We start from the raw sequence: 57,671 nt of genomic DNA on the forward strand, positions 1-57,671 counted from the left end.
CTGAGGCGTTGCTCGAAGTCGTTCAGGCCATGGGCCTTGAGCACGGCGTCGAGGATGTGCGGCACCGTTTGCTGCTGGAAAATCCGCCAGTTGGAACACAGCCCGGTGCGGGCCAATGCGGGTTCGATCACGGCACTGTAGCGGGTGCGGCGAAAGCCGGTGTCGCCTTGCGTTAGGGAACTGATCAGGCCATGCACGTAGCGCACCGGGGTGTCGCCACGCCAGATCGTTAGCAGTGCGGGTTTGTCGAGCAGCGTGCCGAAGTCCAGCTCGGCGTCGAAACTGGCCAGTTGCAGCATGAGTGTGAAGGGCTTGGACAGGCCTTCATCAAGGGTGAATTCGATGACCTCGAAGTCGGCGCCACCGCTGGGTTCGAAGGTGTAGCGCAAGTCGCTTTGGCGGGGCATGGCGCCCTCCTTGAGGCACGCTACCGCCCAACCCGTGGATGCCATGAGCTGGAGAGCAGCGAATATGGAAAACCCTGCCTGTCAGTCGAGCAGGCATTGTGGTGTGAGTTAAATCGGCTTGCGCCAGTCGTCCGAGCCCTCGGTGCCCGCGGTCAAACGGCCTGGATGGTCTTTCGTTAGGCCAGGCTGTAACGGGGGGCGGTCTTGGTGGGCACGAGAGCGGGAGCTACAGCAGCGCCTGACGGAACGTCACCTGATTGCTAGCGCCCTAAGCGCGGCACCCGCAGTGATCGGCGGCTTCGGCGGCAGTTCTGCCTTCGTGTGCCGGACGTCGGTAGCGGGGGGGGGGAGGATGATGCTTTCTTTGATGGGGAAATGAGCCAAGTCTGTTCGACATGGGGGCATCCTTTTTTCTTTTCAGAAGGTGGGATATTTAACCCCTCAAGGCCTCGACCTGTAATGTAGTCCCGGTAGCTTATTGCTGTAAGAATTGTCGCCAGAGATCTGAAGTTGGTTTCATCTTTTGATTGCTGACGCGGCAGTCCCGTGACGAGTGCTACTGCCGGGTGTTGTTGTGAAGGCGGGCATCGGTATTGGAGTTGCGTGCGTCTGCAGACATCCATTCCCAGGTGTCAGGCTCACGTCGATATAAGGCGATTGCCGTGTCCGACCGCAGCGTTGGAAGTGCGGCTGAATTCATCCAGCCTTGGTGTTCAGATATCTGCTCCAATGCGCCATCGTGACCTTGCGTTTATCGAACAGGTCGCCCCGAGCATAGGCTGCTTCGGTCTTGCGAGCTGCAATGGTTTCGCTTGTTCTCGTTGCGGTCAGGATCATAAGTTCGAACGCTTTGGCCGCTATCCCGTCTAACGAGCGCAGCCTATGGATAAAGCTACTGGCGTCTTGATAGGGCAGGGCGGGCTGCTATGTACTTCTTGGCGCATTCATCAAAAGACAACTGATGGGCCTGCTCGATCCTCCTGGCAGCAATCATCTGTTGCTTTTCGTCCAAAGGATCGATGTCGTCGAGCAGCTTTCTTCTACAGTTGAGCGCCTTGCGGTTTAAGCAAGGAATACGAGCGCCAACCCTCAGGCTCGACGCGTCAGGCAAGTTAACGCTTGCGCATCAAACCAATAAAGAACAACCCGCCAATGGCTGCCGTTGCGACGCCAATGGGCAAGTCTTCAGGGGCGATCAGGGTGCGGGCGGCCACGTCGACCCACACCAGAAACACGCTCCCGAGCAGGGCGCTTACGGGCAGCAAGCGCCGGTGTTCAGCCCCCACCAGACGGCGGGCGATGTGCGGGATCATCAGGCCGACAAAGCCGATTGAACCGCTGATGGCCACCAGCACGCCGGTCATCAGCGAGGCGATCAAAAACACCTTGAGCCGCACATTGCGTGCGTTCAAGCCCAGCGTGACGGCGGTTTGTTCACCGGCCATCAACGCGTTGAGCGGTCGGGCCATGCCGAGCAATAAAACCAGCCCCAACAGAACGCTGGCGCTGGGGATGGCCAGCAGTTCCCAGCGCGCCAACCCCAACCCGCCAAGCATCCAGAACAACACGGCGGAGCTGGCGCGATGGTCGCCCAGAAACAGCAGGGTGTTGGCCACGGCCATCATCACAAACGACACCGCCACGCCGCACAGCAGCAGGCGGTCGCTGTCCAGGCGACCTTGTCGGCTGGCAATGGCCAGTACCAGCAGCATGCTCAGCAGGGCCCCGATAAAGGCGGCAATGGGCAAGGTCAGCAGGCCGACGATTTCGCCCACGTGCAGCACCACAATTACTGCGCCCAAGGTCGCGCCGCTGGTCACACCGAGCAAATGCGGGTCGGCCAGTGGGTTGCGGGTCACAGCTTGCAACACCGCACCAATCAGCGCCAGCCCTGCACCGACCAAGGCGCCAAGCAACATGCGCGGTACGCGGATCAGCCACACGATGTGTTCTTGGCCTGCGCTCCAGCTCATTTCGCCGATGCCAAACACCTTGTTCAACAAGATGTGCCACACCACGTCCACCGGCACCCGCGCCGGGCCAAAGCCCAGCGACACCACGCACGACACCAGCAACAGTACGCCAAGGGCAATCAAGAGCAGGGCGTAGCGGCGAGCCATCATTGTGGGTGGAACCCTTTGGCGAGTGTTTCAATGGCCAGCACGTTGTCGATGCCCGGCGTGGCTTGCACATAGGGGATGACGATAAAGCGTTTGTTACGAATCGCGTCGACCGATTGCAGGGCGGGGTTTGTTTCGAGGAAGCGCTGTTTTTGCTCGGCAGTGACTTCGCTGTAGTCGACGATGACGATGACGTGCGGGTTGCGCTCGACCACGGTTTCCCAGTTGACGCGGGTCCAGCTGGCCTCGATGTCGCTGAGGATGTCGTCGCCGCCTGCGGCTTCGATCAGTGCGTGGGGGATGCCCAGTTTGCCCGAAGTCATGGCGCGGTCTTCGCCGCTGTCATACAGAAACACCCGTGGCCTGGAGGCGGGCAGGGTCTTTTGCACCTCGGCGATTTTTTGCTGCATGTGTGCGATCAGCGCATTGGCGCGGTCCTGCACGTCGAAAATTTTGCCCAGGTTACGCAGGTCGTTGTAGGTGTCTTCCATGCTGGCCGGTGGGCGCTTCATCACAAAGGCACACGACTCGGTCAGCTCGTAGACGTTGATGCCCAGAGGGGTCAGGGTCTGCGGCGTGAGGTCGCCCCCCACGCGCATGCCGTAATCCCATCCGGCGAAGAAGAAATCAACATTGGCATTGAGCAGGGTTTCAACCGACGGGTACTTGCTGGCCAGTTCCGGCAGGCCGTCGAGAATGGCCTTCATTTCAGGTGTTACTGATTTCCAGCCGCTGATGCCGCTGTAACCGGCCATGCGCGGCTTGAGGCCCAGGGCGAGCATCATCTGGGTCATGTTGATGTCATGGCTGACCGCGTGCTTGGGCGCTTGAGTGAAGGTCACGTCGCGGTTGCAGCTTTTAATCGTCAGCGGGTATTTCGTGGCGTCGGCCTGGGCCAGTTGTGCTGCGAAAAAAGCACCCAGGCACAGGACGAGACGGATCAGCTTCATGGTTGGGTTATCCAGGTAATGCGCGGGTAGCCGGACAGAGGATGGTCGTCGACCAGCGCGTCCACGCCGAATACGTTGCGTAAGAGTTCGACGGTCAGCACCTCGCGCGGCGTACCGCTGGCGATGATTTTGCCGTGATTGATCACGTACAAGCGGTCGCAAAACGCGGCGGCCAGATTGAGGTCATGGATGCTGGCCAGGGTGCCGATGTTCAGGCGCTTGACCAATTGCAGCAACTCCAGCTGATAGCGCGGGTCGAGGTGGTTGGTCGGCTCGTCCAGGATCAGCAGTTCGGGTTGCTGGGTCAGGGCGCGGGCCAGAATCACGCGTTGTTTTTCGCCGCCCGACAAAGTGGCGAAGGCGTGGTCTTCAAAGCCGTGCAGGCCGACGGATGCGAGCGCGTTTTTAGCGAGTTCGCGGTCGGTTTCGGTGTCTCCGTCGAACAGACCTTTGTGCGGGGTGCGGCCCATGGCGACCACTTCATCCACGGTCAGGCCAAAGGCGTCGGGGAATTCTTGCAACACCACGGCGATGCGTTGCGCGCACCAGCGTGGGGATTGTTGCCAAAGGTTGTGCGGGCCAAGGTAAACCTGGCCCGACTCGGGCTTGCTGAAGCGATAAGCGCAGCGCAACAGACTGGTTTTACCACTGCCGTTAGGCCCGATCAGCCCCACAAACTCGCCTGCGGCCACGTGCAGATTGGCATCACGCAGTTGGAATTGGTGATGGCAATGGCCGTGGCCTAAAGGCGTCCAGGCGAGTTGGGTGAGGGTGAGGTGAGTCATAAAATCCTGTGCTTAAAAGGTGTAATCCGCCGTTACGAAGAACGAGCGCGGCTCACCCATGATCCACTGCTGGCCGTCATTGTATTGGCTTAAGGCGTATTGGCGGTTGAACAAATTGTTCAGACGCAGACCCAGGGTGGTTTTGGGCAGGGCTTTCCAGCTCACGGTCGCGTCCATCACGGTGTAGCTGGGCAGCACGCTGGTGTTGGCTATGTCGGCGTAACGGGCGTCGACATAACGCACACCGGCGCCCGCATTCACCTCATCAGTCAGCGCTTTGCTCAACCACAGGTTGGCGGTGCGGCGCGGTACTTCGGTCGGGCGGTTGCCTTTGAGCGATACGCCGTCTTGATCAAACTTATCGTACTGGGCGCGCACCACGGCTGCGTTGGCTTGCAACTGCCAGCGGTGTGGCAGTTGCAGGTCAAGGCTGGCTTCCAGGCCTTTGGACGACTGTTCGCCCACTTGCAGCGTGCGGGTGAAGTCGGCCGGGTCAGTGCTCAGCAAATCCTTTTTGACGATGTGATACGCCGCCAGTGTCCACTCGCCACGCTGGTCCCAAAACAGTTGCTTGAAGCCGACTTCGGTCTGCCGCGCATGGGCCAGGCCAAAGTTTTGCTGGTTCTGGCTCAGGCTGATCAACCCGCCTACGCCATCGACGCTGGTGGCTTGCTGGGCATAGACCGAGGTGTCCGGCGTCAGCTCGTAGACCAGGCCGACTTTCCAGCTGTTGGCCGACAGGCTGCGATCACTGCGAGTGGCGTCGCCGGTGACGGAGAAGTCATCGCGGTCCAGGTGCACGATGTCGCGACGCACCCCAATCACCCACGACAGTCGGTCGGTCAGTTCAGTGCGGTTTTCAGCGAACAACGAGACTTGCTGCGTGGTGGTGGTGTACTGGTTGCGGTAAGGCGAAGCACTTTGCCATTGGCCTCGATCCGGGTGGTACAGGTCGATTGGCTGACCGTCTGCGTCCACGTCCGTGTACGGCGAGTTGCTGTGCACGTTGAAGTGGATTCGGTTGTAGTCCATGCCCACCAGGGTTTTGCTCTTGAGACCGAACAAGTCATGGCTGAGGGCGAAGGTCTGGCGGTCGCCGACCTGTTCCTGCTCATGTTTGATGCTGAAAAAACCGCTGCGCAGCAGGCTTTGGCGGGCGTCGTCCCAGGTATGGTTTTCGGCGTTCTGCCAGCGGCGCTGGGCCTTGAGGTAATACAGTTCGTTGCTGGCGGTGAGGTTGTCGCTGATCTGCCACTCGGTGTTCAGACGTGTCCACTGATCGTTGTAGTGCAGCTTGGCGTCACTGACGTTGTAGTTTTTGTCGCGCAGGCCCTTGTGATAACGGCCATTGATCAGCGGCACGCCGAAGTCGTTCTGCGGTTCTTGGTCGCCGTAGTCGTGGCTCAGGGTGAACGCCAGATCATCGGTGGCTTGCCAGCGCAGGGCAGCGCTGATGAACGTGTTTTGAGAGTCGCCGTGGTCGATCCAGCCATTGCTCTGGGTGTGGTTGATGTTCAACCGGTAGCTCAGGGTGTCGGTCAGCGAACCCCCGCTGTCCAGCGCCTGCTGTTGAGTGTCGTAGGAGCCGTAGCCGACGCGGATATGGTTTTCGATTTGGCCGCTGAACGGTTTTTTCGGGATCACGTTGATCACCGCCCCGGTCGCGCCTTCGCCATACAACACTGAGGCCGGGCCGCGCAGCACGTCGATGCGCTCAACTGACCAGTCATCCACCGGGAACGTTACGGTGCCCGCGCCGCTGTAAAGGCGAATGCCATCGTAAAGCTGCATCACCGAGCCTTCGCCCACAAAGCCACGTGCCGAGTAGGCCGAGCCGCCATTGCCCGGTGAGCCGGTGAACGAAATGCCGGTGGTGCGGGTCACGGCGTCTTGCACGCTGCGGTCGCCGCGCGCGCGGATCTGCGCGCCGGTCAGGCTTTCGACGCTGGCCGGGGTTTCGAGGCTGCTGAGGTTCAGGCGCGAACCGGCGGTGGTGGCGGTTTTGAGGCCGACGCTTTCGGCGTCTACTTCAGGTGCGCTGATCGTGGCGGCGGGCAATATCAGGGACGGCGCGGTGTCATCCGCGTGTGCGCTGTTAATCGCCAACAGGCAAAGGCTGGACAGCAAATAAGTGTTCATCGGGGCAGTGAGTCGCTTTTTTCTAGAGGTGTACCCGCTGCCTCCTGGCGGCGGGGAGATCGAGCTTAAATTGTTTTGTTATAGAGTAACAACAATTTAGTGCGTGATACTGGCGTGCCAGTATCCATAGCTGCCTGGAGCGTGCATCTCGGATCATTCATGCGGGCTATGAAGGCTGCTCATGTGGCTGTTTTGAACGAACCCGCATCAGCAGTCGGTCCAGCAGCCATACGCCAATCAGCGAGGCGCCCACCAGTGGAAACACGATCGCGAGGGCGAGGATGATCACCACGCCGGTTTTCCAGGTCGGTAGGTCGTGGCGCAGTGGTGGCACGCCTAACCCGCCTTGTGGACGGCGTTTCCACCAGATCACCAGACCGCTGATCGAACTCAGCAAAATCATCAGGCACACCAGCAGAATCGCGATCTGGTTAAGCGAGCCGAACAGTTTGCCCTCGTGCAGCATCACGCCCATTTCGGTGGCACGCGCGACGTTGCTGTAATGCTGCCAGCGCACATCGGCCAGTACCTCGCCGGTGTATTGGTCCACATGCAGGGTGGCGTCGTTGCGCGGGTCGTCAGCGAACACGGCCACGGTGAATACGCCTTCAGCGGTGGTCGGCAGGGTGATGCTGTAGCCGGGCTCGACCTTGCGTGTGGTGGCCGTTTCGACCACCTGTTGCAGGGTGATGCCGGGCGCTGCCGGGCCGGACGAATGGGCGGCGTGCGCCATGTGTTCGGCATGCGCGCCAGAAACCGGCATCGGCGTGTTTTCCATCGCCCAAGGCACGGTTTGGCGGGCGGCGGTGTTGAGCGTGCGGGCTTGAACATCCGACTTGGGCACGTTGTTCCACATCGCCGCCGGGAACTGGTTCCACAGGTCTGCGTATTGCTTGCCCCAAAAGCCGGTCCAGGTCATGCCGCTGATCAGCATGAACAGCAGTAATGCGGCGCCCCAGAACCCCGTGACGGCGTGTAAATCGCGCCACAGTACTCGCCCGCGGCGAGTAAAGCGTGGCCATAAAATCCCCGCCGCAGATTGCCCGCGTGGCCACCACAGGTACAACCCCGACACCACCAAGACCACGCCCCATCCGGCGGCGAGCTCCATCAGGCGGTCGCCGAGGGTGCCGATCATCAACTCGCCATGCAGGGCTCGCGCTACGGCTTGCAGGTTGAGCTTGGCATCTTGCTCGCCCAGTACTTCGCCGCTGTACGGGTTGATGAACACATTGAGTTCGCGCCCTTCATCCGTGACGACAAATTGCGCGCTGCGTTCCAGGTTGATCGGCGGCAGGTACTGGCTGATGCGGCCTTGTGGATAAGTGGCCTGCACACGTTTGAGTTGCTCGTCGGCGCTGAGGGTGTGATGGCCGGGTGTGACGTTGATCAGGTGGTCGTAGAGCAGCGGATCGAGCTGGGGTTTGAACAGGTAAATAATCCCGGTCAGCGCCAGCACAATCATGAACGGGGCGACAAACAGCCCGGCATAAAAATGCCAGCGCCAGGCCAGGTTGTAGAAAGAGGGGGTTGGTTTGCTCATCAGGAGCGGCTCCGCAAAGATAACGAGTCACAGGTAAAACTGGCGCAGGCTGCGATCTTTTAAAGATCAAAAGACCGCGGCCTGCGCCAGTTCCCACACGAGGTAAGGGGGGCGGTTAGAAGCTCACATCAACCTTGGTCCACAGCGTGCGACCCGGTTCGTTGATCGCGGTCGGGTCGTTCGACGGGTAGCCGTAACCCGCGTTGCCCGCCATGTTCAGGTGCTCGCTGTAGGTTTTGTCCAGCAGGTTGTCGACCCCGGCACTGACCTTGAGGTTTTTAGTGATGCGGTACGCGCCGTTCAACGAGAACACACCAAAACCGGCGCTCTTGCCGTAGTCCTTGCCGACCACGTTGCCCGCGTTACGGTCGATGCGGTCCTGGCGCGCAACCACCCGCCACAAGGCGCCAGCGCTCCAGTCGTCTTCGCTGTACGTGAGGCCGAGGCGAGTGTCCAGCGGCGGCATTTGCGGCAGGGCTTTGCCGTCCGTGGTGTTTTTGCCCCAGGCGTAGGCCAGGGTCGCGTCGGCTTTCCAGTGCGAGGTCAGTTGATACGCCGCGCCCAATTCGCCGCCCATGATGCGGGCATTGATGTTTTGCGCCTGGGAAGAGGTTTGGGTGTAGTCGAACAGGATGTAGTCGTGCACCACGCCCGCGTAGGCCGACACCCAGGCTTCCAGGTCCTGGGTTTTGTATTGCAGGCCGACATCAAGCTGGGTGGTCTTTTCGGGCTTGATCGCGTCAAACGCGTTCACCGAGCCGGCCGGGCCGGAGTCGGGCGAAAACAGTTCCCAGTAATCCGGGAAACGCTCGACATGGCCTAAACCGGCGTAGAAGGTGGCCGGGCTCTCGGCCAAGTCATGCTCATACCGCACAAAGCCGCTGGGCAACGTGTCGGCGCGGGTTTTGTCCTGGGTCGGGTTGGCTTTGCTCATCATTCCCGAGCTCAGTGTGGCGCGAAAATCCTTGGCTGAAGCGCGATCCAGACGGGCACCGGTGATCATCCGATCACGCTCGGCGGCGTACCAGGTCAGTTCGCCAAAGGCGCCGTAGTTGTGGAAGTCGGCGTCCTTGCTCCAGTTCTGATCCTTGTAGGTGTCGATGCCCATGCCGGAGCGGGTGCGGTGTTCGTTGGTCTGTGCATCGATACCGCTGATCAATTGGACATCAGCCCAGCGCCAGGTCGCCTTGATACGGGCGCCAAGGGTGCGGCGGTCGACGTTGGCTGCCATGGGGCCGGCCATCATGCCGGTGCCGGACGGGGTGCGCAGGGTGTAGTTGTCCATCACGTGGTCGGCGTAGTTGTAGTAGACCTGCGCTTCGAGCTTGTCGAGCACCTCGCCGATGTTGGATTTTTCAAAGCGCAGACCCAGGCTTTCGCGCTTGTATTGGCTGCCGTCCATGCCGCGTCCGGCCGAGCGGGCTTCGCCATCGCCCTTGCCCGCGGTGAGTTCGAGCAAGGTGTCGGCGTCTGGGGTCCAGCCGAGGGCCACGTCGCCGTTCCATTTGTCGTAGCGCGAGGGCACGGTGTCGCCATTACCGTCTTTGTAATCATCGGAATGGGCCGTGTTGCCAATCACCCTTACGTAACCCAGCGGGCCACCGGCGGCGGCATCGAGGGTCTTGTCGAAGCGCCCGTTGGAGCCTGCCAGCACGCTGGCATTGACCCGAGTGCCCAACTCGCCAAAGTGCTCGGGCTCGCGTTCAAACAACACCGTACCTGCCGAAGCGCCCGGGCCCCAAAGCACGGTTTGCGGGCCTTTGATCACGGTGAGTGTGTCGTAGGTTTCAGGGGCTATGTAGGACGTCGGTGTGTCCATGCGGCCAGGGCAGGCGCCAAGCATCTGGCCGCCGTTGGTGAGGATGTTGAGCCGCGAGCCAAACATGCCGCGCAAGATCGGCTCGCCGTTGGTGCCGCCATTGCGGATCAGGGCGAAGCCGGGAATGGTTTTCAAGTAATCGCCGCCATCGCTGGCGGGTACAGGCTGGCGAGGGTCTTTAGGGTCAGTGACGAGGGTCAGCGGTGAGCTGGGGGCGACGGCAGTGATCACCAGCGGGCTGATGTCATTGGCGTGCGCGGCGTGCTCGTCAACGGTCTCGGCGGCCAGGGCTGCGGGTGCCAGTAGGGCGCAGCACAATGTGCTCAGGGCAAAAGGGAATACCGCTTGGGCGTGAGGCAAACGGGAGGCAGCAGTAAAGCGGGACATAGGCATTCCAGTATTCAAGCGAAAACAACACGGCCAACGTCCTGCGGCTGTCTAAAGCAGCGCCTACAGGTCGGCCGGGGTTTGGGTTGTTTGTGGGGGGCTTAAACGAATGCAGGTGGGGCGCGGGAGCGGGCCCCGGGAAAGATCGGTTGTTGGGCATGGCCCAGCCGCGTTTGCTGCGACAAATAACCTGTGGGCCGGGGCGCATCCAACAGGGTGTTATCAGCGCTCTGGGGCAGCGCCGGGCAACTGAACAGCAAAGTGCAGTAGCCGCATTTTTCCCAGAGGGCGTGGTGTTCGGCAGTCGGCTTTTGAGGGGCTGCATGTTCGCCGTGCGCGGGCATGTCCATGCTCATGTCCATCGACATGGACATTGGCATGGAGCCGTGATGATCCATCGGCACCGCTTGAGAAATCAGCGGGCCGATGAAAATCATCAGCATGGCAAACAGGCTCAACCAACTGCCGCGAGTCTGCGACATGGAGTGCCTGGCGCGAGGGGCGCGCACCGGGTTCAAAGACCGTGCTCGTTAGTGGCTGTGCGCAGGCTCCATGCTGTCAGCCGGGGGCTGCTTTTGCACCGACACCTCAACCGGCACCGCGCCGGTCTTTTCAAAGTGCAGGGTCATCGGGAAGTGCTTGCCGTCCAGCAACAGGCTGCGGTCTTTGATACCGACCAGCATCACGTGATAAGCCATCGGCGCGAAAGTCACCGAGCCACCGGCCGGGACCACAACGTCGACGACGGGCTGCATCTTCATCATGTCGCCCTGCATGACGTGCTGATGCAGTTCGGCTTTTTCGGCAATCGGGGTGTCGACACTCACCAGACGATCTGGCGTGCTGCCCGTGTTGTGAATCACAAAATAGGCGGCCACGGTTGGCGCGTTGGGTGGTAGCTCTTGCGACCACGGATGAGCAATTTGGAGCTCGCCGCTTTTGAATTGATGGGCGTTGGCAAAACAGGCAGGCAACAACACAGCCGCCGCAATAACGACGTGCTTGAACACAGACAGGTTCAACATGGTAATTCTCCGAAACGATTCAGGTGCAAAAGGGTTGCGAGGACGAATCAGGCCAGAGGTGAAGCGCGGGGATTGAGACTGGGCCATTGCTGGCGCGGTGTTGGATGTTTGAGGTGCTCGGGGATCAGGCTGTGGCCGCGTTCGATGGCCGCAAAATACAGCGAAGGAATATGTGCAGGTAATGCGACCAGTGGGGCGGCGCCCGAACAGCACCAGCAGTGCTGCAGGGTGGAATGAGGGTCGGGTTGCGTGTCGCCCGCTTCAAACTTGCCCAGCGACACCGCCACCATCTTGGTGCCTGTCGAGGTGCAAAAGCTGCTCATCATGAACTGCTCGACCGGGCCTTTGCTCGATTGCGCCATCGCCCCGGAAAACGACATGGCGAGCATGTTGAACAGCACTGCGAAGCAGGCGATCCAGGCAAATGCCAACCGTTGTCGGGACATGACGAATTCCGTAATTGGAGCGATCAAGGCGGCTATTTAGCCTGAATGAGCGGTGTAAGTAAAAAGGCCGTGTATGTGGCGAAATGTCACATGTTCGAGCTCTGTAGCCTGCACCCACGGTTACAAGATGTGGGCCTGATGTAAAGCCTCCAGCAATTGATTCACAGCCCCAAACTCCCGATCGACCTTTGGCAACACCGGACGCTGCAAAATAAGCACCGGCACGCCGCGCTCGCGGGCGACTTCGAGCTTAGGCTCGGTGGCGCTGCTGCCGCTGTTTTTGCTGATGAGTACGTCGATATTGCGTTGGTCAAAAAGTGTCCGTTCGTCATCGATCAGGAAAGGACCCCGCGCGCCAATCACTTCGCAACGGCTATTGCCGGGATAAACGTCCAGCGCGCGCAAGGTCCAGAACTGGCTCTCGGGAATTTCATTCAGGTGCTCCAGCGGTTCTCGGCCCAAGGTGAACAGTGGGCGGCGAAACGCTCGCAAGGCGTGGACCAGTTCGCTCCAGTTGGCCACTTCGCGCCAGTCATCGCCCGCTTGTGCGACCCACGCCGGACGGCGCAAGGCCCAGCACGGGACGCCGCTGAGGGCGGCTGCACGGGCTGCGTTCTGGCTGATTTGCGCGGCATAGGGATGGGTAGCGTCGAGCAGCAGGTCGATACGCTGTTCGCGGATGTACTGCGCCAACCCTTCGGCGCCGCCATAACCGCCGACCCGCACTTCGCAGCGTAAGTCGGTGGGCACGCGGCCCACACCGGCCAGGCTGTAGACGTGTTGAGCGCCCAGCGTGCGGGCGATGGCCAGGGCTTCGGTGACGCCGCCCAGCAGTAAAATCCGCTTCATGTAAACGCTCCGGCGTGGCCGACGATCCCGCCTTGGCGGTCGATGGCAAAGACTTCAACTTGCACCTGCGCAGGTACTACGCTGCGGGCGAAGTTCAGGGCGTGTTGGCACACCGCGTCACCCAGAGCGACGCCTTGCGCGCTGCACATCGCCAAGGCTTGCTGGCTGGTGTTGGCCTCGCGTATCGCCTGTTGCAGCGCGGCATCGGCGCCGATGGCGGCGGCCCAGTCGGCCAGTTGCGGCAGGTCGATGCTGGAATGGCGACTGTGCAAATCCATGTGGCCTGCCGCCAGTTTGCTGACTTTTCCGAAGCCGCCGCAGATGCTCAACTTATCCACAGGGACTTTGCGCAGATGCTTGAGCACGGCGCCGACAAAGTCGCCCATTTCGATCAGGGCGATTTCTGGCAGGTTGTAGACGCGGCGCATGGTGTCTTCGCTGGCATTGCCGGTGCAGGCGGCGATGTGCAGGTAGCCGTTGGTTTTGGCCACGTCGATGCCTTGATGGATCGAGGCGATGTAGGCCGCGCAGGAGAACGGGCGGACGATGCCGCTGGTGCCCAGGATCGACAGCCCACCGAGAATGCCCAGGCGCGGGTTCATGGTTTTAAGCGCCAGCGCTGCGCCGTTCTGCACATTCACGGTCACTTCAAAGCCGCCCGTGTAGCCTTGCTCGGCGGCCAGTTGCAGCAAATGTTCGGTCATCATTTTGCGTGGCACCGGGTTGATTGCCGGCTCGCCTACCCCGAGGACCAACCCCGGACGGGTCACGGTGCCAACGCCTTGCCCGGCCACAAATTGAATACCCGGCACAGCGATGAGGCGCACGAGCGAATACAACAGCGCGCCGTGGGTGACATCGGGGTCGTCGCCAGCATCTTTGATCGTGCCCGCTTCGGCGCCATCGTCGTGCAGGCGGCAGAACTCCAGGCGCATCTGGACTTTTTTGCCCTTGGGCAAGGTGATCTCTACTGCGTCGTGGCAGATGCCGCTCAGCAACAGGCGGGCGGCGGCGAGGCAGGTGGCGGTGGCGCAGCTGCCGGTGGTCAGGCCGCTGCGCAAGGGCGCGGGTTGTTCGGCGGTTTCGTCACGCATCGAAAGGTTTGATCATGTCTAAAAGAGTAATCGGCAAGGCTTGGCGCCAGGTGTCGAATTCGCCCAGCGGCTGAGCCTGGGCAATATGAATACGGGTCAATTCGCCACCGTGGCGCTCGCGCCAGCTCATGAGCAGCATCTCACTTTGCAGGGTCACGGCATTGGCCACCAATCGCCCGCCGGGCTTGAGTTGTTGCCAGCAGGTGTCGAGCACGCCTTCGCGAGTGACGCCGCCGCCAATGAAAATCGCGTCCGGAGATTCGAGGCCTTCAAGGGCTTGCGGGGCTTTGCCGCGAATCAGTTGCAGGCCGGGCACGCCCAGCGCATCGCGATTGTGCTCGATCAATTGCTGACGGCCTTCATCAGCCTCAATGGCCAAGGTGCGGCAGCTCGGGTAGGCGCGCATCCATTCAATGCCAATCGAGCCGCTGCCCGCGCCCACGTCCCACAGCAGTTGGCCGGGTAAAGGCGCGAGACGGGCGAGGGTGATGGCGCGCACGTCGCGTTTGGTCAGTTGGCCGTCGTGTTTGAATGCGCTGTCCGGCAAGCCGCCTACCCGTGACAGCGGCTGGGCCGACGCATCGGCCAGGCACTCGATGGCCACCAGATTGAGTGCCGCGATGGGCGGATCGGTCCAGTCATCGGCGCGGGCTTCGATGCGCCGCTCGTGCGCGCCGCCCAAGTGTTCAAGCACACACAAACGGCTGGGACCAAAGCCGCGCTCACGCAGCAAGGCGGCGATGGCGGAGGGACTGTGGCCGTCGTTACTCAGCACCAGCAAACGCACGCCGCTGTGCAGATGTGCATTAAGGGCCGCAATCGGGCGGGCCACGATCGACAGCGTGACCACGTCCTGCAAGGGCCAGCCCAGTCGGGCGGCGGCCAATGAGCACGACGAAGGCGATGACAGCACACGCATTTCTTCACGAGGGATGCGTCGTGCAAGGCTGGCACCGACGCCAAACAGCATCGGGTCGCCACTGGCCAGTACGCACACGGGTTGATGACGCAAATCCAGCACGGGGGCCGTTGAAAAAGGGCTCGGCCACGTCAGTCGCTCGGCGCGGATACACGTAGGCAGCAAGTCGAGCTGGCGCTGGCCGCCGAACACTTTGTCCGCGTTCATCAGCGCGTGGCGTGCGCGTTTGCCCAAGCCACTGAAGCCTTCTTCACCGATTCCCACAACTGTTAGCCAGGGCGACATGCCAAACCTCTTGATAAACGTCGAATGATTCATGGGCTGCCGACTTTTAAAGCCTTGGCAGTCACGGGCCGCATGATACGCGCCTTGGCGGATAAAGCGCCTGTTTGGGTGGTACAGGGCCAGTGCCTTGGCCGTTCTTGGGACGCCTTACGAGTATAGAAGGCAGGTCTGCACTGTGCGGTGCCACCTGGCACTGCTCAGGAGGCCTCGGGATTGTTTGATCGTTTAAAAATCGCTTCCGGCGCTGGCTGCGCGCCCATCTATCAGATGTATACCTCGCGACTTTTCATGCAGCCGAGCAAAGCAGGCATAATATGCGGCCCCAGATAGCGTAATGCCTGCCGTGAACACACCATCCTTCCCTGAAACGCCTAACACAGCTGTGCGTCCCTCGGCCTGCCCGGGGTTGCTGCGCATTGTTAGCGCGATGGACGGCGGGATTTGCCGGGTCAAACTGGCAGGCGGTTCAATCACCGCCGCACAGGCACAGGCCGTGGCCGATGTAGCGCAGCGCTACGCGAGCGGTGTGATCGAGGCGACCAATCGCGGGAACCTGCAAATTCGCGGCGTCGGTGAGCAACATCGTGAGCTGATCGAGCCGCTGCTCGCCGCCGGACTCGGGCCGGCCACTGCCGCCAGTGACGATGTACGCAATCTGATGCTCAGCCCTTGCGCCGGGATCGACCCGAACATGCGTCTGGACACAGGGCCGCTGGCCCAACAGATCCTCGCCAGCCTTGAGCAAACGCCGCGCTTTTCCGAGCTGTCGGCCAAATTCGCAGTGCAACTCGACGGTGGCGAGATGCTGGCCATGCTCGAACACCCGCACGACCTCTGGTTGTCGGCCCTTGAGCTCAATGGCCAAGCGTGTCTGGCATTCGGTCTGGCCGGTTGCCCGGCGCGCAATCCGGCGCTGGCAGCGGTACCCGTGGCGCACGGCCATGAGTTGGTGATGGCCGTGCTCACGCTGTTTCTGGACCTGGCACGCCCGGATCAGGCGCGTATGCGGCATCTGCTCAAGGAAGTCCCGGTTGAGCAGTTTGTTCAACGCTTGGCCGAGCGTCTCAGCGTGCCCTTGATCCCCGTGGCGCAGTGGCAACGAGAATCTTGCGACAGCGCGCTGCACATTGGCACTTATCCACAGCGGGATGCGGGCCGTGTCTACATAGGCGCGGTCCCGCCGCTGGGGCGGTTGAATGCTTCTATGCTCAGCGGGCTGGCACAACTGGCGACCCTGTACGGCGATGGCACGATGCGTTTCACCCCTTGGCAAAGCGTGCTGCTGCCCAATCTGCGGGCCGAAGAGGCGACTGCGGTGACGCAGGCGCTGCAGGCATTGGGCTTGATGTGCGACGCGGCGCAGCCGTTGGCACACCTGATCGCTTGTACGGGGTCGAGTGCCTGCGTGAAAGGCCTGGCCGACACCAAACAGGATGCGCTGCAACTGGCCTCACAGCTGACGCGGCCCCTGAGCGTTCATGTGAGTGGCTGTCTGCGATCTTGCGCGGCAGCGCATGTGGCACCCGTGACGCTGCTAGCGGTGGCGCCCGGTCATTACGACCTCTATTTACGTCATGCAGAGCAACCCGGTTTCGGGGTTCTGCATGAGAGAAATCTTACTATTGAAGCGGTGAGCGCCTTACTTGACGCTCGCCAACGGAGCAACACCGATGATTGATTACATCCGCGATGGTCAGGAAATCTATCGCAACTCTTTCGCCATTATTCGTGCGGAAGCCAAGCTCGATAGCATCCCGGCTGACCTTGAAAAACTCGCGGTGCGGGTTATTCACGCGTGCGGCATGGTCGATGCCATCGAAGACCTGCGCTTCTCGCCCGGTGCCGGCAAGGCTGGCCGCGACGCACTGGCCGCAGGCGCCCCGATTTTGTGTGACGCGCGCATGGTGCTCGAAGGCGTGACCCGCACTCGCCTGCCGGCCAACAATCAGGTGATTTGCACCCTCAAGGAAGACGGCGTTGCCGAGATGGCGCGGGAGTTGGGCAACACCCGTTCGGCGGTGGCCCTTGAACTGTGGCGTCCGTATCTGGAAGGCAGTGTAGTGGTGATCGGCAACGCACCGACCGCGTTGTTTTACCTGCTGGAAATGATCGACGCCGGTGCGCCAAAACCGGCGCTGATTCTGGGCTTCCCGGTGGGCTTTGTCGGCGCAGCCGAATCCAAGGCCATGCTGGCGGCTGACAGCCGTGGTGTGCCGTTTGTGATCATGCAAGGCCGCCGCGGTGGCAGCGCAATGGCCGCTGCTGCGGTCAACGCACTCGCAACGGAGATCGAATAATGACCCCTCCTGGACGTTTGATCGGGTTGGGCGTCGGCCCCGGTGACCCGGAGCTGATTACCGTTAAAGCCTTGCGCCTGCTGCGTGAGTCGCCGGTGGTGGCGTACTTTGTCGCCAAAGGTAAAAAGGGCAACGCGTTCGGTATCATCGAAGCCCACCTGCAAGACGCGCAAAGCCTGATGCCGCTGGTGTACCCGGTGACCACAGAAGCCCTGCCGGCGCCGTTGTCGTATGAGCAAGTCATCAGCGATTTCTACGACCAGGCCGCTGAAGAGGTCGCTGAGCACCTGCAAGCTGGCCGCGACGTTGCAGTGATCTGTGAAGGCGACCCGTTTTTCTACGGCTCCTACATGTACCTGCACGACCGTCTGGCGCAGCGTTTTGAGGCGCACGTGGTACCGGGCGTGTGCTCGATGCTGGGGGGCGCTTCGGTGCTGGGCGTGCCGCTTGTGTATCGCAATCAAAGTCTGAGCGTGCTGTCGGGCGTGCTGCCCCACGAAGAACTCAAGCGCCGCCTGGCCGATGCCGACGCCGCGGTGATCATGAAGCTGGGGCGCAATTTCCATAAAGTGCGTGAAGTGCTGGACGAATTGGGCCTGGCCGAGCGTGCGCTGTACGTTGAGCGCGCGACCATGAGCAACCAGAAAATCGTCCCGCTCAATGAAGTGGAGCCGATGTCTTCGCCTTACTTCTCGCTGATCATCGTGCCCGGCGAGCGGTGGCAAGGATGAGCCGCTCAGTACCGGCCATTGTGATTCTGGGCAATGGCAGCCTGGAAACAGCGCGACGCATCCAGCAGCTTTTTCCGCAGGCGTTGATCCATGGTCTTCAGGATCGTGTTGACGGCGCGGATCGCACCTACAGCGACTTTGGCGCCACTCTGCGGCAGTTATATCAACAGGACACGCCGATCATTGCACTCTGCGCGGCCGGCATCGTGATCCGTACCCTCGCGCCTTTATTGCTGGAGAAAGCTGCCGAGCCGCCAGTGCTGGCGGTTGCCGAGGATGCCAGCGCCGTCGTGCCGCTGCTCGGCGGTTTGGGCGGGGTGAATGATCTGGCGCGCGTCATCGCGACCGGTTTGGGCGTAGCACCTGCCATCACCACCAGCGGTGAACTGCGTTTTGGCACCTGCCTGCTCAACCCGCCCAGCGGCTATGCCTTGGGCGATCTGGAACTGGGTAAACGCTTTGTGTCGGACTTGCTGGCAGGCGAATCGGTGCGCGTTGAAGGCAAGGCGCCCTGGCTGGCCCAGGCGCATTTGCCTCAGAGTCAGCACGCGCGTTTGGCGATTCACGTGGGCAATGCCGAGCGTGAGCCATCTGCCGATGAGCTGTTGATTTACCCGCGCACCGTACTGCTGAAGGTCGAGCGTGAAGTGTCGGCACAGGCCCTGCGTGATGCGCTGCATGAGGCGAAACTGGCCTGGCAGTCGTTGGCGTGCGTGGTGGCCGATGAGACCTTGATGGCCAGTAGCGGACTGCGCGATGCGGTCAGCGAGCTCGCTGTGCCGCTACGTTTTGTCAGCGCTGATGAGGCCGTTGTCGGCGTCGCGTGGCGTGAGCCGGGGCATGGCATAACCGTGGGCGTGGCAGAGGCGCCGCTGGACCCGCAACACGTCGGCCGTGCGCGCGGTCGTTTGGCAGTGATCGGTCTTGGCCCCGGTGCTGCCGAACTGATGGTGCCAGCCGTGAAGGCCGAATTGGCGCGTGCCACTGACGTATTGGGGTACGAGACTTATGTGCGCATGGCCGGGCCTTTGCGTGCCGATCAGGTGCTGCACTGCACGGACAACCGCGAAGAAATGCAGCGTGCGCGGCACGCCTTCGAACTGGCGGCCCAAGGGCGTTCGGTGGTGGTGGTGTCTTCGGGTGATCCCGGTGTCTTTGCCATGGCTGCCGCTGTACTCGAAGCCCTGCATGAGTCCACGGACCCGCAGTGGCACAGGGTTGACCTGGAAATCCTGCCGGGTGTGTCGGCGTCGCTGGCCACGGCGGCTCAGGCCGGTGCGCCTTTGGGGCATGACTTCTGCGTGATGTCGCTCTCCGATAACCTCAAACCGTGGAGCATCATTGAAAAGCGCCTGGACCTGGCATCCCAAGCGGATTTGGCGCTGGCGTTCTACAACCCGATTTCCCGCTCACGTCCCTGGCAGTTGGGTGTAGCGCTGCAAATTGTCGCGCGTCACCGTACACCGCAAACCCCGGTGGTATTGGGGCGAGATATTGGTCGACCCGGCCAGACATTGCGCGTCACCACTTTGGGTGAGCTGACCCCGGACCAGGTCGATATGCGCACCCTGGTCATTGTCGGCTCGTCCACGACGTGCACGTTCGCGCGAGTTGACGGCCGTGAGTGGGTGTATACGCCGCGTTGGTATGGCCAGAAGCCTTGAAGGTGCGAACTGGCTGAGGCTTTATATCCTTCTATTGGAGCAGTCGGGGCGGTGCGATTGTCTCGCGATCTTTTGAATGTTTAAAAGAACGCGAGGCAAGCTGGTTTGCAGAGGTTGTTAAGTATTTCTTTTGGTTTTTTATTGTTTGTCAGTGTCGGAATAATCCTTGGGACTCGTGAGTTATATCGCTGGGATTTGTTGGTAAGTTTCGCGAGCTTTGGAGAATTGGCTTGTGCGGCGGCGGGTATGTATTTTGAAATAAATAAGGGCCTTTATAAATGACGATTTAAAAGGGCTTTGGCGATGTTTTGCAGAAAAAATGTGGTGATGGTTAAGTTGGTTTGTTTCTGGATGTTTGCTGTTTTTTACTGAGCGTACATTGGACGCTGCGCGTAATCATGGCTAGGGTTTTAAATGTCTGCATTCGGCAGGCAATAAACTTAAAGTGCCATGATGGCCGTGAAGGTGAATAATATGGATTTTAAAAAATTAAGTGTTGATGATCGAATTGATTTTATTGCCGATCTGGATGTCCCGGTGGTAAATCCGTCAATGAGTCTGCGTTCTCTGCCGCTCAAGATGCAGCCGCTAACGATGCAGCCGTTAAATGCTGACAAGGGTAATTTAGAAAGCGCCGTAGTTATCGGTAATAATGTGTTGTCTTTTGTCGCGGGGCTGGATCCACAACTCAAACAGGATGTGAAGGACAGTGTATTACTCGCCCAGTTAGCGGCGGCAAAGAAGTATCCGAACAAAGACACTCATCATGTTGAGCGATACCATTTGTTTAGTGATGTCATGACCGCTTGTGGTTGGACAACAACCAACGACTCGATACACAAAGTGACGGATCTGCAGCAAAAGTTCACGATGGATCAGGTGGCATTAGAAATCATTGCCAGTGTCGTCGGTCCGAACAAGGCAATCTTGGAAATTGTGGGTATTGTTTTTGGTGCGCTGGCCAAGACTCCCAAGGCGCTCAGCCTGTTTGAAAATGCCGCAAAGGGTATTGATTCGGGTAACTTCCAGATCCTGCCATGCTTTCCAACAGTCGATGACGAAGTCATCATGATCAAAACCGGCATGCAGTTCAGCTCTGCGAAGCGGGTGAGTAAAGTCCTTTTCTGGGAATGGAGCAGTAACGAAGTAAATTTATATGCAGCGGCGAGTAGTGTAACGCTTAATCGGAAGCTTTATGCCGGTCTTCGCGACAAGGTGGCTGAGAAGTTAGGGACGTCGGCGATGGGTAAAGTAGAAAATATCGACATCTAATCACCTTGATAGCAAGGAGTTAGTGGCGATGGAAAAGTTTAATACGGTCTTTGTTAATGCAGGTTTGCTCATGATGCCCTTGTCAGGTGCCGTTGTGACAACGCAGCAGCAAGAAGACATCGTAAATTCAATGTTGTTGGCGCAGCTGAGTGCCCGTGCAAAGTATCCACAAGCACAGCAACAAACTGAACGTGAGGAAGCTGTTCAAGGCGTTTTGGATAATGTGTTCTGGGTGCGTTTGAGTCAGCCAAGGGTTGTAGTGAGTGGTGCTCAAACCTTGACGCTTGCTGATGCTGTGGCAACAGAGAGCGCGGGAATGTTTACGTCTCGTGTGAGTGAGGGCTTTATTGAACTAATGGCAGCACTCAAGTCATTGCCCAGCCAGGAAGCGCTGACTGTTTGGCGTGAACAAACAGCTTCGCTTATTCATACTGAACATCCGGCAAGCACCGATTGTCCGGTGCCTGATGAGTTCAATGTGTGTGTGAGGTTTGCGATCATAGATGCAGAATCTATATTTCACACGTTAATGTTTAGTTTCTCAACACGGACACCATTGGTGGCTGATTATTTAACTCAGGAACTGTTGGTTGAATCTAAAGGTGGTTTGCGTGTACAAGGCTATACCTATGAGCTGAATGAACCACGTTTTGCCACACTGCGTGAAAGGATTGTTGAGAAACTGGCTGGTAAAAGAGAGCTGTTTGTGATGCCTTGGGCGCGCTCATCTACTGATGGTCAGCCTTTAGTCATACCTCAAGATGATCGGTGATCATTCTATGAAAGCACATAAAATTGGCAATACGGTGACGTCCTTTTTGGGTGATATGTCCGAAGCAGAGAAGCAGGATATTCAAGATTGCTTACTCTATGCAGAGATTCAGGCCGATAAAGGACGCGGTTCAGGCCCCTGGGCCTGGTTGTCTAATTACCAGCATGCCCTGCTTAAACTTGGTTTTGACATGGAGTCCTATATTGTCGACCAACCGCTATTAATTTCGAATGCTCATCAGGTTCGTGATTATAAGGTGCAGGTAGCCGGCGTACAGAACTCCCAAGGTCTGGCTAATCTTTTGGGAGAACTATTTGACTCTCTTTACTTGGAGCGTGATGCCCTCGGTTACTTGACCCATCCTCCCGCTGAGGCGCTTGTATCCAACCGTCAGTGTGCACCGTGCGAAAAGACACGGGAGGGGGTGATATCGGTTTTTGTATGTGGTCTGCAGCTCAGTTGTAGGCCTCATGAAAAGAATCCGGAACTCACTTTTGTGCGTTTGAATTCGAAGGGGGGCAGTTTTAAATTCGATGCGACTGTCTATGCGGCTCTGAAAGATGAAGTGCAGACGATTGTCCGTGATTTTGCGAGCACGATGATTCAAGAGTTTGATGTGTAAATAGCGGGTAATAAAGGCACGGTCCATGGCTATAAAGCATGGGCTGTGCCGGTTTGCTCAAGACACCAGATAGCCTTTTATCCCGGTAAAAATAATCTGCGCAGCCAGTGCACAAACGAACAGCCCCATTAAACGGCTAACGATCTGCAAACCTTGTTCGCCCAGAATGCGTTCAATCCGGTTAGATAAATAAAGCACCACCCCCACGGTCAAGCTGGCCAGGATGATGCTGACAATCGCCATTAGCTTGTCATCCCAGTGGGGCTGGCTGACGCCCATTACCAGTAAAGCACCAATAGTACCGGGGCCAACGGTGATAGGGATGGTTAGCGGCACAATGGTGACGTCTTGCTGGACGTTGCCACTTTGCACGGCTGGCTTGCCTTGGGCCATGCCCAGTGCCGAGATGAACAGTACGCTGCCGGCGCCAATGCGAAAGGCATCTACCGTAATGCCGAAAACGCTAAAGATCATTCGTCCGAACAGGTACAGCAATACGCTGGAAATGACGGTTGCCAGCGCTACCTTCCACGCCAGACGGCCACGCTCCTTGTTCGAGTAACCGCGTGTCAGGCTGATAAAACACGACAGGACGAAGAACGGGCTGTAGAGCACCAGCATCTTCAAGTACACACTGAACAAAACATGCAGCATGGTCTGGGCTCACATCGCAGGAAGGGGCGCCGAAAGTCTATCAGGGGTTTGGCGGTCTGTCGGTATGTCCAGCTAATGTAGTCAGGACGGTTGAGCCTGGGATTGACGCAGCTCACGTTGTGCAACCCAAAACTCGACCAATTCGCGCAGTTGCGACAGCTCGACAGGTTTGGCCATGTGGCCATCCATGCCCGCCTGACGCGCTCGTTCCTTGTGTTCGGTCAAAATGTGCGCGGTTAGCGCCACCACCGGTGTACGTACACGCTGATGGCTCACTTCCCAGGCGCGCAGTTGTTCGGTGGCTGAGAAACCATCCATCACTGGCATTTCACAATCCATGAGCACCAGGTCGTAGCGCTGGGTTTTCATGGCTTGCAGGGCTTCGGCACCGTTACTGGCTGTGTCCGGGTGCAAGTTGAGCTTGCTCAACATGCCGCGAATGACCTTGGTCGAGATGTTGTTGTCCTCGGCCACCAGAATACGGAAGTTGGTGGGCACGGTAATAGGTGCCGTCGGGCCATTGCCCAAGGGCGGCGGCACGGCATGCCCGTTGTTGCGCTGGGTCAGTTCGTCAGCCAGGGTGGTTTTCAGGGTGTAGCCCGCTACGGGTTTGGCCAGAATGCGCTTGATACCGCAATTGCGCGCAATGATCTTGCTTGGCGCGTTACTGATGCCTGTGAGCATCACCAGCAGGATGTCGTGATTGAGGCTTGGGTCTTCTTTGATTTTGGCGGCCAGTTGCATGCCGGTCATGCCGGGCATGTTCTGGTCCAGCAAGACAATGTCGAAGTAATCACGCAGGTGCGCCTTGGTGCGCAGCAAGGCGAGTGCTTCTTTGCCGGAGGCGGCGGCGCTGACATTCAAGCCCCAGGCCGAGCATTGCTGCACGAGGACTTTACGGCAGGTGTCGTTATCATCGACGACCAGCACCCGGGCGCCTTTGAGCGGGCCATCCAGGTCCGAGGTCGGGTGCTCAAGAAGTTGCGGGTCCAGCGGCAGGGTCAGCCAGAAATTGGTGCCTTTGGTTTGCCCGGTCTTGATTCCGAACTCGCCGCCCATCAGGGTGATCAACTGGCGTGCAATCACCAGCCCCAAATGCCCGCCCAGGCGGGTGGCCGCGAGGAAGTTTTTGCTGTGCAGTTCGGCGTGCAACAGTGCGTCGCGTTCTTCCTCGTCCATAGGCTGGCCCGAGTCCTGAACGGCAATTCGCAAGCGTGGCGGGCTGCTGCGTTCTTCCAGGGCGACCACGATCAGTATTTCGCCCTCGGCGGTCTTTTTCAGCGCACTTTCGAGCAGGCTCAACAGGGTTTGGCGCAAGCGCGTGGGGTCGCCGCTGATCACGCGTGGCACTTGCGGCTGGATAAAACTGATGAGTTCGACGTTTTGCTGTTCAGCCTTGGTGCGGAAGATGCTCAGGCAGTCATCAATGAGCGCATTAAGGTCGAACTGCACGTCGTCGAGTTCGATCTGCCCTGACTCCAGTTTGGAGATGTCGAGGATTTCGTTAATCAGTGTCAGCAGTTCGTTGCCGGCGCTGTGGATGGTTTGCACGTAATCGCGTTGTTTGACAGATAACGGCGTGTCGAGCAGTAATTCAGTCATGCCCAATACGCCGTTCATGGGCGTTCGAATCTCATGACTGATCTTGGCCAGAAATTCGGCTTTGGCATTCACTTCGGCATTGCTGGCGGCCAGGTCGCAGCTGATGCTGAACTGGTCTTCGGTGATGCTGCGGGTGCGCTCGCTCAAGGCGACGCTCATCAGCAAACCGCTGACACACACCACGCCCATCAGGGCCAGCACCAGCTCTTGCGGGGCAATCAGCGTCAAGCCCAGCAGGGACGGCAGGATCACCAGCGTGCCGATGTTGAAGATCACCATCGCCACCACAAACAGGCGGGCCGGTCGGTAGCCTTGTTGCCAGTGGTAAACCGACACTAACAGGATGCTCAGGCTTGCCAGTGCGACCAGAGCGTACGTCATCAGGTTCAGCGGCAGGCTGTCGAAGAACAGCAGCAACACGCCGCACAGGCCGATGATCAGGATGTCGATCAGCAACAGTTTGTGCAGCGGGTGCGGGCCGCGTGTGGAGAAGAAGCTGTGCGCAAACATCAATCCGCAGGGCGCAGTCAGTATCAGCGCCAGATACGCCCCTGGGGTTTGCACGCTGTGCCACTCGGGAACCCAAGGCCCCAGCAAGTTTAAAAACAGTGCCGAGCTGGTCAGCAGTAAGGTTTCGCAGAGCGCAAGCCACAGGCTGCTGACCATGCGCGAGAAGGTAAAGCGGATCAGGTTGTGCAGCACCAGCATTGCCAGGCAGCCGAGCAACAGCCCATAGAGCAAGGGCATGCCTTGGTCGGCGGCGAGCATGACGGCGGTACTGAGGGTAATGTGTGGGCGCAACTGGTGTTCAGACACCATGCGCAGATAAACGTCCACAGGCTGATTGGCCTGAGGCAAAGGCAGCAGGTAATCGCTGCTCGACAGCGGTTTCTCGGTTTGAGGCAGGGTATTGCCGGCAGTGACTTCGCTAATCAGCCTGTGGTCGTCCAGTACATATAAGTCCAGACGTGCCAGATCGGGGGCGAAGACTCGCAGGATCTGCTCATGTTTATCGGGTTGTAACCGGAATCGCAGCCACAGGGCCTCGCCGGGTTCGGCGGCCACCATGTGCTCAAGTTCGATGGGCGTGAATTGGTTGTTGAACCGTGCCGAGCGGACATCGCTCAGTTGCAGGTCGCCTTGAGGATCTGAAAGCACAGACCAATTACTGCCTGGCGCAGCATAGGCTGGTGTCAGACAGAGCAGAGCCGTCAGCAGGGTGACGGTGATTCCTATGGCGATCCTAAGCCAGCGCACGGTGAGATCCCTTCGTAGTTTGAAGCCAGAGGCGGTCACTATGCGCGGCGCTGGAATAGTTAGGCAAGGGCTGATCCACCCCCGCCTATCCATACGGATTGCTTATTCCTGAGACTCGCTGCGTTCGCGTGCAATAGCTCGGTAGCCAATATCATTGCGGTAGAAGCAGCCATCCCATTCGATGGCTTTGGCCAGTGCATAGGCCTGCTTTTGTGCCGCTTCAACGGTGTCGCCCATTGCCGTTGCACACAGTACGCGACCACCTGCGGTCACGACTTCGCCAGTGTCATTCAGTGCGGTACCCGCGTGGAAGACTTTGCCTTGCAGTTGTGCTGCGGCGTCCAGTCCGTGGATGACAGCCCCTTTAGCGTAGTCGCCAGGGTAGCCGCCTGCTGCCAAAACAATGCCCAGGCTTGGACGTGGGTCCCACTGTGCTTCAACCTTGTCCAGCGCCTGAGCCAGCGCCGCTTCAACCAGCAATACCAGGCTCGACTGCAGACGCAGCATCACCGGTTGGGTTTCGGGGTCGCCAAAGCGGCAGTTGAACTCGATCACTTTCGGGTTGCCAGCTTTGTCGATCATCAGGCCTGCGTACAGGAAGCCGGTGTAGACGTTGCCTTCTTCGGCCATGCCGCGCACGGTTGGCCAGATCACCAGGTCCATCACGCGCTGATGAACGTCGGCAGTGACCACGGGGGCAGGGGAGTAAGCACCCATGCCGCCAGTGTTCGGGCCGGTGTCAGCGTCGCCCACGCGTTTGTGGTCCTGGCTGGTAGCCATTGGCAAGACGTTTTTGCCGTCGACCATGACGATGAAGCTGGCTTCTTCGCCGTCGAGGAACTCTTCGATCACTACGCGTGAACCGGCTTCGCCAAATGCATTGCCCGCGAGCATGTCGCGTACGGCGTCTTCGGCTTCTGCCAGGGTCATGGCAACGATCACGCCTTTACCGGCGGCCAGGCCGTCGGCCTTGATCACGATCGGGGCGCCGACCTTTTGCAGGTAAGCCAGGGCCGGTTCGATCTCAGTGAAGTTCTGGTAATCGGCGGTTGGGATCTTGTGGCGTGCCAGGAAGTCTTTGGTGAACGCTTTCGAGCCTTCCAGCTGGGCGGCGCCAGCGGTTGGGCCGAAGCAGTCCAGGCCGCGTGCGCGGAACAGATCAACCACACCGGCAACCAGTGGGACTTCTGGGCCTACGATGGTCAGCGAAACGTTCTTCTCGGCAAAATCGGCCAGTTGCTCAAGGGCCAGCACGTCGATAGCGACGTTCTCGCACTTGGCTTCAATGGCAGTGCCAGCGTTGCCTGGAGCAACGAACACTTTAGCGACACGCGGGTCCTGAGCTACTTTCCAGGCCAGTGCGTGTTCACGGCCACCGCTGCCAATGATCAAAACATTCATTTCAAAAAACCTCGGATGACGCTGAATTCTGGTGAGCACCGCAACCTGAACGGGTAGTCGCTGGCGTAGGCAGCGAAGGGTTGCGAAGCAACCCGTTACCTCAAGTTCCCTGTAAATCCCATCGCAGCCTTTGGCCGCGACTACAGGGTTGCGGTGCGCTCAAAAGTGATTAGTGACGGAAATGGCGCATGCCGGTGAACACCATCGCAATACCCGCTTCGTCGGCAGCGGCGATCACTTCGTTGTCACGCATCGAACCACCTGGCTGGATCACAGCGGTGATACCGGCCTTGGCGGCGTTGTCGATGCCGTCACGGAACGGGAAGAATGCGTCCGATGCCATCACGGCACCCTGAACCTGTAAGCCTGCGTGTTCTGCTTTGATCGCGGCAATGCGGGCTGAGTTGACGCGGCTCATCTGGCCTGCGCCGACACCGATGGTCTGGCGGCCTTTGGCGTAGACGATGGCGTTGGACTTAACGTACTTGGCGACTTTCCAGGCGAAGATCAGGTCGTTGATCTCTTGCTCGGTCGGTGCGCGTTTGGTCACGACCTTGAGGTCTTCGCTGCCGATCATCTGGATGTCACGGCTCTGCACCAGCAGGCCGCCATTGACGCGTTTGAAGTCCCATGCCGGTGCACGGTCTGCGCTCCACTCGCCGCAAGCCAGCAGGCGCACGTTGGCTTTGGCAGCCACGATGGCGCGCGCTTCTTCGCTGACCGACGGGGCGATGATCACTTCAACGAATTGACGCTCAACGATGGCCTTGGCGGTTTCGGCGTCCAGCTCACGGTTGAAGGCGATGATGCCGCCGAAAGCCGACTCGGTGTCGGTGGCGTATGCCAGTTCGTAAGCCTGACGGATGCCGCCTTCGGCATCCGGGCTGACGGCCACGCCGCACGGGTTGGCGTGCTTGACGATCACGCAGGCCGGTTTAACGAAGCTCTTCACGCATTCCAGCGCAGCGTCTGTGTCGGCCACGTTGTTGAACGACAGCTCTTTGCCTTGCAACTGGGTCGCAGTGGCGATGCCGACTTCGGCAGGCTTGGCTTCGACATAGAACGCCGCGCTTTGGTGCGGGTTCTCGCCGTAACGCATTTCCTGCGCTTTGATGAACTGGCTGTTGAAGGTGCGCGGGAACTGGCTGCGGCCTTGCGTGCTGAGGGTTTCAGCCGTCTGGTTCACGGTGCCCATGTAGTTGGCGATCATGCCGTCGTAGGCGGCGGTGTGTTCAAAGGCCTTGAGCATCAGGTCGAAACGCTGCGCGTAGGTCAGGCCGCCGGCCTTGAGGTTTTCCAGGACGTTGGCGTAATCGCCGGTATTGACCACGATGGCCACGTCTTTGTGGTTTTTGGCTGCGGAGCGAACCATGGTCGGGCCGCCGATATCGATGTTTTCGATGGCGGTCGGCAGGTCGCAGCCTGGCTTGTTGATGGTGGCTTCGAACGGATAGAGGTTAACGGCTACCAGGTCGATCGGCTTGATGCCGTGCTCGTTCATGATGTCGTCGTCAATACCGCGACGGCCGAGGATGCCGCCGTGGATTTTCGGGTGCAGGGTTTTTACCCGGCCGTCCATCATTTCCGCGAAGCCTGTGTAGTCCGCGACTTCCACTGCGGCCACGCCGTTGTCTTGCAGCAACTTGAACGTACCGCCAGTGGACAGAATCTCGACGCCGAGGGCTTCCAGTTCACGGGCGAAATCAAGGATTCCGGTTTTATCGGAAACGCTGATTAGAGCGCGGCGGATCGGCAGGCGGGTAGTCTGATCGGTCATCTCGATTTCCATCAAAAGCAAAGGAGTCAGCAAAAAAGGCGGCCTGTTTTATCAGGACGCCTTTCAGGTTTGATTGAATGCTTACAGCAGATCGTACTGTTTGAGTTTTTTGCGCAAGGTGCCGCGATTGAGTCCCAGCATCTCGGAGGCTTTGGTCTGGTTGCCCTTGACGTAGTTCATGACGCACTCGAGCAGAGGGGCCTCGACTTCGGAAAGCACCAGGTTGTACACGTCCGTGACTTCAGCGCCCTCCAGGTGGGCGAAATAGTTGTGCAGCGCCTTTTCGACACTCCCGCGAAGGGTCTGACCTTCTTCGCTTGGCGTATTGAGGTGCTGTTTCAAATTGACGTTGTCGCTCACGGGCGTTGTTCCACTCACTAATGTCTCGGTCATCATCGTCATGCGGCCACCCATCCTTCGTCCCCTGTCTCCAGGCTCTTGTGTCGTTCGGCGAAAAACGCCTGAACGTTGGCGCATTGTGCTTCCGTATCTTCTAAACGATTGAAGTGGGCGCGGAACTCCTTGGCGCCCGGCAAGGTTGCGAGATACCAACCGACATGCTTGCGGGCAATACGTACCCCCAATACCTCCCCATAGAAGGTGTGCAATGCGGCCAGATGCTCTAGCAGAATACGTTCCACTTCGCTCATTTCCGGTGCCGGCAACAGCTGGCCGGTACGCAGAAAGTGATCAACTTCGCGGAAAATCCAGGGCCGCCCTTGAGCCGCCCTGCCTATTAACAGTCCATCGGCGCCGGTGGCATTGAGCACGTGCCGGGCCTTGTGGGGTGAATCGATGTCGCCGTTGGCAAACACCGGTATCGACACCGCCTGCTTGATCGCGGCGATGGTGTCGTACTCGGCTTCCCCGGTGTAGAGGTCGGCACGGGTTCTACCGTGCACCGCCAACGCTTGAATCCCGGCCTGCTCGGCGATTTTTGCCACCGTAAGGCCGTTTTTGTTGTCCCGGTCCCAGCCGGTCCGGATCTTCAGGGTGACCGGCACATCAACCGCAGCCACAACGGCCTGCAGGATCTCGTTCACCAATGCTTCGTCTTTCAGCAACGCGGAACCGGCGGCCTTGTTGCAGACCTTTTTTGCCGGACAACCCATGTTGATATCAATAATCTGTGCGCCCAGTTCCACGTTGGCCCTGGCGGCATCTGCCAGCATTTGCGCATCACCGCCGGCGATCTGAACCGAGCGGGGCTCGGGATCACCGTCGTGAATCATGCGCAGGCGCGATTTGCGACTGTTCCAGAGACTCATGTCACTGGTCACCATTTCCGAAACAACCAGGCCTGCACCCATCCGTCGACAGAGCTGACGAAAGGGCTGGTCGGTGACTCCCGCCATAGGGGCGAGAATCAAACCGTTGTGCAATGTATATGGGCCGATGCGTACCGCCGACATAGGACTTCCCTGTTGTGGGGCCGGATCTTGGGAGTTCGAAAAAGGGTTGGCATGATACCCGCTCTCGATGACTGGATAAAGACGAAATTGGATGATTTTTGAACAATTGGGGCTCAAAGCCCGATTCACGCTTCACGCTATACGCTGCAAAACGGAGCAAATCTGCATTTGGCTTCTAACTTATCGCTCCAGGCTTGCCGCTAAAAGCGCAGCGCGCTCATTCCGGGGAATGAAAGCTCAGGCTGTAATTCACGGCTTTTGGTCCCGGGTCGAGAATGTCGAGGGCAATATGGATCGGTGTCTGTGGTGGCATTTCGATCTTGCCGGCCAGGTCGCCGCTCAGGTATTCGCCGGGTTTGAAGCGACGACTGGCGATCATTTTTCCGTTCAGGTCGGCAAAACGTAGCTCCAGCAGGGGGAAGGGCTGGGAAAACGGAGCGCGGTTGTAAAGGATTGCATCCACCACCAGCGCCCCGGCGAACTCAGGGTGGCTGCGCACCACCAGGTTGCTGCTTTTGATGCGATCAATATCGACCTTCGAAGGCACCGTGCAGCCAATTTTCGGGCACAGTTGCTGGAAGATCGGTCGATATTGGTCCTGGCGGGCCAGTTCGTCGAAGTGATTGGAAATGTATTGCCCCGCCAGTGCGGCAGCGGCCAGCAGTACCAGCAGCCCCCAGAGCAGGCGTTTGCCCCACGGCGTGCGGCGCTTTTGCCAGTCCAGGTGCAAAGGGTCGTCTACCAGATCCAGCAACACATCCTCACGCACGCCCGGTTCGCTGCGTTTGTGTTTGTTTTTGACCAGAGGCGCAGGAGCCAGTGGCTCATCGTCGTCTTTGTCATCAATGGCAGAGAGGTGTTCGACGCGCTCCCCAAGCTCATCGTCATCCTCTTTGGATAACTTGAGCGGCGGGGTGTCATCGGGCTCGTCGAGGTCCAGCGACAGCGAAGGTTCGGTGCGCCCTGTGGCAGCGGGTTCGATGTCTTGCTCTATGGCGGGTTCTGCGGCCTTTGCGGCCAGGGCCGACGTTTCGGCGCGTTCTGCCGCTGAATCGCTGAACAGGCTGTCAGACCACTCGCCTTCTTCGGCGTCGCACGTGTCACGGCGCGCACTCAGAGCGCTGTCTTTGCTCTTGCGCGGCTGGCCAAAACTTTTGCTGGGCTGAATTTCCAGCTCCTCAAGTTTGGCCAGTTCTTCGTCCAGATCCAGATGTTCGAGGTCCAGTTCGGCCGAGTCCCAGTGTGCAGGGCGGACTGACATGGGCGCGACAGACGGCTCGATCACCTCGGGCTCTGCCACAAGTGGTGTCACAGTTGCAGGCAACTGCTCTTTTTCAGTGCCTTTATTCAGCAGTTGCTGTGCGGCATTGAACACTTGCAGGCAGGCACCACAGCGCACCACTCCGCGAGCCATGCTCAGTTGAGAATGGTTGACACGGAAGCTGGTTTGGCAATGTGGGCACTGTGTTACGAAGCTATCGCTCATGCGGCCATCCGGGTTAGGCAGGCGGTCATTCTAGCGCCGACGACCACTGATGCGCACCCAGCCATCGCGATTGGCGATGGGGTCCAGATCAAAGTCTTGAGCGTAGGCTGCGGCAACCTCTTCGCCTTGTTCGGCGAGGATGCCCGACAGTGCCAAACGGCCACCTGGCTTGACCAGGCTCGACAGTTGTGGCGCCAGCGAGACCAGCGGACCGGCCAGGATATTGGCGACCAGTACATCGGCTGGAACCTGGGGCAGGTCTTCTGGCAAATACAGCGGGAATAGCTCGGGAGCGATGTTGTTGCGCCCGGCGTTATCGCGCGAAGCTTCCAGTGCTTGCACGTCGATGTCGGTGCCGACCGCTTCTTTGGCGCCCAGCAACAACGCGGCGATGGCCAAAATGCCCGAGCCGCAGCCGAAGTCCAGCACGTTGCAGTCTTTGAGGTCCTGACCGTCCAGCCATTCCAGGCACAGCGCGGTGGTGGGGTGCGTGCCGGTGCCAAACGCCAGACCCGGATCGAGCAGCAGGTTGACGGCCTCAGGCTCAGGGGCTGCGTGCCAGCTTGGAACAATCCACAGGCGCTGGCCAAAACGCATGGGTTCGAAATTGTCCATCCAGCTGCGTTCCCAGTCTTGGTCTTCGATGACTTCGGCGTGATGCTCAGGCAGCGGCGAGCCGGTCAGCAGTTCCAGATGGGACAGCACGAGTTCAGCTTCGGTGCCGCCTTCGAACAGTGCCAGCAAATGGGTGTGCGACCACAGCGGGGTGGTGTTGAGTTCGGGTTCGAAGATCGGTTGGTCTTCGGCATCCATAAACGTGACAGAAACGGCACCGACTTCGAGGAACGCGTCTTCGTAGGTTTCGGCTTGTTCCGGGCTGATGGCGAGGCGTACTTGCAGCCAAGGCATGGCGGGCACCTTTGAAAAAGAGAAGTGTGCAACCAGAAGGGCTGCGAGAAACGCGCCAGTTTACGCGAGCCTAGGCATCCCTGCTATGGCGCGTCATCTGTAGGCGCGAAGATCGCGAGTCAAGCTCGCTCCTTCAAATGATGTGTGAACCCCAGACACAACAAAGCCGCTCGAAAGCGGCTTTGTTGATCAGAAAACAAACTTATTGGTTAGCCAGTTTGTGTTCCAGGTAGTGAATGTTGACGCCGCCTTCGCAGAAGCCTTCGTCATTCACCAGATCGCGGTGCAGCGGGATGTTGGTTTTGATCCCGTCGACCACGATTTCGTCCAGCGCATTGCGCATGCGGGCCATGGCCTCGTCACGGGTCGAGCCCCATGTGATCAGCTTGCCGATCAGGGAGTCGTAGTTGGACGGCACCCGATAGCCGCTGTACAGGTGCGAATCGACGCGAACGCCGTTGCCGCCCGGGGCGTGGAAGTGCTTGACCAGGCCTGGGCTCGGCATGAACGTCGCCGGGTCTTCAGCATTGATGCGGCATTCCAGCGAGTGACCGTGAATGTTCACGTCAGCCTGGGTGAACGACAGCTTGTTACCCGCGGCGATGCTCAACATCTCTTTAACGATGTCGATGCCGGTGACCATTTCGGAAACCGGGTGCTCTACTTGCACGCGAGTGTTCATCTCGATGAAGTAGAAACGACCATTTTCGTACAGGAACTCGAAGGTGCCCGCGCCACGGTAGTTGATGTCTACGCACGCCTTGACGCAGCGCGCCAGTACTTCTTGGCGAGCCTTCTCATCGATACCCGGTGCCGGTGCTTCTTCCAGCACCTTTTGGTGACGACGTTGCAGCGAGCAGTCGCGGTCGCCCAGGTGGATGGCGTTGCCTTGACCGTCGGAAATGACCTGAACTTCCACGTGACGTGGGTTGGTCAGGTATTTTTCGAGGTAGACCATCGGGTTGCTGAACCAGGCGCCGGCTTCTTCGCGGGTCTGCTTGGCTGCTTCGATCAGGTCTTCTTCGCGGTTTACAACGCGCATGCCACGACCACCGCCGCCGCCAGCGGCTTTGATGATCACTGGGTAGCCGACTTCGCGGCCAATGCGCAGCGCGGTTTCTTCGTCTTCTGGCAGCGGGCCGTCAGAACCCGGTACCGTCGGAACGCCAGCAGCGATCATGGCGTGCTTGGCCGATACCTTGTCGCCCATCAGGCGGATGGTGTCAGCTTTCGGGCCGATGAAGGCAAAGCCGGATTTCTCGACTTGTTCGGCGAAATCGGCGTTTTCAGCCAAGAAACCGTAGCCTGGGTGGATCGCCGTGGCGCCAGTCACTTCGGCCGCCGCGATGATGGCCGGGATGTGCAGATAAGACAGGTTGGCTGGTGCCGGACCAATGCAGACGGTTTCGTCTGCCAGACCCAGGTGCATCAGTTCTTTGTCAGCAGTGGAGTACACCGCGACGGTCTTGATGCCCAGTTCCTTGCACGCCCGCAGGATGCGCAAGGCAATCTCGCCGCGGTTGGCAATCAGGACTTTTTCCAGCTTCTGAGGCTTCAGCATCGTTGGCTCCCCGCGGTTCAAACGATGGTGAACAGCGGTTGGTCGAATTCAACCGGCTGACCGTTTTCTACCAGGATGGACTCGATTACACCGGCTTTCTCGGCGGTGATGTGGTTCATCATTTTCATCGCTTCAACGATGCAAATGGTGTCGCCGACTTTAACAGTCTTGCCCACTTCAACGAAGGCAGGGGAGGTTGGCGACGGGGTGCGGTAGAAAGTGCCGACCATTGGCGACTTGACCACAAAACCGTTCAGTGCTGGTGCAGCAGGTGCTTCGGTCACGGTAGCAACCGGTGCTACAGCCACTGGAGCAGCAGCCGGCGCCTGTTGCATTGGCGCAGGTGCGTAGAACTGTTGGGCTGGAGTTTTGCTGTGACGGCTGATGCGTACGGACTCTTCGCCTTCTTTAATTTCCAGCTCGTCGATGCCGGACTCTTCCAGCAGTTCGATCAGTTTCTTAACTTTACGGATATCCATGAATCGTCAACTCCCAATGGGTCGGTCAGGGGCGTTTAGCTTGTAGTTCAAGCTGTTCCAGGGCGGCCTCCAAGGCCAGTCGATAACCGCTGGCGCCAAGGCCGCAGATCACACCTACCGCAACGTCGGAGAAGTAGGAGTGATGGCGGAAAGGTTCGCGTTTGTGCACGTTAGACAAATGCACTTCGATGAATGGGATGCTCACCGCCAGCAGCGCGTCACGTAATGCCACGCTGGTGTGGGTAAAAGCAGCCGGATTGATCAGAATAAAATCCACGCCTTCATCACGAGCGGCGTGAATTCGGTCGATCAATTCATACTCGGCATTGCTTTGCAGGTAGAGCAAATGGTGACCGGCATCGCGGGCTCGCTGCTCCAGATCCTGATTGATTTGCGCCAGGGTGGTCGCGCCGTAGACGCCCGGTTCGCGGGTGCCTAGCAGGTTCAGGTTGGGGCCGTGCAGAACCAGAAAAGTCGCCATCTGCTGTTCCTTATTTCCTATGTGCAAGGGTTAACGCCGGGCGACTATGCCGAAAAGCTGAATCAGTGTCCAGTTGTCTGCAAAAGCCAGCACGATGTCCGATGTTCGCGAAAAGTTTGTGACCGAGGCTCTAGATCTGGTCATTCGCGATGGCGACACGTTCGGCGAAGTCCGCTGCATTGATCTCACCGATGACCCGTTGGTCACTTTTTTCTTCGCCATTTTTACCGAAGAGCATCAGCGCCGGTGGGCCGAACAATTGGTAGCGATCGAGCAGGGCGCGTTGTTCGGCATTACTGGCAGTCAAGTCCAGGCGCACCAGCCGATAGCCTTTGAGCAAATCGAGTACCTGCGGGTTGTTCAGCACCTCATGCTCGATCACTTTGCAACTGATGCACCAGTCGGCATACCAGTCCAGCAATAGCGGCTGGCCGGCCGCCTTGGCTTCGGCCAGCGCGCTGTCGAGCTGCGCCGGGGTGCTGATGGTTTGCCATTGCCCGGCTGTTTGCGCGCGGGCGGCGGTGGCAGGATTGGCGGCTTGGGTATGGCCGATGGGATTGAACGGATCACTTTGACCGCTCAGTGCGCCGAACCAGCAGGCCAGTGCATACACCAGCAACAACAGCCCGAGCAACTGCGCCAGACGCTGTCGCGGGGTTTTGTAGGCGAGCTCCAGCGTACCGAGAAACAGGCTCACGCCTGCCGCCAGCAAGCCGATCAACAACAACGTGGCCGGGCCGGGCAAGACGCGGCTGAGCAAGCCGATGGCCAGGCCGAGCAGCAGCACGCCGATGGCGTTTTTCACGATGACCAGCCACGGCCCGCTTTTTGGCAGCCACGCCGCGCCTCCGGTGGCGACCAGCAACAGCGGCGCGCCCATGCCCAACCCTAGGGCGAACAGCTTCAAGCCGCCGCCCAGCGCGTCGCCACTGGCACTGATATACAGCAGCGCTCCGGCCAGCGGAGCCGAGACACACGGCGATACCAGCAAGCTGGAAACCACACCGAGTACCGCCGCGCCCCACAGCGAGCCGCCTTGGGTGCGACCGGCGACACGGTCCAGTCGATTGCTGATGGCCTGTGGCAACTTCAGCTCGAACACGCCAAACATGGCCAGCGCAAAAATGGCGAAGAACAGCGCAAAAGGCACCAGAACCCATACTGACTGCAGTCGGGCTTGCAGATTGAGTTGTGCGCCGAACATGCCCATCAGCGCCCCCAGCAGCGCAAAACAGGCGGCCATCGGCAGCACATAGGCCAGCGACAGGCTAAAACCGCGCCACCCACCGACTTGGCCGCGCAAGACCACGCCCGACAAAATCGGCAGCATCGGCAACACGCAGGGTGTAAACGTCAGGCCCAACCCCGCAAGGAAGAACAGCGCCAGTTCGCGCCAGTTCCAGGACGTTGCGGGCGCATTGCCGCTCTCGGCAACTGGCGAAGCGGGCGCGCCGGCAATGCTCAGGCGTTCGGTTTCTGGCGGGTAGCACAAGCCTTTGTCAGCGCAGCCCTGGTAGGTGACCACCAGAGTGAACGGGCGTTGATCATGGGGCGGGCGCGGGATGTCGACATCGAGGATGCCGTGATAGACCTCGACATCACCAAAGTACTCATCGTGCTTTTGCTCGCCGGGCGGCAGTTGGGCTGCACCCAGAGCGATGTCCGCGGGTTCGGTTTTGAAGGCGAAGCGGTGCTTGTAGAGGTAATAGCCTTCGGTTGGCACGAACCGCAGCTTGATTGAGTCGGGCGTGGTGTCGATCAGATTCAGCTTGAAGGCTTCGCGAACCGGCAGAAAATCGGCGCTGTTATTGATAGCCCCCAGCGTTGAGCTGGGGCGGGCGTCCAGCAGGCTCGCGCCCATGGCTGGCACGGCGAACAGCAGGCATAGGGCAAAAAACAGACGGCGCATAACAATCTCGCTAATAAAACCTGCGCGCATGATAGCGGAGTGGGTTGAGGTGTGCAGACACGCAAATCTGTTGCAAGAGCCGGTAGATGTTCGATTGATTGCGATCTTTGAAAGAGCACAAGACCGCAGTCTGTGGCAGCGCCCACCTTTAGCGGGCGGGTTTACGCTGTTTGGCGGGAAGGTCTTTAACAATGAATTTCAAATTAACGTCATTGCGTTTGTAGACCCATGAAACATATCGGTCTGTGGCGGTTGAACAGGTTATATCCATCACATCAACCAAAATAATGTGAATGCTGAGGCCCTCGTTTAACGGTGTTTCACACCTCACTTGTTCATATTTCAACGGGCCAACCGGTTGGTAAGTAAAGTCGCTGACACTTTTAAAGGCATGTTTTTGCAGGCGGACAATGTCGGTGTTATCGGCGTCGGGTAATGAGGCAAAGCGTAACGTTGCGCTCAAGGCTTGTGCATCGGACAACTCATAGGCACTCGTCGAAAGGGGCGCAATCAGGCAGGGCGCGAGTGCCTGGCTATTGGGCGTGCAAAGAGCATCACCCGATGACGCAACAACAATGGCTATATAACGCGACTGATTTTCAACCTGCAGCGTTGCGCTTTCGGCGAACGGCGAGTAGAGAACAAACAGTATGAAAATTGTGGCTCGCATGGGGGCGCCTATGGATGCCGTACTGATCGCAGACGTTTATCGAGTCTGTTGGGTACGGCATCAATTTAATATCACTCCCGCTTCGTCTGGATACTGTCAGAAGTGACAGGGTTACACCCGAAATGCTTGCACCGCCGTATTCAGTTCTGCGCCCAGTTGCAACAGTTGCTGACTTTGATGGCGAGCAATGCCGATGCGTTGCAAGTTGTCATCGCCCAGCAGGTGGATGCGTTCGCTGTGGCCACGAATTTCACTGACCGCCGCGCTTTGTTGGGCGGTGACATCTGCAATACGCACAGCGGTGTCGGAGATGGTGGTAATCGCTTCGACAATTTCATCCAGCGCGCCGTCGGCGTCCTGCGCTTGCTGGGCGGTGGCCTGGGCGTGCACCACTTGTGCGCGCATGCCTTCAACCGATTGGCGGGCTGCCAGTTGCAGTCCGGCGATCAGGGTCTGGATTTCGCGGGTCGCCCCCGTGGTGCGCTGTGCCAGAGAACGCACTTCTTCCGCGACGACGGCAAAGCCGCGGCCCATTTCACCGGCGCGTGCGGCTTCGATGGCGGCGTTGAGCGCCAGCAGGTTGGTTTGATCGGCGATGGAGCGAATCACCGTCAGCACGCCGCCAATGGTGGCTGACTCTTCGGCCAGCCGCTCGACGGTCTGTGCGTTGCCTTGTACTTCACCGACCAGTGCGTGCAGCCCGGTAAGGCTATGGCCAATGACGCGCTGACCTTGAGCAACAGCGGCGCCGGCACTGCGACTGGCATCGGCGGCCTGGCTGGCATCGCCCGCGACCTGCGAAATGGTTGCCTCCAACTCGCCCAGTGCATCGCGAATCTGGCCGGTGTCCCCGGCCTGACGCTGCGCGCCGCCGTGCAGGTCGGTACTCAGTTGGGCCAGGGTCAGGCTGCTGCCCGCGACTTGCTCGGCGTTGAGGCGAATGGTGCCCACCAGGTTCACCAGATAAGCGCGCAGGCGATTGAGCGACGCCTCGATGTCATGCAGCTCGCGATTGGTTTTACCCAGTTGAATATCGCGGCTGAAGTCGCCTTCGGCCCAGGTCGACAGCAACGGCGCCAAATACGTCAGCACCCGCGCCAACTGGCGTTGCAAGGTGTCGATCAACAGCGCAATCAGCAGGATCAAGCCGATCATCAAGACTTGAATCAAGCGCACTTCGTCTTGAATCTGCCCGTGTTCGGCGCGCACCACGGGCTCCAGTTCGGCGATGGCGTGTTGTACCGCGCCGAGCTTGAGGTGAGTGGTGGCGCTGAGTTGGGCGCGTTGTTCGATTTGTGCCTGGGTGCGTTTGAGTTCAGCCGGGTAACGGGCCAGCAGGCTGCTCAACTCACGTTTGAGGTTGATCCCAGCATCTTCTGTATGCGCGGCTTGAGTGGCATCAAGGCCCATCAGCGCTGCGAAGTCGTCGTTGCCCGAGGTGCTTTTGCTGCTGACGCCGAGCAAGGGCAGGGCGTCGATCTGCTGCGCTTGAGCCTGGATGCTGGCGAGCTCGCGCTCAACGTCACCGGCCAGTTCACTGCGCCCGCTGCTGACCAGTTTGTCGCGGTTGAGCGACAGTGTGGCCAAGTGCAGGGAGGCATTGAGCAGCGGCGCTAAATACTGCGTCGCTTCAGGGGCGCTGGCGTCGCTGGCGTATTGGTTGAGTTGCTCAATGCTGGCCGCCAGCTCGCGTTCGGCTTGCAGCAGCAAGGCTTGCGGGTCGCCCGCCAATTTTCCGGCCGCCAGCAGTTCGGTGTTGCTGAAGGTGCTCAGGTTTTCAAGGCTGGGGCGTAGCGCGTTGGCCAGCGCGGTCGGCAACGGATTCAATTCGGTCTTGAGTGCGTCGAGGGCGCTGTTGGCCTCGCTCAGGCGCACCGCGTCGCCGCTGGCCAGGTAGTCTTCAATGTTGCGTGCGACCTGGTTCTGAAAGTGTTGCGAGAGGCTCAGGTAGCGCTCCATCAACAGGTAGGGCCGTTCCAGCGCCTGTTGTGACCACCATAACGTTGTGCCTAGTGCCAGACACACGGCGACCAGCAACAGTGTGTTGAGGTTGGTTAGCAGCTTCAGACGCATATGGATTCTGCCTACTACGCAGTGAGAAGCGGCTGAAGTTATTGCACTTAGGTTACAGCGGTGTGACGAACTAAGCGGGCTCGGATGAAATAGTGGCAATTTGCCTAAGCTGTTCAAAGCGCTGGACCTGATTGCGCCCGTTTTTCTTGGCGCAGTACAGCGCTTCATCGGCCTGGGCGGCCATTAACAGGCTGTCGGCTTCTCCTTTGAGCTCTACCACTCCGGCGCTGAACGAACAGCTCAGGTCGAAGGGTTGCGCGGGGTAGTGAATCTCCGCGAAGCGCTCGCGAATTAAATTGAGCACTGCGTAGGCTGATTCTTGATCGGTGTCGGGCATAACAATCGCAAATTCTTCACCGCCGTAACGGCCAATAAAGTCGGTTTTGCGCAGGCGCTGTTTGAGAAACAGCGCCAGACTTTTAATCACCCGGTCGCCCATAGGGTGGCCGTAACAGTCGTTCACGCGCTTGAAATGGTCGAGGTCGAGCATCGCAAAACTCAGCGGGCAATTTTCGCGGCGGGCGCGATACGTACAGTCTTCGAGCAATTGCAGAATATGCGTGTGGTTGTACAGCCCGGTCAGGCTGTCGCGCACCATGCGGGCTTTTAGGTTGCGGGCGCGGGCAGCGCGGTTACGCACGGTCGTAATCAGATGGCGCGGCTTGATCGGCTTGGTCAAGAAGTCATCGCCGCCTTCGCTCATGGCGTCGAGCTGCTTGTCCATGTCGTCCTCGGCCGACAGATAGATGATTGGCACGCTGACGTAGCGCTCATTGTGGCGAATCACCTTGGCCAGTTCCGTGCCGGTACAGGCGGGCATGTACATGTCGAGGATGATCAGGTCCGGCTGGAATTCAGCCAGTTCGGCCATTGTCTGAATCGGGTCGGTCAGCGAGCGAGTGATGATCCCCGCGGTGTTGAGCAGGCGCTCGGTGTACAGCGCTTGCGACCGCGAGTCATCAATGATCAGCACCTTGTACGGCTCGTATTGCGCCACGCAGGTCAGCACCTCGATTTTTTCCATTAGGCTGGAGACTTCGAGTGTGCCGGTCAGGAACGCTTGGCCACCTGCGCGCACGGCGGCCAGCCGGGTCGGTGTGTCAGTTTCATGCTGGCTGAAAAACAACAAGGGCAGTTTATGTTCAAGGCCGATTTGGGCTTCTCCAGCCAGTGCCAAGCCTTGGCCGACGCCGGCGAAATCAACGTCTATCACGATGGCGGCCGGATGGCGCTCGGCCATGGCGTTACGAAAGGCCGCAGGGCTGGCGAATACCACGGCGTTGAGTTCGAAAAACTCCAGTTGCATCCCCAGGCGCTCCGCCCGCTCAAGGTCTTGCAGCAGGATGTAGACCGGCTTGCGCAGCGCTGGCAACGCAGTCTGTGTCAGTTGATCGCCGTGGCGCAGGCCGGTGCGCGACAGGCGTTGCATCAAGCGGTTGAGGTCGCTGATCAACGCGCTGCTGAGTCGGCCACGATTGATGACCACCTGCTGCAACAGCGCCTCGGTGGCTCGCGCCAGTTCGGTGTGTTCGGGCTGCTCGAAACGTTCGGCAAAACGCAGCAGGCGCAGGTTGGCTTCGCTAAATTCAGCGAGTCCTGAGGGGGACCATTCCTGAGTTTGCAAACGCTGCCAAATCTCAAGAATTTGACGGGCCTGATGAGTAACGCGCTGGGCGAAGTGGTGCTTTAGGCGCTCGTGGCTGGGGTCTTCTTGCTCGGTCATATCCTGGCTACTGGGTAAGTGGGCATGCTGAGGTCGAGTGGTGGCTCTATGCTAGCACCTCAATTTCAAATAGAACCTCTACCGGCACGAAATTAACGCGCACACGTCAAAAACAGCCATCGTCTGCCCGTTCGTAGGCGTGGCGGCGAGCATGTTCTATAGTGCCGCTTGTATATGACCCTGCATTTCGCAGCACAGCTTACGTTCTGTACGCAATCTGACCTTCGCTCGAAAACATTGAGTACAGGCCCTGGCCTCGATTTAAAATCGTGCACGCAAGGCACGATGAGTTAGGGTTGCGGTCGAACTGTTGAATCAAGCATCTGAAAGGATATAGCCATGCTGGACTGGAAAAAACGTGAGGGCGACAGTGCCCGCGAGTCGGTCAAGGACACTCATGCAAAGCCGCGTGGCTATTTCAAAAGTATCCTGTTGAGCCGTTCCATTGCTGTACTGGTCGGCATTTATGCCGTGGTGTGTCTGGGGCTGGGCTGGTACTGGAGTCAGGAGCCGGACTTGTTCCCGGTGCAGCAGAATGCCCAGTTGGCGGCCGAGAAAAGCGGCCAGCAAATGGTGCCGGGCTTCACCACGGTCGAAACCTTGAAAACCGTGGCCGGTACGTTGCTCAACAAACCGGGGGGTTACCTGTCTAACGATCGCTTCCCGCCGGGCGTGTTTCTGGACAACATTCCGAGCTGGGAGTACGGCGTGCTGGTTCAGGTGCGTGACCTGACCCGCGCCCTGCGCAAAGATTTCGCCCGCTCGCAGTCGCAATCGGCTGAAGACGCTGATCTGGCCAAGGCCGAGCCGCGTTTCAACTTCGATAACAAGAGCTGGATGCTACCGTCCAGTGAGTCTGAGTACCAGGAAGGCATCAACTCCCTGAGCCGTTATCAGGCGCGCTTGTCCGACCCGAATCAGAAAAACGCCTTGTTCTACGCCCGTGCCGACAACCTGAACAACTGGTTGGGCGATGTGGGCACACGCTTGGGTTCGCTGTCGCAACGTCTGTCGGCCAGCGTGGGCCGGGTCAAACTCAACACCACGCTGAAGACTGAAAGCCTGCAACCGGGGCAAGTGCCGGTTGTGGACGAAGAAGTCGTAGAAACCCCATGGATGCAGATCGACAACGTGTTCTACGAAGCCCGTGGACAGGCGTGGGCGTTGTCGCACTTGCTGCGCGCCATCGAAGTCGACTTCGCGGATGTCCTGGCTAAAAAGAACGCCACGGTGAGCGTGCGTCAGATCATTCGTGAGCTGGAGGCTGCTCAGGAGCCGGTATGGAGCCCGATGATCCTCAATGGCAGCGGCTACGGTGTGCTGGCAAACCACTCGCTGGTCATGGCCAACTACATTTCCCGGGCTAACGCTGCAGTCATGGACCTTCGCCAATTGCTGTCGCAAGGGTAAGTGATGGCTATTTCAGCGCTTGAGGCGGCACACCGTGCGGCCTCAGATGTCGAACAGGTGGTCTGGGTCGATCGCGATGACCGCGTGCTCGGGGCATTGCCCCGGCATGAGCTGCGTGAACAAGCTCTGATCGGGCGCGGCACTTTTATTCTGTTGTTCAATTCAGCCGGTGAACTGTGCGTGCACCAACGCACCTTGAGCAAAGCGCTGTACCCCGGGTTTTGGGACGTGGCGGCGGGCGGTATGGTCGGTGCCAACGAAACCTATGCCCAGTCGGCGGCCCGTGAACTGGCAGAAGAGCTGGGTGTGAGCGGCATCCCATTGACCGCTCATGAGCGGTTTTACTTCGAAGGCCCGCAAAACCACCTGTGGTGTGGGGTATTTTCCGGCGTGTGGGATGGCCCGCTAACCGTGCAGCCCGAAGAAGTGCAGCAAGCACTGTTTATGCCCGTGGATGAGGCGTTGCGCTTGAGTGAACACCAGGATTTCTGCCCCGATTCACTGGCTGCCCTGAAGCGGTATCTGGCGCAAAGACAAACCTTGTAACCGCTGCCGAAGGTTGCGGCGGGTTGCGTAACAGCCCCGCCTTTAAAAATGAAAGCGAAGGTCCTGCGGCCCTTATCGCAGTCTTCGGCACCGGCTACAGGGTTTGCCGCAGAATTTAGATGATTTTTTGCGCCGATTGGCTATTGGGCGGCGGCGATTTTGTCGTTACACTGCGCGACCTTTTTCAGGCTCAGGCGCTTTTCCCGCTTGAGTTGCGCTGCCCCTGCCAGAGTGGGGCTTCGCGGTCGGTACACCTTGGCGCATCAGCGTCATGCACCGGCCAATTTTTTGTCCTCCATATGAGGATTGCCGGTGGCCAAAAAAGCCGCATCCTTCGCCGCCTTGGGTGGCCTGGTATTTTCCACCGACGCAGGTCGTCACTGTCCAGACTGTCGCCAGCCAGTAGACGCCTGTACCTGCAAACAAACCCTGATCCCTGCCGGTGATGGCATTGCCCGCGTGCGTCGCGAAAGCAAAGGCCGTGGCGGCAAGACGGTCACGACCATTACGGGCGTGCCATTAGCCGAAGACGCACTCAAAGAACTGGCCACCACGTTGAAAAAACGCTGTGGCACGGGCGGTGCGTTGAAAGACGGCATCATCGAGATCCAGGGCGACCACGTCGAACTGCTGCTGGCAGAGCTGGTCAAGCACGGGTTCAAAGCCAAGAAATCCGGCGGCTAGCAGCCTCTGTGAAAACCACCGCTGGGCGTGTTTTGTCGCTCGCCATGGTTTTCACAGAGCCTGTTATCGCGGGTTTCTAAACTCGGCGCCGTTGTCAGGGTCTACCCCTGTGCAGACTAAACGTCACTTTCACTCTTTAGACTGCGCCTGCCTGCTTTCAGGTTGGGCTATTTGACTTATATATAGGGGACTTCGATGTCCGTACGACGCACACGCAAAGACGATGGCAGCCAATGGACAGTTGCGGACAGCCGCAGTGTTTACGGGATTCGCCATTGGGGGGCCGGGTATTTCGCGATCAATGAAGCCGGTCGCGTAGAAGTCCGTCCGAACGGCCCGAACAGCTCGCCCATCGATCTGTACGAGCAAGTCGACGAACTGCGCAAAAGTGGCTTGTCCTTGCCATTGCTGGTGCGTTTTCCAGATATTTTGCAGGATCGTGTACGCCAACTGACCGGCGCTTTCGACGCCAACATCGAGCGCCTGGAATACCAGAGCAAGTACACCGCGCTCTACCCGATCAAGGTGAACCAGCAAGAAGCGGTGATCGAGAACATCATCGCCACCCAAGACGTGTCGATCGGCCTTGAAGCCGGCTCCAAGCCTGAGCTGCTGGCCGTGCTGGCGCTGGCCCCGAAAGGCGGCACCATCGTCTGCAACGGTTACAAGGACCGTGAGTTCATTCGCCTGGCCTTGATGGGCCAGAAGTTGGGCCACAACGTGTTTATCGTGATCGAGAAAGAGTCCGAAGTGGACCTGGTGATCGAAGAGGCGGCCTCGCTCAAGGTCAAGCCACAGGTAGGCCTGCGCGTGCGCCTGTCGTCGTTGGCGTCGAGCAAATGGGCTGACACCGGCGGCGAAAAATCCAAGTTCGGTTTGTCGGCTGCGCAATTGCTGTCAGTGGTTGAGCGCTTCCGCGATGCCGGACTTGATCAGGGCATTCGCCTGTTGCACTTCCACATGGGCTCCCAGATCGCCAACCTGGCGGATTATCAGCACGGCTTCAAAGAAGCGATTCGCTACTACGGCGAACTGCGTAACCTCGGCCTGCCGGTTGACCACATCGACGTCGGCGGTGGTCTGGGCGTTGACTACGACGGCACTCACTCGCGCAACGCCAGCTCGATCAACTACGACATGGACGATTACGCCGGTGTTGTGGTCGGCATGCTCAAAGAGTTCTGCGACGCACAAGGCCTGCCGCACCCGCACATCTTCTCGGAAAGCGGCCGCTCCCTGACCGCGCACCACGCCATGCTGGTGGTGCAAGTGACCGACGTCGAGAAACACAACGACGACGTGCCAGAGATCGAAAACAAGGAAAGCCTGCCAGAGACCGTGCAATGGCTGGTGGACCTGCTGGGCCCGACCGACATTGAAATGGTCACCGAAACCTACTGGCGCGCTACGCACTACATGAGCGACGTGGCCACCCAGTACGCTGACGGCAAAATCACCTTGTCGGAAAAAGCCCTGGCCGAGCAATGCTACTTTGCCGTGTGCCGCCGCCTGCACAACTCGTTGAAAGCGCGTCAGCGTTCGCACCGCCAAGTGCTGGACGAACTCAACGACAAGCTGGCCGACAAGTACATCTGCAACTTCTCGGTATTCCAGAGCCTGCCCGACACCTGGGCGATTGGCCAGGTATTGCCGATCCTGCCGCTGCACCGTCTGGATGAAGAGCCGCTGCGCCGTGCCGTATTGCAAGACCTGACCTGCGACTCCGATGGCAAGATCAAGCAATACGTCGACGAGCAGAGCATCGAGACCAGCTTGCCGGTTCACGGTCTCAACGAAGGTGAAGACTACCTGCTGGGCATCTTCCTGGTGGGCGCCTACCAGGAAATTCTGGGGGACATGCACAACCTGTTCGGTGATACCGACTCGGTGAACATCTACCAGAACGCCGATGGCAGCGTGTACCACGCGGGTATCGAGACCCACGACACCATCGAAGACATGCTGCGTTACGTGCACTTGTCGCCGGAGGAGTTGATGACTCACTACCGCGACAAAGTGGCCAGCGCCAAGCTGACGGTTAAAGAGCGCACGCAGTATCTGGACGCACTGCGTCTGGGCCTGACGCGTTCGTCGTACTTGTCGAGCCACTGATTGCCCGATACAGCACTCGCTGACTGAACTACGCTGACCTGTGCATTGCAGGGGTCAGCGTTTTTTTTTGCCTGAGAGGTCGTGGTGCATGTCAAAAGTCTTCAAGCGTGTCGTTGGGCTGGCGTGTGCTGGCGTCATGGGCTGGCTGCTCAGCGCCTGTTCGCCGGTGCGCATGCTCAATGGCCTGACACCCACCCGCAGCTTCGAAAAAACCAGCGACATTGCCTACGGCAGTGATCCGCGCCAAACCCTTGATGTCTATCGCTCCAAAGACCCCGCACCCGGTGCGCCGGTGGTGGTGTTTTTCTATGGCGGTAGCTGGAACAGTGGCTCGCGCGCCGACTATTTGTTTGTCGGCGAAGCGCTGGCTTCACGTGGGATCACCACGGTGATTGCCGATTACCGACTTTATCCACAAGTGCGTTACCCGGAGTTTTTAGTGGATGGCGCGCAAGCCGTGGGTTGGACGTATCGCCATGTCGCCGAGTACGGAGGCAATCCGCAGCGCCTGTACGTGATGGGGCACAGTGCAGGGGCTTATAACGCCGCGATGCTGGCGCTCGACCCGCAGTGGTTACAGGCGGTGGGCATGAGCCCCGACAATCTGCGGGGCTGGATTGGTTTAGCGGGGCCGTATGATTTTTTACCGATAAAGGACGAAGCGGTGCGCCCGGTATTTTTTTACCCCGACTCGCCGCCTGAGTCGCAGCCGATCAATCACGTCAGCCGAGGGGCGCCGCCTGCACTATTGATGGCCGCCGAGACCGATACCTTGGTCAATCCGACACGCAACACCGGTGGTTTAGCCAGCGCTTTGCGCGAAGCTGGCGTGCCCGTTGATGAGTTCTATTTTTCCCGTACCAGCCACGTCACGCTGGTGGCGGCACTTTCGCGGCCACTGCGATGGCTGGCGCCGGTACTTGATCACGTCAGCGGATTCGTAAACCACTGATCCTTGCGCTGCATGCGCCACGCATACAGCGCCAGCACTAAACTACGTAGCACCATAAACAGCAGAAAACTTATCCACAGTCCGTGGTTGCCATGGCCATGCAGCGCCCAGGCGACGGGGAAGGCGATGATCACGCTGATCAGCATCGCGTTGCGCATTTCGCGGGCGCGGGTGGCGCCGATAAACAGCCCGTCGAGCAAGTAACTCCACACCGCAATCAGCGGCAATAACGCCAAATAGGGTAAGTAGTGGAAGGCGGTTTCACGCACGCTCGCAATGTTGGTTTGCATCTCGATAAACACGTGCCCGCCGAAGACAAACAGCAGTGCAAACATCACGCTGGCCAACAACGACCAGCCGCAGGCCACCACCATCGAACGGCGCAAGGCGGTGCGATCACGGGCGCCGATGGCATGCCCGCACAGCGCTTCAACCGCGTGTGCCAAACCGTCCAGTGCGTGCGCCGTCAGCAGTAAACCATTGAGCAGCAGCGCATTGGCTGCCACGGTGGCATCGCCCAAACGCGCGCCTTGCACGGTGATGGCAAAAAACACCGATTGCAGCAGCAAGCTGCGGATAAAAATATCGCGGTTAACCCCCAGCAGCGGTTTCCAGTTGTGCCAAGCGCGCAGCGCTGCCCACACCCACTTGCCCGGATACGCCCGCAATGCGCCGCGTGTCAGCCACAGACCGAGCAGGGCGCCGCTCCATTCGGCAATCACTGAGGCTCGGGCGGAACCGACCACCCCCCAGTCCAGCCCGAGTACAAACCACACGTTGAGTACGATATTGATCAGGTTGGTGGTGAGCAAAATCGCCAGCGGTGCCCGCGCGTTCTGCGCGCCTAAAAACCAACCCACCAACGCATAACTGGCCAAGGCCGCCGGCAAGCCAAACAAGCGGGTATGGAAGAAGTCGAGCGTCAGTTCATGTAATTGGGGCGAAGGCTGCATCACACTCAACGCCACGCCACTGAAAGGGATCGCAATCGCCCCCAGAAAGAGCGAGAGCAGCATCGCCAGCAACAAACCTTGCAGCAGAATTTGCCGTAATGCGTTGCCATCATTGCGCCCGGCGGCTTGCGCGGCAAAGCCGGTGGTACCCATGCGCAGAAAGCCCATCATCCAGGCCAGGAAGAGATACAGACTGGCGCCCACCGCCACCGCGCCCAATTGGTGGGCGTGGGGCAAATGGCCGATCACGGTGCTGTCGACCAGCGCAACCAGTGGCACGGAGATATTCGACAAAATCATCGGCGCTGCCAGCGTCCAGACCCGGCGATGGGTCGGGCGGTCGCGCCAGTCAGCTAATAGGGAAGACATGCAGGCTCCTTTTGGGGGGGGCATTGTAGCGGTATGGTGAACATGGAGTCGCTGGCGCGGTACCAGACTGCGATCGGCTGCGCAGCAGTGGCGAAACCATGCAGCCCGGTATCTCAGAGGTATCGTGATAATCGGGCTCACGGGGACTGCGTCCCCGATCGCAGCCTCGTACCCTGGCAGCGACTACAGGTAATGCGGCGCGCTGTTATATAGTCGAGCCCTTCAATGCCAAGTCAACGAGTACACCATGCTTAACAAAGGACTGTTCCTGGCCTGTGCGCTGGCGCTGCTGAGCGCTTGTGATTCATCGTCCTCCGGCAAACCCGTAGCACCCGCGGCTGTCAGCGCGCAGGCGGCCAGACCGGTACAGGACGCCAAGGTGCTGGCCGAACGCTACGCCGGGCGCCCGTTAAGCGTGGTGGATGTCTCTGAAGTGCAACTGGACGGTGCCAGCACGTTGTCCGTGAGCTTTTCGGTGCCGCTGGATGCGAAGCAAAATTTCGCCGACAAACTGCACGTGGTCGACGCCAAGACCGGCAAGATCGATGGCGCCTGGGAGCTGTCGGATAACTTGATGGAACTGCACCTGCGCCATCTCGAACCCAAGCGCAAGTTGATCCTCACCGTCGACCCCGGCCTGCGCGCAGTCAACGAGGCCACCCTGGCCGCCGAGTACGTGAGCCGCCTCGAAACCCGCGATCTGCAACCGACCGTGGGTTTTGCCAGCCGTGGCAGCTTGCTGCCCAGTCGTTTGGCCGAAGGTTTGCCGGTGATCGCGTTAAATGTCGACAAAGTTGACGTTGAATTCTTTCGGGTCAAACCCGAATCGTTGCCGGCATTTCTCAGTCAATGGGGCCGTAACAGCAGCCTGCAAAGTTACGAAGCCAAAGACCTGCTGAGCATGGCGGATCTTGTGTACGGCGGGCGCTTTGACCTGAACCCGGAGCGCAATACCCGCGAAACACTGATTCTGCCAACGTCGGGCATCAAGCCCTTGCAGCAGCCGGGTGTGTACCTGGCGGTGATGACCGCGTCGGGCAGTTACAACTATTCAACCCCGGCGACTCTGTTCACCCTCAGTGACATTGGCCTTTCCGTACACCGTTATCAGAAGCGTCTGGACGTGTTCACCCAGGGGCTGGAAGGTGGCAGCGCGCTGGCCAATGTCGACCTGGAGTTGCTCGACGGCAAAGGCAAGATGCTGGCCCAAGGCAAAACCGATAAACAAGGGCATGCCGAACTGGCCTTGGCGCCCAAGGCCGAAGTGTTGGTGGCACGTCAGGGCGATCAGACCAGCGTGTTGCGCTTGAATACGGCGGCGCTGGACTTGGCGGAGTTCGACATTGGTGGCCCGCAAGCGCACCCGCTGCAATTTTTCGTGTTTGGCCCGCGAGACCTGTACCGCCCCGGCGAGACGGTGCTGCTCAATGCCTTGCTACGTGATCGTGATGGCAAGCCGGTCAAGCCGCAGCCAGTAAGCGTTGAAGTGCGCCGCCCGGACGCACAGGTCAGCCGCAAGTTTGTCTGGGAGCCGGACGCGTCGGGTTTCTATCAATACTCGCTGCCCTTGGCAGGTGAGGCGCCGACCGGGCGCTGGCAGTTGGTGTTCGATCTGGGCGACGGCAAGCCGCAGTTGTATGAGTTTTTGGTCGAAGACTTCTTGCCGGAGCGACTGGCGCTGGAGCTTAAAGGCCGTGATAAACCGTTGAGCCCCGACCAGAGCGCTGACATTCAAGTCAATGGTCGCTACCTGTATGGCGCCCCGGCTGCCGGCAATCGCTTGAGCGGGCAGGTTTATGTGCGTCCGTTGCGTGAGGCGGTCAGTGCGTTGCCCGGTTATCAGTTTGGCTCGGTGACTGAGCCCGATTTGACTCAGGACCTGGAGCTGGACGAAAGCGTGTTGAACGCTGAAGGCAAAGAAACCCTGCGCATTGAAAGCCAGTGGAGCGAGGCCAGGTCGCCGCTGCAACTGATTGTGCAGGCCAGCTTGCAAGAGTCTGGCGGGCGCCCGATTACCCGGCGTTTGGTGCAGCCGGTGTGGCCTGCGGATCGTTTGCCGGGGCTGCGCGGGTTGTTTGAAGGCACTGAAACCAATGGCGATGGCCCGGCAGCGTTTGAACTGCTGGTGGCCGACAGTCAGGGCTACAAGCTGGCCGCTGAAAACCTTAAGGTACGGCTGGTGCGCGAGCGCCGCGATTACTACTGGAACTACTCGGACAGCGACGGCTGGAGCTATCACTACAACGAGAAATTTCTGAACCTCAACGAAGAAACCGTCAACCTTAAAGCCGGAGAAACCGCCAAGGTCAGCTTCCCGGTGGAGTGGGGCCCTTACCGCGTCGAGGTTGAAGACCCGAAAACCGGCTTGGTCAGCAGCCTGCGATTCTGGGCCGGGTACCGCGCTCAGGACAACGCCGAAGGCGGCGCCGTGCGCCCGGATCAGGTCAAGCTGGCACTCGATAAAGCCGCGTACGGCGATGGTGACACCGCCAAAGTCACCGTCACGCCGCCTGCTGCTGGCAAAGGCTATTTACTGATTGAAGGCAGCGAGGGTCCGTTGTGGTGGCAAGAGATCGAAGTCCCCGCTGAAGGCAAAACCTTCGACATCAAACTCGACCCGAACTGGGCACGCCACGATGTGTATGTCAGCGCGCTGGTGATTCGTCCCGGTGAGCGCAAAACCAACATCACCCCAAAACGTGCGGTGGGCGTGCTGCATCTGCCGCTCGATCGCACGCAGCGCAAGCTGGCGCTAACCCTCGATGCGCCGGAAAAAATGCGCCCCAAGCAGCCGTTGACGGTGAGGATCCAGGCTAAAAACGCTGACGGCAGCGTTCCCAAACAAGCCCATGTTTTGCTCGCGGCCGTGGACGTCGGGGTGTTGAACATCACCGATTACCCAACGCCTGATCCGTACGCCAGCCTCTTTGGGCGCAAGGCGTATGGCGCCGACCAACTGGATATTTACGGGCAACTGATTGAAGCCGGTCAGGGCCGTCTGGCCAGCCTGGCATTCGGCGGTGATGCGGCGCTGGCCAAGGGCGGCAAGCGGCCTGCGACCAGCGTCACGATTGTTGCGCTGCAAAGTGCGCCGGTAACCTTGAACGCGCAGGGCAAGGGCGAAGTCAGCGTTGATATTCCGGACTTTAACGGCGAGCTGCGCCTGATGGCACAAGCCTGGACCGACGACCGCTACGGCATGGCGCAGGCCAAAACCGTGGTCGCCGCGCCGTTGGTGGCCGAGTTGGCCGCACCGCGCTTTTTAGCGGGCGGTGACGAGACCCGGCTGGCCTTGGACTTGTCCAATCTCACCGATAAACCGCAAAAGCTAGACGTGAAACTGAGCGCAGACGGCCAGCTCAATCTGCTGGGCGAGACCACGCAAAACGTCACGCTAAGCCCCGGCCAGCGCAGCACCTTGCAGATTCCGGTCAAGGCGTTGGGCGGTTTTGGTACGGGGATGGTCAAGGTGACGGTGAACGGCCTCGACCTGGCGGGCGAAACCTTTGCACCCTTTAGCCGCGAATGGACCTTGGGCGTACGCCCGGCGTATCCCGCGATGCTCAAGCACTATCGCGCCGTGCTTAAGGATCAGCCGTGGAGCTTGCCTGAAGGCGAGTTGCAGGCCTTCGAGCCGGCCGGGCGCGAAGCCTTGTTGAGCGTGTCGAGCCGTCCACCGCTTAATCTGGGCGAACAGATTCGTGCGCTTAAGGCGTATCCCTATGGCTGCTCAGAGCAAACCACCAGCGGCCTGTACCCGGCGTTGTATGCCGATGCGGCGTTGCTCGAGCGCTTGGGCCTCAAGGGGGAGCCGGACGCAGAGCGCAAACGTAAAATCGAGCTCGGCATCGAGCGCCTGCTGGGCATGCAGCGCTACAACGGCAGCTTTGGCCTGTGGGGAGCAGACGGTGAGGAAGAGTATTGGCTGAGCGCCTATGTCACCGACTTTCTGCTGCGCGCCCGCGATCAAGGCTACGCCGTGCCAGCCGATGCGTTGAAAAAGGCCAACGAGCGGTTGCTGCGTTATGTGCAAGAACGCAACCTGATCCAATCCGATTTCAGCGACAACCTCGACCACACCCGTTTTGCCGTGCAGGCCTACGCCGCTTTGGTATTGGCCCGCAGCCAGCAAGCGCCGCTGGGGGCGTTGCGCAGCATTTTCGAGCGCCGCAGCGATGCACGCTCAGGCTTGCCGCTGGTGCAACTGTCGATTGCCTTGCAGAAGATGGGCGACCAACCGCGTGCCGATCAGGCCTTGATCGCGGGGCTGGCGGCCAAGCGCAAAAACGATCAATGGCTGGGCGACTACGGCAGCCCGCTGCGTGATCAGGCACTGATTCTGGCGCTGCTGGAAGAGAACAACCTGATGAGTGACCAGCGTGAGCAGCGTCTGTTTGAACTGTCCGATGTGTTGGCTGAAAGCCGTTGGTTGTCGACTCAGGAGCGTAATTCATTGTTCCTGGCTGGACGTGACCTGTTGAGCAAACCTGAGCCTAACTGGTCGGCGCAGCTCACCAGCGGCGATCAAACCCGCGAGCTGAATAACAACCAGTCGGGCCTCAAACTCGACGGCCCGTTGCTGGCGCAGTCGTTGACTGTGCGCAATGAGGGCAGCGACGCGGTGTATCAACAGCTGACCCTTTCCGGTTATCCACAGCAGGCCCCGGTTGCCGGTGGCGAGAATATGAGCATTCGCCGTGATTACTTGGGCATGAATGGCGAACCACTGAATATCAACACCCTGAAAAGTGGGGATCTGGTGTTGGTGCATGTGGCGGTGACGGCCAAGCAACCTGTACCGGATGCGTTAGTGGTCGATTTACTGCCTGCGGGTCTGGAGCTGGAAAACCAGGATCTTGGACAAAGTGCCGCCAGCCTTGAAAACGCCAGCACCGAGGTCAAGCAATGGCGCGAGTCGATGCAAAATGCCAGCGTGCAGCATCAGGAGTATCGCGATGACCGTTACGTGGCGGCGCTGAAACTGGAGGGTTATGGCACTGCGCACTTGCTCTACCTGGCCCGCGCCGTAACGCCGGGTACCTACCGCGTACCGCCGCCGCAAGTCGAATCCATGTACCGCCCGAACTGGCAGGCGGTTGGCGAGACACCGGGAGAGATGGTGATCAAGGGAAGGTAACGACATATCCTCTGTAGGAGCGAGCAAACTCGCTCCTACAGAGGTCGGGAGTCAGCTGATAATCCAGCTCAACACCCACAACCCGAGCAGCAGCCAGATCACGCCGCCGATGATCGAGGCACGCATGAAGGCGCGTACGGCGTTATAAAGAAACAGCAGGCCAATCACCAGAATGGCGATGCTGATGATCGATGTGTCCATGCCCAGCGCGCGGCCAAGACCTTCGATAAAGTTGCCGCCCGCGTGGCTAAGGCCGCTGAAAATGCCACTCAACCCTTCAACGATAAAGCGAATGATGGCCCCGAACATTTGCCCCAGGCTCTCGAAAAATCCTTCAACGTGCATGTGTGTGTCCCGATGAATAAGGCAGTCACTGTGCCAGAGATAAGCCTTGGGCTGCTATGTATGAAGCGTAGTTCCGTTAAGGACTGGGCGGTTTGAGGCTTAATCTGAAAAAAAATCTGTGCTGGGCGGCCGCAAGCCTGTTGCTGGTGCTCGCTGTGCTGTGGCTGGCTGACCGTATCTGGCCGCTGCCTTTGCCCAAGGATGATTTGGCCCGCGTGGTGTTGGCCGAAGACGGCACGCCGCTGTGGCGCTTTGCCGATGCCAACGGCGTGTGGCGTTACCCGGTGCAGACGCGGGAGGTGTCGCCGTATTACCTCGACGCGTTGCTGACGTACGAAGACCGCTGGTTTTATCAACATCCTGGGGTGAACCCGCTGGCACTGGGCCGCGCCGTCTGGCAAAACTTCAGGGGCGGGCGCGTGTTGTCGGGGGGCAGCACGTTGTCGATGCAGGTAGCCCGTTTGTTGGACCCGCATGAGCGCACCTTGTCTGGCAAGTTGCGCCAGTTGTGGCGCACGGCGCAGTTGGAATGGCATGTGCCAAAGGATCAAATCCTCAATCTGTACCTCAATCGCGCCCCGTTTGGCGGCACCTTGCAAGGCGTGGCGGCAGCCAGTTGGGCGTATCTGGGCAAGTCGCCACAGCAGCTCACACGTTCCGAGGCGGCGTTATTGGCGGTATTGCCGCAAGCGCCGAGCCGCCTGCGCCCCGATCGTCATCCAGAACGTGCGCAAGCGGCGCGCGATAAAGTGCTGCGCCGTTTGGCCGAGTATCGGGTGTGGCCGCAGACTGCGGTCGATGAGGCGCTTGAAGAACCCCTGCTGTTGGCGCCGCGACTGGAGCCGAGCCTGGCACCGTTGCTGGCGCGGCGTTTGAATCGCCCGCACAGCCCGCCGCTGATTCGTACCACGTTGGATGCCAGCTTGCAGCGCCGCCTTGAAGACCTACTGCTGGGCTGGCGCGCGCGGTTACCCGATCACACCTCGGCGGCGATCATTGTGGTCGAAACTGAAACCATGGCCGTGCGCGCCTACCTGGGCTCGGTCGACATCAACGATGCGCGGCGTTTTGGTCATGTCGACATGATCAACGCTCTGCGCTCGCCGGGTTCGACCCTCAAACCATTCCTGTACGGGATGGCGATGGATGCGGGGCTGATCCACTCCGAGTCGCTGCTGCAAGATGTGCCGCGTCGTTATGGCGACTATCGGCCGGGCAACTTCTCGATGGGCTTTAGTGGGCCGGTCTCGGCCAGTTCGGCCTTGGCACTGTCACTTAACTTGCCGGCGGTGCAACTGCTCGAAGCCTACGGGCCTAAACGCTTCGCGGCGGATCTGCGCAATGGCGGGGTGCCGTTGAGCCTACCCGCCTTGGCCGAACCCAACCTGGCGCTGATTCTGGGCGGCGCGGGCAGCCGCCTCGAAGACTTGGTCAGCGGCTACAGCGCGCTGGCCCGTGGCGGCAACAGCGCTAACCTGCGTCTGCAACCGCAAGACGAGTTGGTCGAGCGGCGCATGCTGTCTGCGGGTTCGGCGTGGATCATTCGGCGCATCCTGAGTGGGCAGGCGCGACCTGATCGCGACCCGAGTGCCGAGCTGGTACAGCGTCCGTCATTGGCGTGGAAGACCGGCACCAGTTATGGCTTTCGCGATGCATTGGCGATTGGTGTGGGGCCGCGCTACCTGATTGGCGTGTGGATCGGCCGCCCGGATGGCACACCCGTGCCGGGGCAATTTGGCCTGGCCTCGGCGGCGCCGCTGATGCTGCAAGTGCACGATGTATTGAGCAATCGCGACAGCCAGCGGGGTATTGTCGCCCCGGTGCAGGCGGTGCCGAGCACCGTGGGGGTGGCAGCGATTTGCTGGCCGCTGGGCCAGCCGCTGAGCAAAAGCGATACGAACTGCCGCCGTCAGCGCTTCGCCTGGACGCTGGATCAGACCACGCCACCGACCTTGCTGGCGTCCGACCAGCCGCTGGGGGTAGGTTTACGGGAAACCCTCTGGGTCGACTCGCATGGCCTGCGAGTCGGCCCACAATGCCCCGGCGCGCAACAGCGGGAATTCGCCTTGTGGCCTGCACCGCTTGAACCCTGGTTGCCACGGGCTGAGCGACGCGAAGCCCGCTTGCCGCCTGCCTCGACAGACTGCCCGCCACCTGCGGTGAACGCCGTTACTGAACTGACAATAGTCGGCGTGCGAGAAGGCGACCGTCTGCGGCGCCCGGCGGCAAGCCAAGCCTTGTTACGCTTGGGGTTGTCAGCGTTGGGGGGGGACGGTCGCCGCTGGTGGTTCCTCAACGGCACGCCGCTGGGCGACAGCGGGCATCAAGAAACACTTAACACCACACTCGATCATCCGGGTCGCTATGAGCTGAGCGTACTCGACGAAAGTGGACAAACCGCCCGGGTCGAATTCAGCGTGGTGGAGTAGGCGCTGCCTTTAATTTTAAAGATCAAAAGATCGCAGTCTTCGGCAGCGCCCACACGCGTGTGGTTGTGCAAAAAGGGTGGGGATCCAGCCAAAGAAGCCCGCCTCAAAAAACCAAGAAAACCAAATTAATTAGCGTTATATCTTTAGTGATCAAACGTTGTGCGCACACACCTGACAAAAAATTAACCATTGATTTATAAGGGTTTTTAAGTCTTAACCTTGCGAAAGTATTAATCACTAAATGTACTAAAGCCTTTGGATATATAAGGGGTTAATACCAAGTTATGAATTGTTCTGGTTTCCACGCAGCGTAGATATGTAGCCACCGACGAATGCATCTCTGACGTTAGAACAGAGAGCGATCGAACTCAGGCTAAGAATCAGGTGCAAGGGAATAAATCATGAACACTCAACTGTGGTTAAAAACAAGTACAGCTCTCCTGTTGGTGATGACCGTCAGCCTTGCTGGTTGCCATAGCGGCGGTGGTGGATCCAAAAGCCATGTTGAATCGAGCTCGCCTGACAGCGGCACCGGCAGCACAGGCGGTGGTGACGGTGGTGGTGATGGCGGCACAGGCGGTGGAAATAACGGTGGCGTTAATAGTGGCGGTGGCGATAACGGTGGTGGCAGCAACGGCGGCGGTAACAGCGGCGGTGGCGACAATGGTGGTGGCAACAACGGCGGCGGTAATAGCGGCGGTGGCGACAATGGCGGCGGTAATAACGGTGGCGGTAATAACGGCGGTGGCAACAATGGTGGAGGCAACAACGGCGGCGGTAATAACGGCGGCGGCAACAACGGTGGCGGCAACGGCGCCAGCAACACGCCGCTGGTCACCGGCCAGGTGGTGTCTCAGGTTGGCACTGCGGTTGATGGCGTAGGCTCGGCAGTCAGTGATTTGGGCAACACGTTGACCACGGTTCCTGTGGTGGGGGCGGCCGGTGGTTTGGTCACCAATACCGGCAATGCTGTCACGTCCATCGGCGATGGTTTGCACGGCCTGGGCACACTGGGCACTGATAAAAACTCGCTGGGCCTCGCGGCTGCTGGTGCAACCAATGCAGTGGCTGACGTGGGCAAAGGTGCCTCCTCTCTGGGCCAAGGCGTCAGCGGCCTGCTCGACAACACGCCGATCAGCCAAATCCCGTTGGTGGGCGGCGTGACAGATAAAGTGACGGGCGTGGCGGGCGGACTGGTGTACAAGGTCGGCACA

The 57,671-nt window shown here is 59.4% G+C and carries 45 protein-coding genes (1 of these 45 running past the window's edge); 15 read left to right on the forward strand and 30 right to left on the reverse strand.

Going from position 1 to position 57,671, the window contains the following annotated elements; all coding sequences use genetic code 11:
- The 13 genes from ACIQYF_RS18665 to cbiE all read right to left on the reverse strand — a co-directional run.
- On the reverse strand, positions 1-407 hold a 407-nt coding region (locus ACIQYF_RS18665), incomplete at its 3' end, for a contractile injection system protein, VgrG/Pvc8 family (RefSeq protein ID WP_402864783.1).
- A 1,112-nt stretch (positions 408-1,519) separates the two neighbouring features.
- Complete coding sequence (locus tag ACIQYF_RS18670; protein ID WP_402864785.1) at positions 1,520-2,530, reverse strand: FecCD family ABC transporter permease; 1,011 nt, start codon at positions 2,528-2,530, stop codon at positions 1,520-1,522.
- Positions 2,527-3,477 carry an ABC transporter substrate-binding protein gene (locus ACIQYF_RS18675; RefSeq protein ID WP_402864787.1) on the reverse strand — a complete coding sequence of 317 codons (951 nt, stop codon included), beginning with the start codon at positions 3,475-3,477 and terminating at the stop codon, positions 2,527-2,529. The genes ACIQYF_RS18670 and ACIQYF_RS18675 overlap by 4 nt, the downstream gene beginning before the upstream one ends.
- A complete protein-coding gene (locus ACIQYF_RS18680; RefSeq protein ID WP_402864789.1) occupies positions 3,474-4,262 on the reverse strand; it encodes an ABC transporter ATP-binding protein in 789 nt (262 codons plus the stop codon). The genes ACIQYF_RS18675 and ACIQYF_RS18680 overlap by 4 nt, the downstream gene beginning before the upstream one ends.
- Before the next feature lie 12 nt (positions 4,263-4,274).
- Positions 4,275-6,401: a TonB-dependent receptor gene (locus ACIQYF_RS18685; protein ID WP_402864791.1), complete on the reverse strand. Its 2,127-nt coding sequence runs from the start codon at positions 6,399-6,401 to the stop codon at positions 4,275-4,277.
- A 166-nt stretch (positions 6,402-6,567) separates the two neighbouring features.
- Complete coding sequence (locus ACIQYF_RS18690) at positions 6,568-7,944, reverse strand: PepSY-associated TM helix domain-containing protein (RefSeq protein WP_402864793.1); 1,377 nt, start codon at positions 7,942-7,944, stop codon at positions 6,568-6,570.
- A 115-nt stretch (positions 7,945-8,059) separates the two neighbouring features.
- The gene (locus tag ACIQYF_RS18695) at positions 8,060-10,150 is read right to left on the reverse strand and encodes a TonB-dependent copper receptor (protein WP_402864795.1); all 2,091 of its coding nucleotides are present in this window, start codon (positions 10,148-10,150) and stop codon (positions 8,060-8,062) included.
- A 101-nt stretch (positions 10,151-10,251) separates the two neighbouring features.
- Positions 10,252-10,632 (reverse strand): DUF2946 domain-containing protein, encoded by a 381-nt coding sequence (locus tag ACIQYF_RS18700; RefSeq protein WP_402864797.1) that lies wholly within the window; start codon positions 10,630-10,632, stop codon positions 10,252-10,254.
- Between the two features lie 48 nt (positions 10,633-10,680).
- Positions 10,681-11,175 (reverse strand): copper chaperone PCu(A)C, encoded by a 495-nt coding sequence (locus ACIQYF_RS18705; protein WP_402864799.1) that lies wholly within the window; start codon positions 11,173-11,175, stop codon positions 10,681-10,683.
- 47 nt (positions 11,176-11,222) lie between these two features.
- Positions 11,223-11,621 carry a DUF2946 domain-containing protein gene (locus tag ACIQYF_RS18710; RefSeq protein ID WP_402864801.1) on the reverse strand — a complete coding sequence of 133 codons (399 nt, stop codon included), beginning with the start codon at positions 11,619-11,621 and terminating at the stop codon, positions 11,223-11,225.
- A 120-nt stretch (positions 11,622-11,741) separates the two neighbouring features.
- On the reverse strand, positions 11,742-12,470 hold the full coding sequence (locus ACIQYF_RS18715) for a cobalt-precorrin-6A reductase (RefSeq protein ID WP_402864803.1): 729 nt from the start codon (positions 12,468-12,470) through the stop codon (positions 11,742-11,744).
- Complete coding sequence (locus ACIQYF_RS18720; RefSeq protein ID WP_402864805.1) at positions 12,467-13,564, reverse strand: cobalt-precorrin-5B (C(1))-methyltransferase; 1,098 nt, start codon at positions 13,562-13,564, stop codon at positions 12,467-12,469. Before ACIQYF_RS18720 ends, ACIQYF_RS18715 begins: the two co-directional genes overlap by 4 nt.
- Positions 13,557-14,768, reverse strand: a complete 1,212-nt coding sequence (cbiE, locus tag ACIQYF_RS18725; protein WP_402864807.1) for a precorrin-6y C5,15-methyltransferase (decarboxylating) subunit CbiE — start codon at positions 14,766-14,768, stop codon at positions 13,557-13,559. Before cbiE ends, ACIQYF_RS18720 begins: the two co-directional genes overlap by 8 nt.
- A 427-nt stretch (positions 14,769-15,195) precedes the next feature.
- Here cbiE and cobG point away from each other — a divergent pair, with 427 nt between their 5' ends.
- The 7 genes from cobG to ACIQYF_RS18760 all read left to right on the forward strand — a co-directional run bounded on the left by cobG (position 15,196) and on the right by ACIQYF_RS18760 (position 22,126).
- Positions 15,196-16,446, forward strand: a complete 1,251-nt coding sequence (gene cobG / locus ACIQYF_RS18730) for a precorrin-3B synthase (protein ID WP_402864959.1) — start codon at positions 15,196-15,198, stop codon at positions 16,444-16,446.
- On the forward strand, positions 16,439-17,065 hold the full coding sequence (locus tag ACIQYF_RS18735; RefSeq protein WP_402864809.1) for a precorrin-8X methylmutase: 627 nt from the start codon (positions 16,439-16,441) through the stop codon (positions 17,063-17,065). Before cobG ends, ACIQYF_RS18735 begins: the two co-directional genes overlap by 8 nt.
- Positions 17,065-17,796, forward strand: a complete 732-nt coding sequence (locus ACIQYF_RS18740) for a precorrin-2 C(20)-methyltransferase (RefSeq protein WP_402864811.1) — start codon at positions 17,065-17,067, stop codon at positions 17,794-17,796. Before ACIQYF_RS18735 ends, ACIQYF_RS18740 begins: the two co-directional genes overlap by 1 nt.
- On the forward strand, positions 17,793-19,460 hold the full coding sequence (gene cobJ, locus ACIQYF_RS18745) for a precorrin-3B C(17)-methyltransferase (protein WP_402864813.1): 1,668 nt from the start codon (positions 17,793-17,795) through the stop codon (positions 19,458-19,460). The genes ACIQYF_RS18740 and cobJ overlap by 4 nt, the downstream gene beginning before the upstream one ends.
- 474 nt (positions 19,461-19,934) lie before the next feature.
- Positions 19,935-20,732, forward strand: coding sequence for a hypothetical protein (locus tag ACIQYF_RS18750; protein ID WP_402864815.1), 798 nt, complete (start codon positions 19,935-19,937; stop codon positions 20,730-20,732).
- A 28-nt stretch (positions 20,733-20,760) separates the two neighbouring features.
- Positions 20,761-21,504, forward strand: coding sequence for a hypothetical protein (locus ACIQYF_RS18755; RefSeq protein WP_402864817.1), 744 nt, complete (start codon positions 20,761-20,763; stop codon positions 21,502-21,504).
- A gap of 7 nt (positions 21,505-21,511) precedes the next feature.
- Positions 21,512-22,126: a hypothetical protein gene (locus ACIQYF_RS18760; protein WP_402864819.1), complete on the forward strand. Its 615-nt coding sequence runs from the start codon at positions 21,512-21,514 to the stop codon at positions 22,124-22,126.
- A gap of 57 nt (positions 22,127-22,183) precedes the next feature.
- On the opposite strand, the gene ACIQYF_RS18765 is transcribed toward ACIQYF_RS18760, so the two are convergent.
- From ACIQYF_RS18765 to ACIQYF_RS18835, 15 genes are all read right to left on the reverse strand, one after another.
- The gene (locus tag ACIQYF_RS18765; RefSeq protein WP_402864961.1) at positions 22,184-22,777 is read right to left on the reverse strand and encodes a MarC family protein; all 594 of its coding nucleotides are present in this window, start codon (positions 22,775-22,777) and stop codon (positions 22,184-22,186) included.
- An 84-nt stretch (positions 22,778-22,861) separates the two neighbouring features.
- Positions 22,862-25,639 (reverse strand): response regulator, encoded by a 2,778-nt coding sequence (locus ACIQYF_RS18770; RefSeq protein ID WP_402864821.1) that lies wholly within the window; start codon positions 25,637-25,639, stop codon positions 22,862-22,864.
- A 102-nt stretch (positions 25,640-25,741) separates the two neighbouring features.
- Complete coding sequence (purD, locus tag ACIQYF_RS18775) at positions 25,742-27,040, reverse strand: phosphoribosylamine--glycine ligase (protein WP_402864823.1); 1,299 nt, start codon at positions 27,038-27,040, stop codon at positions 25,742-25,744.
- 169 nt (positions 27,041-27,209) lie between these two features.
- Positions 27,210-28,817, reverse strand: coding sequence for a bifunctional phosphoribosylaminoimidazolecarboxamide formyltransferase/IMP cyclohydrolase (purH, locus tag ACIQYF_RS18780; protein WP_402864824.1), 1,608 nt, complete (start codon positions 28,815-28,817; stop codon positions 27,210-27,212).
- 81 nt (positions 28,818-28,898) lie between these two features.
- Positions 28,899-29,219 carry a DNA-binding transcriptional regulator Fis gene (fis, locus tag ACIQYF_RS18785; RefSeq protein ID WP_019408796.1) on the reverse strand — a complete coding sequence of 107 codons (321 nt, stop codon included), beginning with the start codon at positions 29,217-29,219 and terminating at the stop codon, positions 28,899-28,901.
- Positions 29,216-30,229, reverse strand: coding sequence for a tRNA dihydrouridine synthase DusB (dusB, locus tag ACIQYF_RS18790; RefSeq protein ID WP_402864827.1), 1,014 nt, complete (start codon positions 30,227-30,229; stop codon positions 29,216-29,218). Before dusB ends, fis begins: the two co-directional genes overlap by 4 nt.
- Before the next feature lie 217 nt (positions 30,230-30,446).
- A complete protein-coding gene (locus ACIQYF_RS18795) occupies positions 30,447-31,715 on the reverse strand; it encodes a DUF3426 domain-containing protein (RefSeq protein WP_402864829.1) in 1,269 nt (422 codons plus the stop codon).
- A gap of 30 nt (positions 31,716-31,745) precedes the next feature.
- Positions 31,746-32,624, reverse strand: a complete 879-nt coding sequence (prmA, locus tag ACIQYF_RS18800) for a 50S ribosomal protein L11 methyltransferase (RefSeq protein WP_402864831.1) — start codon at positions 32,622-32,624, stop codon at positions 31,746-31,748.
- 202 nt (positions 32,625-32,826) lie between these two features.
- Complete coding sequence (gene accC / locus ACIQYF_RS18805) at positions 32,827-34,185, reverse strand: acetyl-CoA carboxylase biotin carboxylase subunit (RefSeq protein ID WP_402864833.1); 1,359 nt, start codon at positions 34,183-34,185, stop codon at positions 32,827-32,829.
- 17 nt (positions 34,186-34,202) lie between these two features.
- The gene (gene accB, locus ACIQYF_RS18810; RefSeq protein WP_402864835.1) at positions 34,203-34,664 is read right to left on the reverse strand and encodes an acetyl-CoA carboxylase biotin carboxyl carrier protein; all 462 of its coding nucleotides are present in this window, start codon (positions 34,662-34,664) and stop codon (positions 34,203-34,205) included.
- 25 nt (positions 34,665-34,689) lie between these two features.
- A complete protein-coding gene (gene aroQ, locus ACIQYF_RS18815) occupies positions 34,690-35,145 on the reverse strand; it encodes a type II 3-dehydroquinate dehydratase (protein WP_003439222.1) in 456 nt (151 codons plus the stop codon).
- Between the two features lie 130 nt (positions 35,146-35,275).
- On the reverse strand, positions 35,276-37,054 hold the full coding sequence (locus ACIQYF_RS18820) for a protein-disulfide reductase DsbD (protein WP_402864838.1): 1,779 nt from the start codon (positions 37,052-37,054) through the stop codon (positions 35,276-35,278).
- Between the two features lie 148 nt (positions 37,055-37,202).
- Positions 37,203-37,724, reverse strand: coding sequence for a hypothetical protein (locus ACIQYF_RS18825; protein WP_402864840.1), 522 nt, complete (start codon positions 37,722-37,724; stop codon positions 37,203-37,205).
- A 111-nt stretch (positions 37,725-37,835) separates the two neighbouring features.
- Positions 37,836-39,965 carry a methyl-accepting chemotaxis protein gene (locus ACIQYF_RS18830; RefSeq protein WP_402864842.1) on the reverse strand — a complete coding sequence of 710 codons (2,130 nt, stop codon included), beginning with the start codon at positions 39,963-39,965 and terminating at the stop codon, positions 37,836-37,838.
- Positions 39,868-41,520, reverse strand: coding sequence for a diguanylate cyclase (locus tag ACIQYF_RS18835; RefSeq protein ID WP_402864844.1), 1,653 nt, complete (start codon positions 41,518-41,520; stop codon positions 39,868-39,870). Before ACIQYF_RS18835 ends, ACIQYF_RS18830 begins: the two co-directional genes overlap by 98 nt.
- A gap of 339 nt (positions 41,521-41,859) precedes the next feature.
- On the opposite strand from ACIQYF_RS18835, the gene ACIQYF_RS18840 reads away from it, so the two are divergent.
- The 5 genes from ACIQYF_RS18840 to ACIQYF_RS18860 all read left to right on the forward strand — a co-directional run bounded on the left by ACIQYF_RS18840 (position 41,860) and on the right by ACIQYF_RS18860 (position 47,224).
- Positions 41,860-42,930: a DUF2333 family protein gene (locus tag ACIQYF_RS18840; RefSeq protein WP_402864846.1), complete on the forward strand. Its 1,071-nt coding sequence runs from the start codon at positions 41,860-41,862 to the stop codon at positions 42,928-42,930.
- A gap of 3 nt (positions 42,931-42,933) precedes the next feature.
- Positions 42,934-43,476 (forward strand): NUDIX hydrolase, encoded by a 543-nt coding sequence (locus tag ACIQYF_RS18845; protein ID WP_402864848.1) that lies wholly within the window; start codon positions 42,934-42,936, stop codon positions 43,474-43,476.
- Between the two features lie 312 nt (positions 43,477-43,788).
- Positions 43,789-44,160 carry a translation initiation factor Sui1 gene (locus tag ACIQYF_RS18850; protein ID WP_048366499.1) on the forward strand — a complete coding sequence of 124 codons (372 nt, stop codon included), beginning with the start codon at positions 43,789-43,791 and terminating at the stop codon, positions 44,158-44,160.
- A 195-nt stretch (positions 44,161-44,355) separates the two neighbouring features.
- Complete coding sequence (gene speA / locus ACIQYF_RS18855) at positions 44,356-46,272, forward strand: arginine decarboxylase (RefSeq protein ID WP_402864851.1); 1,917 nt, start codon at positions 44,356-44,358, stop codon at positions 46,270-46,272.
- 88 nt (positions 46,273-46,360) lie between these two features.
- On the forward strand, positions 46,361-47,224 hold the full coding sequence (locus ACIQYF_RS18860; RefSeq protein ID WP_402864853.1) for an alpha/beta hydrolase: 864 nt from the start codon (positions 46,361-46,363) through the stop codon (positions 47,222-47,224).
- Here ACIQYF_RS18860 and ACIQYF_RS18865 read toward each other — a convergent pair.
- The gene (locus ACIQYF_RS18865) at positions 47,197-48,546 is read right to left on the reverse strand and encodes an MATE family efflux transporter (protein WP_402864855.1); all 1,350 of its coding nucleotides are present in this window, start codon (positions 48,544-48,546) and stop codon (positions 47,197-47,199) included. The two genes, ACIQYF_RS18860 and ACIQYF_RS18865, sit on opposite strands and share 28 nt — an antisense overlap.
- Before the next feature lie 247 nt (positions 48,547-48,793).
- Between ACIQYF_RS18865 and ACIQYF_RS18870 the strand changes: the two genes are divergently transcribed.
- Complete coding sequence (locus ACIQYF_RS18870; RefSeq protein ID WP_402864857.1) at positions 48,794-53,683, forward strand: alpha-2-macroglobulin family protein; 4,890 nt, start codon at positions 48,794-48,796, stop codon at positions 53,681-53,683.
- A 51-nt stretch (positions 53,684-53,734) separates the two neighbouring features.
- Here ACIQYF_RS18870 and ACIQYF_RS18875 read toward each other — a convergent pair whose 3' ends face one another.
- Positions 53,735-54,028, reverse strand: a complete 294-nt coding sequence (locus tag ACIQYF_RS18875) for a hypothetical protein (protein ID WP_402864859.1) — start codon at positions 54,026-54,028, stop codon at positions 53,735-53,737.
- A 92-nt stretch (positions 54,029-54,120) separates the two neighbouring features.
- Between ACIQYF_RS18875 and pbpC the strand changes: the two genes are divergently transcribed.
- Positions 54,121-56,457 carry a peptidoglycan glycosyltransferase PbpC gene (pbpC, locus tag ACIQYF_RS18880; protein WP_402864861.1) on the forward strand — a complete coding sequence of 779 codons (2,337 nt, stop codon included), beginning with the start codon at positions 54,121-54,123 and terminating at the stop codon, positions 56,455-56,457.
- Between the two features lie 401 nt (positions 56,458-56,858).
- Positions 56,859-57,671: the beginning of a collagen-like triple helix repeat-containing protein gene (locus ACIQYF_RS18885; RefSeq protein ID WP_402864863.1), read on the forward strand. Its footprint extends 828 nt past the window's final position; only the first 813 of its 1,641 coding nucleotides appear in the window; the start codon lies at positions 56,859-56,861; the stop codon falls past the right edge of the window.

It is taken from the genome of Pseudomonas sp. NPDC096917, assembly GCF_044762555.1.
In the GTDB taxonomy this organism is placed as follows: domain Bacteria; phylum Pseudomonadota; class Gammaproteobacteria; order Pseudomonadales; family Pseudomonadaceae; genus Aquipseudomonas.

What these genes read in the sequence shown, in the direction of transcription:
- aroQ (WP_003439222.1), bottom strand. Translation starts at nt 35,145, where the DNA reads ATGGCGACTTTTCTGGTTCTGCACGGCCCCAACCTGAACCTGCTAGGC.
- ACIQYF_RS18830 (WP_402864842.1), bottom strand. Translation starts at nt 39,965, where the DNA reads ATGAAGCGCTGTACTGCGCCAAGAAAAACGGGCGCAATCAGGTCCAGC.
- ACIQYF_RS18705 (WP_402864799.1), bottom strand. Translation starts at nt 11,175, where the DNA reads ATGTTGAACCTGTCTGTGTTCAAGCACGTCGTTATTGCGGCGGCTGTG.
- speA (WP_402864851.1), top strand. Translation starts at nt 44,356, where the DNA reads ATGTCCGTACGACGCACACGCAAAGACGATGGCAGCCAATGGACAGTT.
- purD (WP_402864823.1), bottom strand. Translation starts at nt 27,040, where the DNA reads ATGAATGTTTTGATCATTGGCAGCGGTGGCCGTGAACACGCACTGGCC.
- accC (WP_402864833.1), bottom strand. Translation starts at nt 34,185, where the DNA reads ATGCTGAAGCCTCAGAAGCTGGAAAAAGTCCTGATTGCCAACCGCGGC.
- ACIQYF_RS18755 (WP_402864817.1), top strand. Translation starts at nt 20,761, where the DNA reads ATGGAAAAGTTTAATACGGTCTTTGTTAATGCAGGTTTGCTCATGATG.
- ACIQYF_RS18750 (WP_402864815.1), top strand. Translation starts at nt 19,935, where the DNA reads ATGGATTTTAAAAAATTAAGTGTTGATGATCGAATTGATTTTATTGCC.
- ACIQYF_RS18735 (WP_402864809.1), top strand. Translation starts at nt 16,439, where the DNA reads ATGATTGATTACATCCGCGATGGTCAGGAAATCTATCGCAACTCTTTC.
- accB (WP_402864835.1), bottom strand. Translation starts at nt 34,664, where the DNA reads ATGGATATCCGTAAAGTTAAGAAACTGATCGAACTGCTGGAAGAGTCC.
- ACIQYF_RS18675 (WP_402864787.1), bottom strand. Translation starts at nt 3,477, where the DNA reads ATGAAGCTGATCCGTCTCGTCCTGTGCCTGGGTGCTTTTTTCGCAGCA.
- ACIQYF_RS18845 (WP_402864848.1), top strand. Translation starts at nt 42,934, where the DNA reads ATGGCTATTTCAGCGCTTGAGGCGGCACACCGTGCGGCCTCAGATGTC.
- ACIQYF_RS18685 (WP_402864791.1), bottom strand. Translation starts at nt 6,401, where the DNA reads ATGAACACTTATTTGCTGTCCAGCCTTTGCCTGTTGGCGATTAACAGC.
- fis (WP_019408796.1), bottom strand. Translation starts at nt 29,219, where the DNA reads ATGACGATGATGACCGAGACATTAGTGAGTGGAACAACGCCCGTGAGC.
- purH (WP_402864824.1), bottom strand. Translation starts at nt 28,817, where the DNA reads ATGACCGATCAGACTACCCGCCTGCCGATCCGCCGCGCTCTAATCAGC.
- ACIQYF_RS18860 (WP_402864853.1), top strand. Translation starts at nt 46,361, where the DNA reads ATGTCAAAAGTCTTCAAGCGTGTCGTTGGGCTGGCGTGTGCTGGCGTC.
- ACIQYF_RS18820 (WP_402864838.1), bottom strand. Translation starts at nt 37,054, where the DNA reads ATGCGCCGTCTGTTTTTTGCCCTATGCCTGCTGTTCGCCGTGCCAGCC.
- ACIQYF_RS18720 (WP_402864805.1), bottom strand. Translation starts at nt 13,564, where the DNA reads ATGCGTGACGAAACCGCCGAACAACCCGCGCCCTTGCGCAGCGGCCTG.
- ACIQYF_RS18760 (WP_402864819.1), top strand. Translation starts at nt 21,512, where the DNA reads ATGAAAGCACATAAAATTGGCAATACGGTGACGTCCTTTTTGGGTGAT.
- ACIQYF_RS18840 (WP_402864846.1), top strand. Translation starts at nt 41,860, where the DNA reads ATGCTGGACTGGAAAAAACGTGAGGGCGACAGTGCCCGCGAGTCGGTC.
- ACIQYF_RS18875 (WP_402864859.1), bottom strand. Translation starts at nt 54,028, where the DNA reads ATGCACGTTGAAGGATTTTTCGAGAGCCTGGGGCAAATGTTCGGGGCC.
- ACIQYF_RS18870 (WP_402864857.1), top strand. Translation starts at nt 48,794, where the DNA reads ATGCTTAACAAAGGACTGTTCCTGGCCTGTGCGCTGGCGCTGCTGAGC.
- ACIQYF_RS18835 (WP_402864844.1), bottom strand. Translation starts at nt 41,520, where the DNA reads ATGACCGAGCAAGAAGACCCCAGCCACGAGCGCCTAAAGCACCACTTC.
- ACIQYF_RS18690 (WP_402864793.1), bottom strand. Translation starts at nt 7,944, where the DNA reads ATGAGCAAACCAACCCCCTCTTTCTACAACCTGGCCTGGCGCTGGCAT.
- ACIQYF_RS18680 (WP_402864789.1), bottom strand. Translation starts at nt 4,262, where the DNA reads ATGACTCACCTCACCCTCACCCAACTCGCCTGGACGCCTTTAGGCCAC.
- ACIQYF_RS18795 (WP_402864829.1), bottom strand. Translation starts at nt 31,715, where the DNA reads ATGAGCGATAGCTTCGTAACACAGTGCCCACATTGCCAAACCAGCTTC.
- ACIQYF_RS18695 (WP_402864795.1), bottom strand. Translation starts at nt 10,150, where the DNA reads ATGTCCCGCTTTACTGCTGCCTCCCGTTTGCCTCACGCCCAAGCGGTA.
- cbiE (WP_402864807.1), bottom strand. Translation starts at nt 14,768, where the DNA reads ATGTCGCCCTGGCTAACAGTTGTGGGAATCGGTGAAGAAGGCTTCAGT.
- dusB (WP_402864827.1), bottom strand. Translation starts at nt 30,229, where the DNA reads ATGTCGGCGGTACGCATCGGCCCATATACATTGCACAACGGTTTGATT.
- ACIQYF_RS18670 (WP_402864785.1), bottom strand. Translation starts at nt 2,530, where the DNA reads ATGATGGCTCGCCGCTACGCCCTGCTCTTGATTGCCCTTGGCGTACTG.
- cobG (WP_402864959.1), top strand. Translation starts at nt 15,196, where the DNA reads ATGGACGGCGGGATTTGCCGGGTCAAACTGGCAGGCGGTTCAATCACC.
- ACIQYF_RS18740 (WP_402864811.1), top strand. Translation starts at nt 17,065, where the DNA reads ATGACCCCTCCTGGACGTTTGATCGGGTTGGGCGTCGGCCCCGGTGAC.
- ACIQYF_RS18700 (WP_402864797.1), bottom strand. Translation starts at nt 10,632, where the DNA reads ATGTCGCAGACTCGCGGCAGTTGGTTGAGCCTGTTTGCCATGCTGATG.
- prmA (WP_402864831.1), bottom strand. Translation starts at nt 32,624, where the DNA reads ATGCCTTGGCTGCAAGTACGCCTCGCCATCAGCCCGGAACAAGCCGAA.
- ACIQYF_RS18865 (WP_402864855.1), bottom strand. Translation starts at nt 48,546, where the DNA reads ATGTCTTCCCTATTAGCTGACTGGCGCGACCGCCCGACCCATCGCCGG.
- ACIQYF_RS18825 (WP_402864840.1), bottom strand. Translation starts at nt 37,724, where the DNA reads ATGCGAGCCACAATTTTCATACTGTTTGTTCTCTACTCGCCGTTCGCC.
- ACIQYF_RS18715 (WP_402864803.1), bottom strand. Translation starts at nt 12,470, where the DNA reads ATGAAGCGGATTTTACTGCTGGGCGGCGTCACCGAAGCCCTGGCCATC.
- cobJ (WP_402864813.1), top strand. Translation starts at nt 17,793, where the DNA reads ATGAGCCGCTCAGTACCGGCCATTGTGATTCTGGGCAATGGCAGCCTG.
- ACIQYF_RS18710 (WP_402864801.1), bottom strand. Translation starts at nt 11,621, where the DNA reads ATGTCCCGACAACGGTTGGCATTTGCCTGGATCGCCTGCTTCGCAGTG.